General features: G+C 40.0%; 46 protein-coding genes (2 of these 46 cut by a window edge). 44 read left to right on the top strand and 2 right to left on the bottom strand.

Translation table 11 applies throughout. The annotated features are described in order from the left end of the window. The 8 genes from gap to BLS24_RS10020 all read left to right on the top strand — a co-directional run. Positions 1 to 393, top strand: the end of a protein-coding gene (gene gap / locus BLS24_RS10055; RefSeq protein ID WP_026652051.1) for a type I glyceraldehyde-3-phosphate dehydrogenase. The gene continues 633 nt to the left of window position 1, outside the view; 393 of the gene's 1,026 nt are visible here — the last part of the coding sequence; its start codon lies beyond the left edge, outside the window; its stop codon occupies positions 391 to 393. Between the two features lie 163 nt (positions 394 to 556). Beyond that, positions 557 to 1,792 (top strand): phosphoglycerate kinase, encoded by a 1,236-nt coding sequence (locus BLS24_RS10050; RefSeq protein ID WP_091758651.1) that lies wholly within the window; start codon positions 557 to 559, stop codon positions 1,790 to 1,792. Positions 1,793 to 1,894: 102 nt separating this feature from the next. Beyond that, positions 1,895 to 2,641: a triose-phosphate isomerase gene (gene tpiA, locus BLS24_RS10045; RefSeq protein WP_091758649.1), complete on the top strand. Its 747-nt coding sequence runs from the start codon at positions 1,895 to 1,897 to the stop codon at positions 2,639 to 2,641. Between the two features lie 189 nt (positions 2,642 to 2,830). Continuing rightward, positions 2,831 to 5,161 carry a glycoside hydrolase family 2 TIM barrel-domain containing protein gene (locus BLS24_RS10040; protein ID WP_091758647.1) on the top strand — a complete coding sequence of 777 codons (2,331 nt, stop codon included), beginning with the start codon at positions 2,831 to 2,833 and terminating at the stop codon, positions 5,159 to 5,161. 476 nt (positions 5,162 to 5,637) lie between these two features. After that, positions 5,638 to 8,580 (top strand): carbohydrate-binding protein, encoded by a 2,943-nt coding sequence (locus tag BLS24_RS10035; protein ID WP_091758646.1) that lies wholly within the window; start codon positions 5,638 to 5,640, stop codon positions 8,578 to 8,580. Between the two features lie 134 nt (positions 8,581 to 8,714). Beyond that, the gene (locus tag BLS24_RS10030; RefSeq protein ID WP_071176538.1) at positions 8,715 to 9,215 is read left to right on the top strand and encodes a shikimate kinase; all 501 of its coding nucleotides are present in this window, start codon (positions 8,715 to 8,717) and stop codon (positions 9,213 to 9,215) included. A gap of 59 nt (positions 9,216 to 9,274) precedes the next feature. Then, complete coding sequence (locus tag BLS24_RS10025) at positions 9,275 to 12,331, top strand: DEAD/DEAH box helicase (protein WP_091758644.1); 3,057 nt, start codon at positions 9,275 to 9,277, stop codon at positions 12,329 to 12,331. A gap of 1 nt (position 12,332) precedes the next feature. Further along, the gene (locus BLS24_RS10020; protein ID WP_091758642.1) at positions 12,333 to 12,863 is read left to right on the top strand and encodes a M48 family metallopeptidase; all 531 of its coding nucleotides are present in this window, start codon (positions 12,333 to 12,335) and stop codon (positions 12,861 to 12,863) included. Here the strand turns inward: BLS24_RS10020 and BLS24_RS10015 are convergent. Then, positions 12,849 to 15,407, bottom strand: coding sequence for a bifunctional diguanylate cyclase/phosphodiesterase (locus tag BLS24_RS10015; RefSeq protein WP_091758640.1), 2,559 nt, complete (start codon positions 15,405 to 15,407; stop codon positions 12,849 to 12,851). The genes BLS24_RS10020 and BLS24_RS10015 overlap by 15 nt on opposite strands. A 317-nt stretch (positions 15,408 to 15,724) precedes the next feature. Here BLS24_RS10015 and BLS24_RS10010 point away from each other — a divergent pair, with 317 nt between their 5' ends. From BLS24_RS10010 to BLS24_RS09945, 14 genes are all read left to right on the top strand, one after another. After that, entirely contained in the window at positions 15,725 to 16,423 is a 699-nt protein-coding gene (locus BLS24_RS10010) for an MgtC/SapB family protein (protein ID WP_091758638.1), read from the top strand. 122 nt (positions 16,424 to 16,545) lie between these two features. Continuing rightward, positions 16,546 to 17,097 carry a TetR/AcrR family transcriptional regulator gene (locus BLS24_RS10005; protein ID WP_091758636.1) on the top strand — a complete coding sequence of 184 codons (552 nt, stop codon included), beginning with the start codon at positions 16,546 to 16,548 and terminating at the stop codon, positions 17,095 to 17,097. Beyond that, a complete protein-coding gene (locus tag BLS24_RS10000) occupies positions 17,094 to 18,047 on the top strand; it encodes a MurR/RpiR family transcriptional regulator (RefSeq protein ID WP_091758634.1) in 954 nt (317 codons plus the stop codon). Before BLS24_RS10005 ends, BLS24_RS10000 begins: the two co-directional genes overlap by 4 nt. Then, positions 18,047 to 19,312, top strand: coding sequence for a BaiN/RdsA family NAD(P)/FAD-dependent oxidoreductase (locus BLS24_RS09995; protein WP_091758632.1), 1,266 nt, complete (start codon positions 18,047 to 18,049; stop codon positions 19,310 to 19,312). The genes BLS24_RS10000 and BLS24_RS09995 overlap by 1 nt, the downstream gene beginning before the upstream one ends. Positions 19,313 to 19,330: 18 nt before the next feature. Further along, the gene (cmk, locus tag BLS24_RS09990; protein WP_091758631.1) at positions 19,331 to 19,990 is read left to right on the top strand and encodes a (d)CMP kinase; all 660 of its coding nucleotides are present in this window, start codon (positions 19,331 to 19,333) and stop codon (positions 19,988 to 19,990) included. Between the two features lie 8 nt (positions 19,991 to 19,998). Then, complete coding sequence (gene ispH, locus BLS24_RS09985; RefSeq protein WP_091758630.1) at positions 19,999 to 20,853, top strand: 4-hydroxy-3-methylbut-2-enyl diphosphate reductase; 855 nt, start codon at positions 19,999 to 20,001, stop codon at positions 20,851 to 20,853. Next, positions 20,834 to 21,976, top strand: coding sequence for a 30S ribosomal protein S1 (rpsA, locus tag BLS24_RS09980; protein ID WP_091758629.1), 1,143 nt, complete (start codon positions 20,834 to 20,836; stop codon positions 21,974 to 21,976). Before ispH ends, rpsA begins: the two co-directional genes overlap by 20 nt. A 153-nt stretch (positions 21,977 to 22,129) precedes the next feature. Further along, positions 22,130 to 22,915 carry a CheR family methyltransferase gene (locus BLS24_RS09975; RefSeq protein ID WP_091758628.1) on the top strand — a complete coding sequence of 262 codons (786 nt, stop codon included), beginning with the start codon at positions 22,130 to 22,132 and terminating at the stop codon, positions 22,913 to 22,915. Positions 22,916 to 23,004: 89 nt separating this feature from the next. After that, positions 23,005 to 23,397 carry a NusG domain II-containing protein gene (locus BLS24_RS09970; protein WP_176764409.1) on the top strand — a complete coding sequence of 131 codons (393 nt, stop codon included), beginning with the start codon at positions 23,005 to 23,007 and terminating at the stop codon, positions 23,395 to 23,397. Between the two features lie 19 nt (positions 23,398 to 23,416). Continuing rightward, complete coding sequence (locus BLS24_RS09965; RefSeq protein WP_091758626.1) at positions 23,417 to 23,911, top strand: Gx transporter family protein; 495 nt, start codon at positions 23,417 to 23,419, stop codon at positions 23,909 to 23,911. Positions 23,912 to 24,100: 189 nt separating this feature from the next. Then, complete coding sequence (locus BLS24_RS09960) at positions 24,101 to 25,957, top strand: hypothetical protein (RefSeq protein ID WP_091758625.1); 1,857 nt, start codon at positions 24,101 to 24,103, stop codon at positions 25,955 to 25,957. A gap of 85 nt (positions 25,958 to 26,042) precedes the next feature. After that, positions 26,043 to 27,248 (top strand): GTP-binding protein, encoded by a 1,206-nt coding sequence (locus tag BLS24_RS09955; protein ID WP_091758624.1) that lies wholly within the window; start codon positions 26,043 to 26,045, stop codon positions 27,246 to 27,248. Positions 27,249 to 27,254: 6 nt separating this feature from the next. Continuing rightward, complete coding sequence (locus BLS24_RS09950; protein ID WP_091758622.1) at positions 27,255 to 28,214, top strand: TIGR03943 family putative permease subunit; 960 nt, start codon at positions 27,255 to 27,257, stop codon at positions 28,212 to 28,214. Between the two features lie 29 nt (positions 28,215 to 28,243). Beyond that, positions 28,244 to 29,290, top strand: a complete 1,047-nt coding sequence (locus tag BLS24_RS09945) for a putative ABC transporter permease (RefSeq protein WP_091758620.1) — start codon at positions 28,244 to 28,246, stop codon at positions 29,288 to 29,290. A 70-nt stretch (positions 29,291 to 29,360) separates the two neighbouring features. On the opposite strand, the gene rpsT is transcribed toward BLS24_RS09945, so the two are convergent. Then, positions 29,361 to 29,624, bottom strand: a complete 264-nt coding sequence (gene rpsT, locus BLS24_RS09940) for a 30S ribosomal protein S20 (RefSeq protein ID WP_091758618.1) — start codon at positions 29,622 to 29,624, stop codon at positions 29,361 to 29,363. A 206-nt stretch (positions 29,625 to 29,830) separates the two neighbouring features. On the opposite strand from rpsT, the gene lepA reads away from it, so the two are divergent. From lepA to recJ, 22 genes are all read left to right on the top strand, one after another. Continuing rightward, complete coding sequence (gene lepA, locus BLS24_RS09935; RefSeq protein ID WP_091758616.1) at positions 29,831 to 31,645, top strand: translation elongation factor 4; 1,815 nt, start codon at positions 29,831 to 29,833, stop codon at positions 31,643 to 31,645. Next, a complete protein-coding gene (gene hemW / locus BLS24_RS09930; RefSeq protein WP_242872272.1) occupies positions 31,645 to 32,823 on the top strand; it encodes a radical SAM family heme chaperone HemW in 1,179 nt (392 codons plus the stop codon). Before lepA ends, hemW begins: the two co-directional genes overlap by 1 nt. A gap of 30 nt (positions 32,824 to 32,853) precedes the next feature. Further along, entirely contained in the window at positions 32,854 to 33,450 is a 597-nt protein-coding gene (yfbR, locus tag BLS24_RS09925) for a 5'-deoxynucleotidase (protein ID WP_091758614.1), read from the top strand. 73 nt (positions 33,451 to 33,523) lie between these two features. Continuing rightward, positions 33,524 to 34,645, top strand: coding sequence for an HD-GYP domain-containing protein (locus BLS24_RS09920; RefSeq protein ID WP_091758612.1), 1,122 nt, complete (start codon positions 33,524 to 33,526; stop codon positions 34,643 to 34,645). 17 nt (positions 34,646 to 34,662) lie between these two features. Beyond that, positions 34,663 to 35,724, top strand: coding sequence for a type IV pilus twitching motility protein PilT (locus tag BLS24_RS09915; RefSeq protein ID WP_091758609.1), 1,062 nt, complete (start codon positions 34,663 to 34,665; stop codon positions 35,722 to 35,724). A gap of 163 nt (positions 35,725 to 35,887) precedes the next feature. Beyond that, a complete protein-coding gene (locus BLS24_RS09910) occupies positions 35,888 to 37,468 on the top strand; it encodes a YifB family Mg chelatase-like AAA ATPase (protein WP_091758607.1) in 1,581 nt (526 codons plus the stop codon). Next, on the top strand, positions 37,458 to 38,594 hold the full coding sequence (dprA, locus tag BLS24_RS09905) for a DNA-processing protein DprA (protein WP_091758604.1): 1,137 nt from the start codon (positions 37,458 to 37,460) through the stop codon (positions 38,592 to 38,594). Before BLS24_RS09910 ends, dprA begins: the two co-directional genes overlap by 11 nt. Positions 38,595 to 38,841: 247 nt before the next feature. Beyond that, positions 38,842 to 40,161 (top strand): extracellular solute-binding protein, encoded by a 1,320-nt coding sequence (locus BLS24_RS09900; protein WP_091758602.1) that lies wholly within the window; start codon positions 38,842 to 38,844, stop codon positions 40,159 to 40,161. Between the two features lie 95 nt (positions 40,162 to 40,256). Beyond that, on the top strand, positions 40,257 to 41,657 hold the full coding sequence (locus tag BLS24_RS09895) for a carbohydrate ABC transporter permease (RefSeq protein WP_091758600.1): 1,401 nt from the start codon (positions 40,257 to 40,259) through the stop codon (positions 41,655 to 41,657). After that, positions 41,657 to 42,541, top strand: coding sequence for a sugar ABC transporter permease (locus BLS24_RS09890; RefSeq protein WP_091758598.1), 885 nt, complete (start codon positions 41,657 to 41,659; stop codon positions 42,539 to 42,541). Before BLS24_RS09895 ends, BLS24_RS09890 begins: the two co-directional genes overlap by 1 nt. Positions 42,542 to 42,570: 29 nt before the next feature. Further along, entirely contained in the window at positions 42,571 to 43,569 is a 999-nt protein-coding gene (locus tag BLS24_RS09885; protein ID WP_091758684.1) for a LacI family DNA-binding transcriptional regulator, read from the top strand. A 26-nt stretch (positions 43,570 to 43,595) separates the two neighbouring features. Further along, positions 43,596 to 45,803 carry a beta-galactosidase gene (locus BLS24_RS09880; protein ID WP_091758596.1) on the top strand — a complete coding sequence of 736 codons (2,208 nt, stop codon included), beginning with the start codon at positions 43,596 to 43,598 and terminating at the stop codon, positions 45,801 to 45,803. An 81-nt stretch (positions 45,804 to 45,884) separates the two neighbouring features. Then, the gene (locus tag BLS24_RS09875; RefSeq protein ID WP_091758594.1) at positions 45,885 to 46,157 is read left to right on the top strand and encodes a hypothetical protein; all 273 of its coding nucleotides are present in this window, start codon (positions 45,885 to 45,887) and stop codon (positions 46,155 to 46,157) included. Between the two features lie 239 nt (positions 46,158 to 46,396). Continuing rightward, positions 46,397 to 48,133 carry an EAL domain-containing protein gene (locus tag BLS24_RS09870; RefSeq protein WP_176764408.1) on the top strand — a complete coding sequence of 579 codons (1,737 nt, stop codon included), beginning with the start codon at positions 46,397 to 46,399 and terminating at the stop codon, positions 48,131 to 48,133. 2 nt (positions 48,134 to 48,135) lie between these two features. Further along, the gene (locus BLS24_RS09865) at positions 48,136 to 50,088 is read left to right on the top strand and encodes an EAL domain-containing protein (protein WP_091758590.1); all 1,953 of its coding nucleotides are present in this window, start codon (positions 48,136 to 48,138) and stop codon (positions 50,086 to 50,088) included. Between the two features lie 73 nt (positions 50,089 to 50,161). Further along, positions 50,162 to 51,427: a histidine--tRNA ligase gene (hisS, locus tag BLS24_RS09860; RefSeq protein WP_091758588.1), complete on the top strand. Its 1,266-nt coding sequence runs from the start codon at positions 50,162 to 50,164 to the stop codon at positions 51,425 to 51,427. A gap of 23 nt (positions 51,428 to 51,450) precedes the next feature. Further along, the gene (rhaM, locus tag BLS24_RS09855) at positions 51,451 to 51,765 is read left to right on the top strand and encodes an L-rhamnose mutarotase (RefSeq protein ID WP_071176506.1); all 315 of its coding nucleotides are present in this window, start codon (positions 51,451 to 51,453) and stop codon (positions 51,763 to 51,765) included. A 23-nt stretch (positions 51,766 to 51,788) separates the two neighbouring features. Further along, entirely contained in the window at positions 51,789 to 53,069 is a 1,281-nt protein-coding gene (locus BLS24_RS09850; RefSeq protein WP_176764407.1) for an HlyC/CorC family transporter, read from the top strand. An 85-nt stretch (positions 53,070 to 53,154) separates the two neighbouring features. Next, positions 53,155 to 53,301 carry a six-cysteine ranthipeptide SCIFF gene (gene scfA / locus BLS24_RS09845; RefSeq protein WP_013281386.1) on the top strand — a complete coding sequence of 49 codons (147 nt, stop codon included), beginning with the start codon at positions 53,155 to 53,157 and terminating at the stop codon, positions 53,299 to 53,301. Between the two features lie 85 nt (positions 53,302 to 53,386). After that, a complete protein-coding gene (gene scfB, locus BLS24_RS09840) occupies positions 53,387 to 54,823 on the top strand; it encodes a thioether cross-link-forming SCIFF peptide maturase (RefSeq protein WP_091758584.1) in 1,437 nt (478 codons plus the stop codon). Between the two features lie 20 nt (positions 54,824 to 54,843). After that, positions 54,844 to 57,129, top strand: coding sequence for a protein translocase subunit SecD (gene secD, locus BLS24_RS09835; protein WP_091758582.1), 2,286 nt, complete (start codon positions 54,844 to 54,846; stop codon positions 57,127 to 57,129). Positions 57,130 to 57,387: 258 nt separating this feature from the next. Further along, positions 57,388 to 57,671: the start of a single-stranded-DNA-specific exonuclease RecJ gene (recJ, locus tag BLS24_RS09830; protein ID WP_091758580.1), read on the top strand. 1,513 nt of this gene lie beyond the right edge of the window; only the first 284 of its 1,797 coding nucleotides appear in the window; its start codon is at positions 57,388 to 57,390; the stop codon falls past the right edge of the window.

Genomic DNA, 57,671 nt, shown 5'->3' with positions numbered 1-57,671 from the left:
TCAACAGGTGCTGCAAAGGCTATCGGTCTTGTTATCCCAGAACTTAACGGCAAGCTCATCGGAGCTGCTCAGAGAGTTCCTGTACCTACAGGTTCAACAACACTTCTCTTCGCAGTTGTTAAGTCAGCTACAGAAGTAACAAAGGATTCTATCAACGCAGCTATGAAGAAGGCTTCAGATCCTGAGACATTCGGTTACAACGAGGATGAGATCGTATCTTCAGATATCGTTGGAATGACATATGGTTCACTCTTCGATGCTACACAGACAATGGTTACAAAGATCGGTGATGACCTTTACGAAGTTCAGGTTGTTTCATGGTATGACAACGAGAACTCATACACATCACAGATGGTTCGTACAATCAAGTACTTCGAGAAGTTCGTTAAGTAATCACCTAGCGAGGTTTTTTCGAGCTTGGTGTACTACTTAGTTCTGTCGAGCATCTTAAGATGCGAGAGCAGAACTTCATTGTGAATCAATTATAGAGATCTTAAAAGAGGGTCCGGTCCGTTAGGACCTGATCCTCTTATTTTTTAGAAAAGGAGACGAATAAATGAGTCTTAACAAAAAATCAGTAGATGATATTAACGTAAAGGGCCGTCGTGTTCTTGTTCGTTGCGATTTCAATGTACCTCTTAAGAATGGTGAGATCACAGACGAGACTAGAATCGTTGCAGCTCTTCCTACAATCAATAAGCTTATCAAAGATGGTGGAAAGGTTATCCTTTGCTCACACCTTGGTAAGGTAAAGAATGGCCCTAACGAGGGCGAGTCACTTGCTCCAGTAGCAAAGAGACTTTCAGAGAAGCTTGGCAAGGAAGTTAAGTTCGTAGCTGACTACAACGTAACTGGTGCTGATGCTACAGCTGCTGTTGCAGCTATGAACGAGGGAGATGTAGTTCTTCTTCAGAATACACGTTTCAGAGGCAAGGAAGAGACTAAGCCTGAAGAGGCTGGTGAGGCTTTTGCAAAAGAGCTTGCTGATCTTGCTGATGATTATGTATGTGACGCTTTTGGTTCAGCTCACAGAGCACACGCTTCTGTAGCTGTTGTTACAAAGTACATCACAGAAAAGGGTGGAAGCAACGTAGTTGGTTACCTTATGCAGAAGGAAATCGACTTCCTTGGAAACGCAGTTGAGAACCCAGTTAGACCTTTCGTAGCTATCCTTGGTGGTGCTAAGGTTGCTGATAAGCTCAACGTTATCAACACTCTTCTTGAGAAGTGCGACACTCTTATCATCGGTGGTGGTATGGCTTACACATTCCTTAAGGCTAAGGGATATGAAGTTGGTAAGTCACTTCTTGATGAGACAAAGGTTGATTATTGTAAGGAAATGATGGAGAAGGCTGACAAGCTCGGCAAGAAGCTTCTTCTTCCTGTTGATGCTGTATGCATCGATGAGTTCCCTAACCCTATCGACAATCCTTCAATCAACACAACAGTTGTTGATGCTGATAAGATCCCTGCTGACAAAGAGGGTGCTGATATCGGACCTAAGACAATCGCTCTTTACTCAGAGGCAGTTAAGTCTGCTAAGACTGTAGTATGGAACGGACCTATGGGTGTATTCGAGAACCCAGTTCTTGCAACAGGTACAAAGGAAGTTGCTAAGGCACTTTCAGAGACATCTGCTACAACAATCATCGGTGGTGGTGATAGTGCTGCAGCTGTTAATCAGCTTGGATATGCTGACAAGATGAGCCACATCTCAACAGGTGGTGGAGCTTCTCTTGAGTTCCTTGAGGGCAAGAAGCTTCCTGGAGTTTACGCTGCAGATAATAAGTAATCACTTGATCTGGTCTTTTCAGATCTAGTGTACTACTTAGTTCTGACGAGCACCGAAGGTGCGAGAGCAGAACCTCATTATTACAATTTGGAGGAACTATATATGCCTAGAAGACGTATTATTGCGGGCAACTGGAAAATGAACAAGACTCCTAGCGAGGCAGTTGCATTATGCGCAGAGCTTAAAGATTTAGTAAAGAATGATGCTGTAGACGTAGTTTACTGCGTACCAGCTATCGATATCGTAGCTGTAGTAGAGGCTGTTAAGGGCACAAACGTACACGTTGGTGCTGAGAACTTCTACATCGTTGATAACGGTGCATTCACAGGTGAGATTTCAGCTCCTATGCTCAAGGATGCTGGAGTTGAGTATGTTATCATTGGACATTCTGAGAGAAGAGATATCTTCGGCGAGAACGATATCCTCATCAACCAGAAGGTTAAGAAGGCATTCGCTTCAGGTCTTACACCAATCCTTTGCTGCGGTGAGTCACTTGCACTTCGTAAGGCTGACACCTACAAGGAGTGGATCGAGAGACAGATCACTTGGGATCTTGATGGCGTAACAGCAGATCAGGTCAAGAAGCTTGTTATCGCTTACGAGCCAATCTGGGCTATTGGAACAGGTGAGACAGCTACAGCTGATCAGGCTGAGGAAGTTTGCGGACTTATCCGTGCACTTATCGCTAAGCTTTATGATCAGGCTACAGCTGATGAAGTTCGCATCCAGTACGGCGGATCAATGAACGCTGGTAACGCTGCTGAGCTTCTTTCAAAGCCTAACATCGATGGTGGACTTATTGGTGGAGCAAGCCTTAAGCCTGACTTCGGTAAGATCGTAAATGCATAATATTTACAGATATTGATTATTTCTGACCCGGAAAGTTTTAAGTTCAATCCTAAAACTTTCCGGGTTTTTATTTGCAAAATAAAGTTGAAAATGCAAGGAAATGTGAAGAAAGTAAAGGGAAAGAGAAATAGCATTTTGCTAGAATCAAAGTGAAGTAATAGGTATTTCAAAAGACTAGGAGAATAAGGCATGCAGGAACTAAAGAGTTTTAACGATGGTTGGAAGTTTCACTTTGGAGATATAGATACTATCAGAAATAGATGGGGATGGGCTAAATCAGGCTCTTTTAACCAGGGACCTGAGAGTAAAAGCTACGATGACTCAGACTGGAAAGAGGTTACCCTTCCTCATGATTTTGTGTTTGAAACAAAAGTATATGATTATTCTGAAAAGGAATTTGGCGAAGATAATACGATTCCTGCTATGGAGGATGTTAATAACGCCCATACCACTGCAGGTTCTTTTGATAAAAATGTTGGCTGGTACAGAAAGCATTTCTTTATCCCAAAGGATTATGAGGGAAAAAAGGTATATCTTATCTTTGACGGAATTTATAGAGATTCCTGGATTTACTTAAATGAATTTTTTGTAGAGCATGAGCCAAGTGGTTATTCTAGGATTACTCTTGATATTACTGATGTAGCTGCCTATGGTGAGGAGAATGTTTTATCTATTAAGTGCGATGCAAGAGAGGCTGAAGGATGGTTTTATGAAGGCGGCGGAATCTACAGAGATGCGTATCTAAAGGTTGTAGAAGAAAAACATATAGAGGATGTGTTTATTCATGGAACTCCGGTGGAAAATGACGGAGTACACATGAATTTTTCCTGTAGATTATGTAACCTTGAAGGATATGATCAGAAATATCTCAATCTTGAGATTTGCGAAAAGAGAACTGGTAAGGTTGTTAAGAAGATCGATTATGATCTTGAGGAAATAATATCAGAACCAATAGATAAGTATGAAGAGACTGATGAAAAACTGATCTTTGAGCTTGGAGATGGTGACTTGAGATTAGTAACGTCTTTTGAATTTGAAGAAGATGAAGTGAAAATGTGGTCGCTTGATGACACTAATCTATATGAGCTTACCATTACTCTTATTGACGGAGACGAGATCTGCAATGTTGATAAGAAGACCTTTGGCATCAGGAGTATTGAGTTTGACAAAGATAAAGGATTTCTTTTAAATGGAGAGCAGATCAAGATAAAAGGTGTATGTTGCCATCAGAATCATGGCGGACTTGGAAGTGCTGTTCCAAAAGAGGTTATGCGTTATCGAATTAAGAAACTTAAAGAGATGGGAGCTAATGGCTACAGAGGAGCACATTACCCTTTGACAGAGGAATTCCTTTCTATATGTGATGAAGAAGGCATGGTCGTGATGCTTGAAACAAGAGTTTTATCAAGTGCCAAAAAGGATCTCTCAGAGCTTGAGAGAATGGTGAAGCTTGCTCGCAACCATCCATGTGTTGTCATGTACTCTGTTGGTAATGAAGAAGCTCAGAGTCAGTTCACAAGGCAAGGGGCTAGAATTGCTAAGACTATGAAAAGATTCATAAGGCATCTTGATCCATATACGCCGGTTACAATGGCTCTTTTGATGCTAGATATGAAGACGAACACTCAGATAGAAGACTATGCGGTTCTTGAAGGAATATTCAAAGAGCTTGATGTTGCTGGATTTAATTATCACAGTGATCTTTATGAGAAATTTCATGAGGAATATCCTGATATCCCATTTATCTGTACTGAGCAGGGAACCTTTAAATCAACAAGAGGTTGCTACAAGACGGATCCTGAAAAGTGCCATCTTGCTATCAATGAAAAGAGAGATTGGTACATGTTTGGTGCAGAGAGGTGGCGCCATTGTAAGCCTGATTGGATAAGCGGACTCTTTATCTGGACTGGATTTGATTATTATGGAGAGCCTACTCCATTTGCATGGCCAGCTATTAGTAGTCAGTTCGGCGCTATGGATCTTTGCGGAAATCCAAAGGACTTTTATTATTTCTATAAGTCATGGTGGAGCATGGAGGAAACGATACATGCATATCCTGATATGAATGGTGAAGCCGGAGTTCCTACGGACTACTATGTTTTTTCAAATGCTGAAGAAGTTGAGCTTATCCTAAACGGAAAGAGTCTTGGAAAAAAGGCTATGAAGGATGGTGACTATCTAATTTGGGAAAATATAGTATCTGAGAGCGGCGTCATGGAGGCAGTTGGCTATAGAAATGGCGTAGAGGTGTCTCGAGAGGTAAATGAAACTGCTGATAAAGAGACTGCAAAACTTGAAGTGACAGAGGATTACAGGGAAGGGAACATTGTAATTCGTAAGTTAGCTCTTTTAGATAAAAATAAAAATATAGTTCCTAACGCGGATGTTAGATTTGATATACCAAAGGAGTGGGGAGAGCTTCTTGGAGCGTCGAATGGCAATCCGTCAGATCATACTCCTGGTAAGACTGGATATGTATATACCTTCCATGGACTTGCCCAGGTGATCATAAGAGAATAATTAGTCAAATAATTTAGTAAGCCCTTGAATTGTCAGACAATTCAAGGGCTTTTTGTTATGAAAATGGTGGGCTTTGTTACATTGTATGTTACATAATAGAAATTAATTGAACATATATTTTAGGAAACTGATGCTATAAACTAATTTTTAAAAAACAAAATGATAATATTAAAGTATTTTATTACAGAGGCAATGTAACAGTATAGCGATTAACTATGCGGATTTTAATTAATTCTAAAATTTATGGGCTGCGAAATATTAATAATTATTAAGTAAAAGTTTACAAATATATTCAGAAAAAATTGGTTAAAACACAGAATATAACCAAATTTTCTGAAAATAGCATTATCTGATAAGGAAAGAGCATTTTTTGAGAAGTAGGAAACTGGACGTAATGCTAGTATGTACTTGCTTGAGAAATCTTAAACGTTTAAGTATCAGAAAAAACTAAACACTAAATACACAAGGAGGTTTGTATGAAAAGAAGATTAGCTGCTTTATTAAGCGGAATTCTGCTTTCTAGTGCAATCGTTGTTGGGGTTGATTCAACAGCTGTAACCACTTTTGCTGCCCCAAAGAAGAATCCTTACGGAATTACACAGGCTGAAATGAACTTTGGAATGTCTGGGGTAGAAGCTAAAACAGAGGGAGATGTACAGTATCTTTCAAGCTTCGAACAGGACGATTATATTAAAATCAAGGATGTTGATTTTTCAAAGGGTGTTGATAAGTTTTACATTAACGGAAGAACTGGTGGAGCAGCCCTTGTTGATGTAAGAATTGATTCAGTTGACGGTGAGTCACTTGGTCTTGTCAGACTCGGAAACACAAAGGGAGCTTTCAAGGAGTTCAATTCAGGAAATATAAAGGAAGTTTCAGGAAAACATGACCTTTATTTCGTTGGTAAGCTTGGTAATATTGATTTTGATTATTGGAGGGCAACTCCTTTAGAGTCAACAGAGACTCCTGATCAGCCAGTACAGCCAGAACTTCCTTCATCATATAATCCATATGAGACAGTACAGGCTGAGAACGGAGCTGTTGCAAACGCAGAAGCTAAGACAGAAGGTGATGTAACATACGTTTCAGGTATCAAGAAGGGAAGCTCCATAACATACAAGAACGTTGAGTTCGATGGTGTTGATACATTCACACTTACATACAAAGCAAATGGTATGTCAGTTGTAGAAGTTAAGGAGAATGGCGTAGCTGGTAAGGTTATCGCATCCTTCAAACTTGCAGATACAAAGGGTCAGTTTGTAACTAAGGACTTCAAGGTAAAAGAGAGCGTTTCTGGTGCAAAGACAATCGTATTCTTTGGTGAGAAGGGCGAAGTAGATATCGATTCCTGGAAGGCAAACAAGGCATCAGAGCAGCCAGAACAGCCAGAACAGCCAACACAGCCAGAAACACCTGCTTCATACAACCCATATGAGACAGTAGAGGCTGAGACAGGTACACTTGCAAATGTAGAAGCTAAGACAGAAGGCAATGTAACATACGTTGCAGGTATCAAGAAGGGCAATCTTGTTGGATACAAGAATGTTCAGTTCGATGGTGTTGACACAATCACAGTAACATACAGAACAAACGGTCCTGCATGGCTTGATGTAAAGGAAGGTGGAGTAGCTGGTAAAACACTTACAACACTTAGACTTTCAAATACAAATGGTCAGTTCGTAACAAAAGACTTCAAGGTAAATGTTGAAATCACAGGCGCTAAGGATATCACATTCCAGGCTCAGGTTGGTGAAGTAGATCTTGATTCCTGGAAGGCAAATAAGGCTTCAACTCCAGAGCAGCCAGACCAGCCAGATCAGCCAGAACTTCCTTCATCATACAATCCATATGAGACAGTACAGGCTGAGAACGGAGCTGTTGCAAACGCAGAAGCTAAGACAGAAGGCGATGTAACATACGTTGCAGGTATCAAGAAGGGAAGCTCAATAACATACAAGAACGTTGAGTTCGATGGCGTTGATACATTCACACTTACATACAAAGCAAATGGTATGTCAGTTGTAGAAGTTAAAGAAAACGGCGTAGCTGGTAAGGTTCTCGCATCCTTCAAGCTTGCTGATACAAAAGGTCAGTTTGTAACTAAGGACTTCAAGGTAAAAGAGAGCGTTTCTGGTGCAAAGACAATCGTATTCTTTGGTGAGAAGGGCGAAGTAGATATCGATTCTTGGAAGGCTAACAAGGCTACAACTCCAGATCAGCCAGAAACACCTGCTTCATATAATCCATATGAGACAGTAGAAGCTGAGACAGGTACACTTGCAAATGTAGAAGCTAAGACAGAAGGCAATGTAACATACGTTGCAGGCATCAAGAAGGGTAATCTTGTTGGATACAAGAATGTTCAGTTCGATGGTGTTGACACAATCACAGTAACATACAGAACTAACGGCCCAGCATGGCTTGATGTAAAGGAAGGTGGAGTAGCTGGTAAAACACTTACAACACTTAGACTTTCAAATACAAATGGTCAGTTCGTAACAAAAGACTTCAAGGTAAATGTTGAAATCACAGGCGCTAAGGATATTACATTCCAGACTCAGGTTGGTGAAGTAGACCTTGATTCTTGGAAGGCAAACAAGGCTTCAACTCCAGATCAGCCAGACCAGCCAGATCAGCCAGACCAGCCAGATCAGCCAGAAATTCCTTCATCATACAATCCATATGATGTAGTTCAGGCTGAGACAGGTGCACTTGCAAATGTAGAAGCTAAGACAGAAGGCGATGTAACATATGTTGCAGGTATTAAGTCAGGCAATCACGTAACCTACAGCAATGTAGAGTTTGATGGTGCAGATAAATTTGCTATCACATACAGATCAAATGCTGCTGCATGGCTTGAGGTTAAAGAAGGTGGAGTAGACGGTAATACTGTTGCAACACTTAGACTTACAGGCACAAACGGACAGTTTGTAACTAAGGAGTTCACTGTAGCTGACCTTAAGGGCACAAAAGATATCACTATCACTGGTAGAGTTGGTGAAGTTGATCTTGATTCTTGGCAGGTAACTAAGCCAGATCAGCCAGATCAGCCAGATCAGCCAGACCAGCCAGACCAGCCAGACCAGCCAGACCAGCCAGACCAGCCAGATCAGCCAGATCAGCCATCTCCTTCAGATGCTCATTTTGATTATCAGATCAACAGCTGGGGAACAGGTTATGTTGTAAACTTTGCAGTTGTTAACAATACTAACGAGAATATCGAAGGCTGGAAAGTTAAGATCAGCAAGAAGGATGTTAAGATTGATTCTAGCTGGTGCGTAAACATCGAAGAAGATGGTGATTACTACATCATCACTCCTCTTGATTGGAACTACAGAATCTATCCAAACAGCTCAGCTCAGTTTGGTATCATTGGTTCAGGTTCAATCGGTGATTCAATCGAGTACATTCTCGAGTGATCTTAAACTGAATTTGTCTAATTCTTTAGGCATATAAGTGAATAAAAGGATATAACTGTCATATGGCAGTTATATCCTTTTTCTGTTATACTTAGACAGTTGCAAAAGGGCTTAGCTCTTTTGGGAGGTATATTATGAAAAAAAACAACATAATCCTGATCGGAATGCCTGCTTCGGGGAAGAGTACAGTAGGCGTTATTTTGGCCAAGATTCTTGGCTATAATTTTGTGGACGCAGATATTGTTATTCAGGAAAAAGATGGCCGCAAGCTTTCTGAGATAATAGCAGAAGAAGGAATTGACGGCTTTATTGATATCGAAAACAAGATAAATACAGGAATTGAAGTTGAAAAGAGTGTAATTGCTACAGGTGGAAGTGTGGTTTACGGAAAAGAAGCCATGGAGCATTACAAGAATCTTGGAACCGTTGTTTATCTTAAGGTTTCAATGGATGAGCTTACAAAGCGTCTTAAGGATGTCAAGCAGCGCGGAGTAGTCATGAAAGAGGGACAGTCTCTTATTTCTCTTTACAATGAGAGAAGCGTTTTGTATGAAAAATACGCAGATATCACAGTAGATGAGAAAAATAGTACAATGGAAGAGGTTGTAGCGGAGCTTCTGAGTGTACTCAAATAAGGAATATGGTATAATTTAATGATACATTGTTAGAGATTTTGTATTGTTAAAGGGGTATCATGATATCAGATCATAATCAGAATGATAGCGCAAAAAGTGAGTTCATTACTGCCTCAGGTAGGAGGTTTGTTTCTGATGCTCACAGTGATTTTCACTATACTTCTTTTGAGACCAAGAAACTATTAAGGGCATACTCTCCAGAGAGTAATGCCCCTTTATTGTATAAAAAAGCTTCTCTTATAGAGCTTGAGCCCCATGTGGCTTACTATAGAGATAAGATGACGCTTAGCTTTAATATCTGTGACAGAATGTCTGGTGCGTGCTATGTGTTAAAAGACATTTCTGACTTCGTAACTGCTGTAAACGAATGCGAAACAGTCAGCTACGGCAAGCATCTTTCTTTTACTCATGATAAAAAAGCTTTTACAGAAGAAACTCTTAATATCATATTTTTTTTAAATGATTATTTTAGAGAAAAGAAGACTGCGTCATATCCTTATGGCAAAGGACATAACAAGGAAATAGAGCTAAAAGGCCATGAGATCGATGAGTTTTTTGCTTCAGTTACAAGTCTTTATTTTGTAAACAAGGATTTTAGGGCTAGACATATTGATGAGAGACTTCTTGAAAAAAACGAGGTTTTTCCATCTATAGATCTTTCCATCGAAAAGACAGCAAATGGAGTTACTTTTGAAGCTGCGCCATTTACCATGTTTGAAGGTTATTCAAATATTTATTTTGAAAAAAAGAAAAAGATTCATGTGATACCAAGGAAAGATTGTGCGCCAATTCTGCCATTTCTAACTTTTCTTTCTTCTAGAAGGACGGAGAATGAACTCTTTATTGCTGAAAAGGATCTTCCGCTGTTTTCTGTAGGTCTTTTACCGGTATTAAATGAGTACATGAATGTGAGCATAGATGGATTTGATGTCACCAAATACTCTCCTGATGTACCAAAATTTAGAATATACATTGATATGCCTGATACATATACTATCACCTGTGATGTTCAGGCTGTTTACAATGCAGACAGATATGATGAGCAGATATTCCATATTTTTGGAAGAAGCTTTGATGATGATAAGGGAGTGATAAAAAGAGATCTGTTCAAGGAAAGTAAGGTTGCCAAGACCATAAGTCCTCTTTTTGACAATATGGATAGCAAGAAGGGCGTTTTGTATATTCAGGCAGATGAAAGTAGTGAAGATAAGATATATTCATTCATAACACAAGATATCAAAATCTTGTATGGATTAGGAGATGTGTATCTTTCGGAGGCTATTCACTCCATAAATATTAAAGCTGCTCCAAGAGTTGATCTTGGCGTGTCAGTGGTATCTGACCTGTTAGAATTATCCATTGTTCCAGAAGATATTTCGGTAAAAGAACTGGATGATATCTTAAACAGATATGACAGAAAGAAAAAATACTACAGGCTAAAGAGCGGAGAAGTATTAGATCTTTCAAGTAAAGAGATGGATATTCTCTATTCTCTTAGAGATGGGCTTTTACTTTCAAAAAATGATCTTGCAGAAGGACACGTTTCTATACCTAAGTTCAGGGCTCTTTTCCTGGATGAACTTGCAGATAAGAGTAAGGACTATGAATTCTCACACATAAGCCTTAGCAGAGAGTTTAAAAAGCTTGTAAATACCTTTGCTGGAAGTTATGACAAGGAATATGATATTCCTGATTCTTTGCAATACGTTCTTAGAGATTATCAAAAAGCGGGTTATTACTGGCTTAGAACACTTAAGGCAAATGGTTTTGGTGGAATCCTTGCTGATGATATGGGACTTGGTAAAACGTTGCAGGTGTTATCACTTCTTTTATCAATAAAAGAGGATGCTCAAAAAAGTGGCACTAAAAATAGATGTTCGCTTATTGTGTGCCCAGCATCTTTGGTTTACAACTGGCAGCATGAATTACAGCGCTTTACACCTGAACTTAACTGTGAACTTGCTGTTGGAATCAAGCCTGATAGAGAAAGGGTTACATCAGAGATTGATGAAGAGAAAACAGATGTTATCATAACCTCTTATGATCTTCTTAGGAGAGATATTGATCTATATAGATATCTTTCTTTTGAGTGCATGATAATAGATGAAGCTCAGTTTATCAAGAACCCTTCTACACAGGTGGCTAAGGCTGTTAAATCTGTCAAAGCGGGATTTAAAGCGGCTCTCACAGGAACACCTATTGAGAATAGACTAAGTGAACTTTGGAGCATCTTTGATTTTTGCATGCCAGGATATCTTTTTAACTACAAGAATTTCAAGGAAAAGATAGAAATCCCAGTAGTATCAGACAGAGACGGTGATGAGATGCAGCACTTGAGGCGAATGATAGCTCCTTTCGTGCTTAGAAGACTCAAAAAGGATGTTCTTAAGGATCTTCCTGATAAACTGGAGGAAAATATTGTTTCTCAGATGACCAAGGAGCAGGAACAGCTTTACAAAGCCCATCTTCAGAGAGTTAAGATGATGGTTCATTCTAAAGATGATGAGGAGATAAAAAGAGATAGGATCGCAATCCTATCTGAGCTTACAAGACTTCGCCAGCTATGCTGTGATCCTGGCCTTATATATGAAAACTATAACGGAGGCAGTGCCAAGGCAGATCTTTTGCTTGAAATGATAAGGAGCGCGGCAGAAAGTGGCCACAAGGTTCTTTTGTTCTCGCAGTTTACATCCATGCTTGATAGGATATCTAAGCTGTTATTCAAGGAGGGCATCAGCCATTATCTACTTACGGGAGCTACCAAAAAGGAAGACAGGATCAAGATGGTTGACGCATTCCAGGAGGATGAAACGCCGGTATTTTGTATTTCTTTGAAGGCTGGAGGAACAGGACTTAACCTTACTGCTGCTGATATAGTGATCCACTATGACCATTGGTGGAATATAGCTGTACAGAATCAGGCAACGGATAGAGCTCACAGAATCGGGCAAAAGAATGTTGTGACTGTATATAGGCTCATTATGAAAGATACGATCGAGGAGAGAATCATACTTCTTCAGAATAAGAAAAAGGAACTGGCGGATCAGCTTCTTAATTCTGATTCTCTTAGCACGCCTAAGCTTTCAAAGGAAGAATTACTGGAACTGTTAGGATAATATGGACAGAAAGATTGAACTTATACGTAGTAAAAGAAGAACTCTTGCTATTCAGGTAACAAGTGATGGAAGAGTGGTTGTCAGAGCACCGATGAAATATCCTGTGTCAGAGATAAATCGCTTTATAGGCGAAAAGGCTGATTGGATAGATAAACACATAGAAGCGGTTAAGCATTTAGAAAAAGCAGAGCCAATTTCTAAGCAGGAAGTAAAATATCTTGTGACTAAGGCAAAGAGGGTGATTCCGCCTAAGGTGGAACACTATGCCAAGCTAATAGGTGTAGATTACGGAACTATAACTATTCGCATGCAAAAGAGCAGGTGGGGGAGCTGCAGTGCAAAGGGCAATCTTAACTTTAACTGCCTTCTTATGAAGACTCCTGATGAAGTTATTGATTATGTGGTAGTACATGAACTTTGCCATAGAAAAGAGATGGATCACTCACCAAGATTCTGGGCGGAGGTTGAAAAGATCATTCCTGATTACAAAAAAAGAAGGAGCTGGCTTAAAACCAACTCACATCTTTTTTAATTCGCTCTTATTAGCGTACATTTCTTTATCTGCTCTTTCAAAAACAGCTGTTACGTTTGGATCGCCTGCATATTTAGAGCATCCGGCAGCAATGACAATGTCGCCTTTTAATCTGTTCTTGACGTTGTGCTTGTGTATTTTGGACATGATCGAATCAATGTTTAAGAAGTCATATCCCTGCACAATAACTACAAATTCATCACCACCAACTCTATAAACTGGGCTGTGCTTAAAGAATCTACAGATTATGTCACGGCCTTTTTTGATGAATTCATCACCAGCTTTGTGTCCTTGTGTATCATTGACCTCTTTAAGACCATTGATATCAAAGACGGCAATAGCAAATGGTGTCATGCTATCTATTTCAATAAGTTCATTGAGAGTAGCTTCTGTGTCGGCGTAGGCGTTTTTGTTCTTGACTCCGGTCAGTTCATCAAGGTTGGCTTTGTTCTCAGCTGCGTAGAGATTTTCTGCATATTCTCTGTCTTTTTTTACCTTGTTGTCGATGTTAAAGATACCAACGATGAGTTTTTCGTTACCATCTTCATTCACCATGTTAGCACGCATTACTACATATAAAGGAACGCCTGCTATGTTAAGCCTGTGGTGATTTTCATAAATTCCCTTAGCTTCAATCTGTTTGAAGACATTTTCTTTTGTGAAAGATGTAAGGAAAAATTCTACATCTTCCTTGTAGATTCCTTTACTAGCTCTTTGGGTTACTTCCTCAAAGAAATTGTTACCTTCATCGGGAAGACCGAGGTCCGAAACTGTGCCTGAAGGATTATACTTTTTGTAACTTGATGTTAATGGATCTACAGTAAAAATGTAGATGTAGTCTTCAGAAAGAGCGCCAAGTCTTGAATATATGATCTTTTCTTCTTTGGCTTTTTCGAGGGCTTCTCGTGTCTTTATCTGAGAGTCTACATTGTTTATTCCTACGATGATAAAGTTTCCATTACCTCGTATCTGTACGATCTTGATATTTATGTATGTTGGAATGCCTCTTATAATGACCCTAGTAAATATTGAGTACACGCCTTCTTTTTTTAGATTTTCCTTGATGGTTTCTTTTGAGAAGTTCTTCTGCAACTGTTCTTTATCTTCAGGCATTATCTCAAATTCAAATTCACTTCTATAAAGGTCGAAGAAATTATCTCCGCTCTTGTTGTAAGAAATATCACGGTTTACACCATCTGCTTTATATTCAGTGAAGGTATCATCATCCATGTTTACCATATACAGGTTGATATAATCTTCTGATAATGCTCTGGCAATGTAGTTGTAGTTAAGACCGGCCTTTATTACTGAATCATCGATAGAAAGCACAACAACAGAAACTGCCGCAGCACCTGTAACTGGATTTACAGCAATTCTGTTGATCAAAAGATGGAAAATTCTGCCGTCTTTTAGCCTGTCATCTAATATGAGCCGCTTGCCATCTTGAGCGCATTGCCTTACTGAATTAAAAGAGTAGAAACCTGGACCAGGTTTAAAAGAGTCATAATCAAAAAATCTGGTATTTTTAATTTGGGTAAAATTCTTTGCTATAAATTCTCTAAAGCTCTTGTTGCACCTTACCAGATTTGCTTTAGAGTTATCCATCTCAAAAATGACCATAGGCATAGTGTCAAAGTACTTGTTTAGAGAAGTATCGTCATCCTTTGGAAAAGAAAGATCATAGAGGTTTACTTTTCCAACAAGGTCATAATATTCAACCTCCTTTGGATTTTCAAATCCAATCTGTATTCCGTTTTTGTTTCTTTCTAGGATCTGTGCAAGTGAAATAGGTTCAATGAAATAGTAGCCTTGAAGCTTAGTGCATCCAATTTCCATAAGGAAATTAGCCTGTTCTTTGTTTTCAACGCCTTCTGCAACGGTATCAAGACCAATAGCCATAGCGGTTCTTATAAGCTCGGTCAGGATTATCTGGCCGTTTTCATTTTTACCGATCTGATCAACAAATTTCTTATCAATTTTAAGAAGATCAAATTGTAGCTTAAGGAGCAATAATAATGAAGAATATCCATTGCCATAGGAATCAAGCCATACTTTTATGCCTGCTTTTCTGAAATTGTCTACCTGTTCTTTCATGAATTCGGGGTCAGAAGCAATAGTTCTTTCGGAAAGCTCTACTGAGAGCATTGATCTTGGGACTCCAGATTCATCAATTCTTTTTATGATCTCTTCTACCATGTTACAACTGTCAAAACTGGATCTTGAGAGATTTATAGATTCTGGAACCATAAATAGATTATGTTGAGCCTGGCTCTTGAGCTTTTTAAGTACGCGCTCAACCATATATAGGTCGAGTTTGTAGGTCAAATTCGCTCTTTCTAAAGCGGGAATGAATTCAGATGCTGTGAAATAGCCATGCTCAGGGTCTTCCCACCTTGCAAAGGCTTCTTCGTCGGAAACAAGACCGCTGGCAGCACGAATTAAAGGCTGGTGATAAGCCTTTATCCATTCATTAGCAATTGCTTTGTCAATATTATCGATGAAGTATTGTTCAAGTCTTTTTTTGTCTTCAGCTGCGCTAAACAAGTTGTGTCCTCCGTCGAAAAAGTCAGAAAATTTAATTTATTGTAATTATTTTAACATAAAAACATAAAAATAAATGTGTTTATGAAAAGTTAAGAAAAATCATATGTTATCAATCAAATGCAGATATAGACTAGGTTTGCTAAAGTGTTAATGCTTTGTTTATTAAATGTTTATCATTGATAATCAAAAGTTTATGAATAAAAATGCACTATTCTCAGAGAATAATGCAAGATTTGCAAGTAAATGGATTATTCTTTTTCGCTAGAGTGGAGTATAATCCTAGCATAGGCAAATATATATGTGATTGGAGATAAGGGATGAGTATTGGAATGATACTGGACTACTTGGAAAGTGCTAATGATATTGCTGTAGGAATCAGATTATTGTTAGCAACATTCTTTGGAAGTCTTATTGGATGGGAAAGAGTTGTCAAAAGACACAGTGCTGGAATCAAGACCTTCGCACTTGTGAGTCTTGGATCAGCAGTAGCAACTGCACTTAATATTTATCTGGCAATGCTTCCTGACCTTTCTGCTGATGTCAGCAGAATACCAGCTGGTGTTGTAAGTGGTATAGGTTTTCTGGGTGCAGGTACGATTCTTGTAACTGGTAAAAAACAGATCAAAGGACTTACAACAGCTGCTTCACTTTGGGTTACATCATGCATGGGAATGGCTATTGGTGCTGGATATCTTGTGGTTGGTATCATCTGCTTCTTACTGATCATGCTTGCAAACATTGTACTTATGCAGCTTAGTAAGAAGGTTGAGGAATACAGCAAATACATCAGCTTGTACATCGAAGTTAATAAAGATGGCGGTGTCAGAAAGCTTACGAAGTGGATAAACGCTCAGGGCTTTTCTGTAAATAGTATGACCAAGAGCAAAGAGAAGACTCTTCAGTCATCAGATGCAGCAATAATCATTGATATTGATTTTGATAAAAAGCGTTCGCATCAGGAGATCATGGGCATGTTAAATGAACTTGAATATGTCAGCTATGTAGAAGAAATCTAAGAAAACTTAAGGCTTTTTTGTGGCGGGGCTGTGTTGACACAGACCCGCTATTTTTGTAAAATAATAACGCGTGCTTTTTATTTTTGAGAGGCATGCGCAAATTTTGTTTGGGAGGGATACCAATGTCCAGAAAAGCTACAATTACGCAGAAAGAAATTGTAAATGCGGCATTTAAGATCACAAGAAAAGAGGGCTTTGAACAGATTACTTCTAGAAAGCTCGCAGCTGCAGCAGGATGTTCAACTCAGCCTATATTCCGTATTTACGAGAATATGGATGCACTCAAGAAGGACGTTTATGATAAAGCAGCAGAATATTACGAAAGTTTTTATAACGATTGTGAAAAGTCTCACGAGGTTCCATTTGTTGACCTTGGACTTGCTTATATCGGTTTTGCTCAGAAATATCCTCATCTTTTCAGACTTCTTTTTATTTCAGAGCAGGGACCTGAGAGCAAGAGTATGTATGACCTTGTAAATGGTTCTAGTGAGAACGTTGTTAAAGAGATAAATAGGGCAGCTGCCAAAGGTGCGGCGAATGCACAGCAGCTCTTTATGCAGATGTGGATATTCATTCACGGTGCTGGATGTATGGCTGTAACAGGGGATTATGATCTTGATAAAGAGACATCTGTAGCTATGCTTGAGTCAGCATATAAGGCATTTAGTCTATGAAGTTCGAAAAAGATGTTGACGTAATCACCAGAATTAATGAGTGCTACTCCAGAATGAGCAAAGGTAAGAAATCTATTGCTCAGTATATATGTGACCACTACGAGCAGGCAGTATTTATGACTGCTGCAGAAGTTGGTAAGATGGTTGGAATGAGCGAATCCACAGTTGTTAGATTTGCCATGAGCATTGGTTATGAAGGATATCCAGAGTTTCAGAAATCTCTTTCTGTATGGGTAAGTGACAAATTTGGTTCCGTTGAGAAGGTCGGAAGGAAATTTGGAAAAAGTAATGAAGGCGAGATCCTTTCAACTATCCTTCAGTCAGATATGGCAAATATTGAGCATACCATCAACAATATTGATGTGGCTGCTTTTAAAACAGCAGTTGATATAATACTTAAGGCTAGAACAGTTTATATTGTTGGCCTTCGTAGCTGCGAACCGCTAGCTGACTTTTTACATTTTTATCTGAATATCATCAGAGGCAACAATATCCTTATTAGGACAACAAGTGTTTCTGAGATGTTTGAGCAGATGATCAGGATAAATGACAGAGACTGTATCATAGGAATCAGCTTCCCACGCTATTCCATGAGAACGCTTAAGTGCTTGGAATTTGCCAATGACAGAAATGCCAAGGTCATTACCATAACAGACTCTGTTCATTCACCTATGAACCTGTATTCTTCCTGCAATCTTTTGGCTAAGAGTGAGATGGCGTCTATTGTTGATTCATTAGTTGCGCCACTTAGTGTTATAAATGCGCTTGTTGTGGCTCTTTGTATGAAGAGACCAAACGAAGTTGCTGCTGACCTCAAGATGCTAGAAGAGACATGGAATAATTATCAGGTGTACTTAAATGATGAGATTGATTTCGCATCAGATGCACCAATGATTGGCTATCCTCTTGGTAAGAAAAAAGATGAAGAGGTAGCAAAAGAGGATTTTTAATGAAGAAAATTGCAGTTATTGGCTGCGGAGCAGCCGGTATGATGGCGGCGCTTGCTGCTGCAGAGGGCAGCGGAAGCGTCACTATTTTTGAGAAAAATGAAAAGCCTGGCAAAAAGATCTATATCACAGGTAAAGGTAGATGTAATGTGACTAACGCCTGTGATGTGTCTGATTATTTTAACTTTGTCAGGAGAAATCCAAGATTTTTGTACAGCGCGGTATATGACTTTGATAATACTGCAGTTATGGATTTTTTTGAAAATAACGGCTGTCACCTTAAAACAGAGCGCGGCGAGAGAGTTTTCCCTGTTAGCGACCATTCATCTGATATCATCAGAACTCTATTTGATGCTGTCAAAAAAGCTGGTGTAAAGGTTGAATTTGGAACAGAGATCCTTTCCATCGAAAGTAGTCAAGGAGCTGTAAGTGCTGTTACTTACAGTAAAGATGATGAGCCTATTACAAGAGAAGAGTTTGACAGTGTGATAGTTTGTACCGGTGGTATGTCCTATCCTTCAACTGGCTCAACTGGTGATGGCTACAAATTTGCCAAGAGCATGGGACATACTATTGTTGATCCTGAGCCATCCCTTGTTCCATTTGAGATAAAAGAGCCATGGTGCAAAGAGCTTCAGGGCCTGTCCCTCAAAAATGTCGGACTTAAGATGTTTTTTGATGATGAGAACAGTGAAGCCAAAAAGAAGAAAGCAAAACCAGTTTATGATGGCTTTGGAGAGATGCTTTTTACTCACTTTGGAGTAAGCGGACCTTTGGTTCTCACAAGCAGCTGTTATTATCAAAAAAAGAGAAATTACAAGCTTGTTCTTGATCTTAAGCCAGCTCTTACAGATGAGCAGCTTGATAAAAGAGTTCTGAGAGATTTTGAAGATAACCTCAATAAGAGCTTTAAAAATGTTGTGGGAGGATTGTTCCCTTCCAAACTCATTCCTGTAATGATAAGATTATCAGGAATCGATCCAGATAAAAAAGTAAATGAGATCACCAAGGAAGAAAGGCTTGGATTCGTGAAGCTTATTAAGAATCTTCCTATGACCATTACTGGAACCAGAAGCTTTAATGAAGCCATCATCACTAAGGGTGGAGTAAATGTTAAGGAAATAAATCCATCTACTATGGAATCTAAGCTTGTTTCCGGACTTTTCTTTGCCGGAGAAGTTATTGATGTGGATACTGAGACTGGAGGATACAACCTTCAGGTAGCCTGGTCTACTGGACATTTAGCAGGCAAATCTGCTGTTATTTAATTATTTAGGAGATATGATATGGGAAAAGCAATCGCAATTGACGGACCTGCAGGAGCAGGCAAGAGCACAATAGCTAAGATGGTAGCTAAGGAACTTGGATTTATATACGTTGACACAGGTGCAATGTACAGAGCAATGGCTCTTTTCATGATAAAAAAAGGCATCAAAGCAGAAGAATCAGACAAGATCAGTAAGACCTGCGTAGAAGCTGATATTACTATCAAGCATGAAAACGGCGAGCAGGTAGTTTATCTTAATGGTGAGAATGTAAACGGCCTCATCAGAACTGAGGAAGTTGGAAATATGGCATCTGCCAGCAGCGTAAATGGCGATGTTAGAAAGAAGCTTGTTGAACTTCAGCAGAAGCTTGCTAGCGAAACTGATGTTGTTATGGATGGAAGAGACATTGGAACAGTAGTGCTTCCTAATGCTGAGCTTAAGGTTTACCTTACAGCAAGCTCTAAGGTAAGAGCTGACAGAAGATATAAAGAGCTTACTGCCAAGGGTATTGATTGTGATATTGACACTATCGAGAAGGATATTATTGATCGTGACTACAGAGATATGCACAGAGAAATATCTCCTTTAAAGCAGGCAGATGATGCTGTTCTTGTAGATTCATCAGATATGTCAATAAATGAAGTGGCAGAAAAGATAATTCAGTTATTTAGAAAGTGAGTTATTATATGAATGTAGTAGTAGCTGAGCATGCAGGCTTTTGCTTTGGTGTAACAAAAGCAGTTGATACTGTTTACGAACAGATCGAGAAAAAGACTGGCTTGAATATTTATACATATGGGCCAATAATCCACAATGAGATTGTTGTTGGTGATCTTGAGAAAAAAGGCGTGAAAGTAATAGAGAGCCCAGAAGAGATCGAAGGTCTTAAGGATGGAATCATTGTTATCAGATCTCATGGCGTTACCAAAGAGGTACATAAAAAACTCTCAGAGACTGGACTTGAAGTGATCGACGCTACATGTCCTTTTGTAAAAAGAATTCACAAGATCGTTCAGGAAGAGAGTGGAAATGGTAAGGGCATCATAGTAGTGGGGAGTGCTAATCATCCTGAGGTTGAAGGAATTGTAAGCTACGCCGGAGATAGAGTGTATGTTGTAGACAGTCCTGAAAGTGCAGCAAAATTCAGCGAAAACAGGGAACTGGAATACACAGTTGTGTCTCAGACTACATTCAACAAGAAGAAATTTCAAGAAACCGTTGAAATCTTTAAAAATAACGGTTACAATATTAATATTGTGAATACTATATGCAATGCAACGGATGAACGTCAGTCAGAAGCAGAGAAGATTGCATCTGAAGCGGATGTCATGATTGTGATTGGAGGAGCGCACAGTTCTAATTCAAGGAAGCTGTATGAAATATGCAGTCAGAAATGTGCCAGAACATATTTTATTCAAACCCTTGATGATCTACATCTTAAATTAGGAGAGGATGTGTCATTAGTGGGTATTACCGCCGGGGCATCAACCCCAAAGAACATTATTGAGGAGGTTCAGAATTATGTCAGAACAAACTTTTGAACAGATGCTTAACGAATCGTTCAAAACAATTCACACAGGGGAGGTTGTTGAGGGAACTGTTATTGACGTTAAGCCTGACGAGATAATCCTTAACATTGGTTACAAGTCCGACGGTATTTTAACCAAGAACGAATATAGCAACGACAACAGCATTGACCTTACAACCGCCGTTAAAGTTGGTGACACAATGGACGTTAAAGTTCTTAAGACCAACGATGCAGACGGACAGGTTATTCTTTCATACAAGAGACTTGCCATCGACAGAGGCAATAAGAGAATCGAAGAAGCTTTCAACAACAAGGAAGTACTTACAGCTAAGGTTGTTCAGGTACTTGAAGGTGGACTTACAGTAGTAGTTGATGAGGTTAGAATCTTCATTCCAGCTAGCCTTGTATCAGACAGCTATGAGAAAGATCTTTCAAAGTATCAGGATCAGGAGATCCAGTTCGTAGTAACTGAGTACAATCCTAAGAGAAGAAGATACATCGGAAACAGAAGAATGCTCGTTACAGCTGAGAAGGCTGAGCAGGCTAAGAAGCTCTTTGATACTATCAAAGCTGGCGATGTAGTTGACGGTGTTGTTAAGAATGTTACAGATTTCGGTGCATTCATCGATCTTGGTGGTGCAGACGGACTTCTCCATATTTCAGAGATGAGCTGGGGACGTGTTGAGAGCCCTAAGAAAGTCTTCAAGGTTGGAGATACAGTTAAGGTTCTTGTTAAATCAATTGATGGTAGCAAGATTGCTCTTTCAAGAAAGTTTGACAACGAGAATCCTTGGAAGGATGCTACAGACAAGTATGCTGTAGGAAACGTAGTAAAGGGTAAAGTTGCTAGAATGACAGATTTCGGTGCATTCGTAGAGCTTGAGCCTGGTATCGACGCTCTCCTTCATGTTTCTCAGATCGCTAAAGAGCATGTTGAGAAGCCAGCTGACGTACTTAAGGTAGGTCAGGAAGTTGAAGCTAAGATTGTAGACTTCAACGAGGATGAGAAGAAGATCAGCCTTTCAATCAAGGCTATGTTCGCTCCAGATCCTAGTGAGGAAGTAGCTGCTGATGATTCAGATGTTGTTTCAGTAGACATCGACAAGGTTATCGCTGAGCAGAACGAAGAGAACTAATAAAAACAAATCTTCAAAGGGCGGTGGTCTATAGACCATCGCTCTTTTTTGTTTCGTATTGTTTTATATTTTTTTAATTTGTCAGAATATTCTATCTACTATAGAATTAAATAAGAACATAACAAAAATCATTTACCAGGAGGAAAAACACTTATGGAATACGATTACGAGTGGTTTAAAAAAGGCGTATATGATTTAACCAAGATCGATCTCAATGCGTATAAAGAAAAACAGATGAAGAGAAGAATCGACACTCTTATTGGTAAGTATGAAGTTAAGGGATATGATGGATTCCTTGGTCTTATCAAGAAGGATAGAGAAGCTCTTGATTCTTTTGTTACATATCTTACTATCAATGTTTCTGAGTTTTTTAGAAATATGGACCAGTGGAATCTCATGGATAAGGAAATGGTTCCTGAACTTATGGGAAAGTTTGGTAAGAACCTTAAGATATGGAGTGCAGCCTGCTCTACAGGCGATGAGCCATATACCATTGTAATGCTTCTTTCCAAGCATATTCCACTTAATCAGATAAACATTTATGCGACAGACCTTGACGCTGTTGTTCTTGCTAAGGCTAAGGCTGCTATTTATGACAAGAAAGAGATATCTAATGTTCCTGAGGAGTTTAAGAAGAAATACTTTACAGAGACAGAAGATGGCAGAATGAAGGTTTCTAACGAGATCACATCAAGAGTTACCTTCAAACAGGCAGATCTTTTAAGAGATCCATATCCAAAGGATTGTCACCTTATCGTATGTAGAAATGTTCTCATTTACTTTACAGAAGAAGCTAAGGATGAAGTATTTAGAAAGTACTATGAGCACCTTGCTCCTGGCGGAATCCTCTTTATTGGAAGTACAGAGCAGATCGTTAATTACAAAGATATCGGATTTATCCGTAAGAATTCATTCTACTACGAGAAACCAAAGGCATGATCTAAGGTTTAAGTAAATAAAATTATCAATCCTTGTACTGATTAGAGTATAATCTAAACAGTACAAGGATTTTTTTAGGGAGCATTGCTTTGAAAAACACGCTTTTTAGGAAAAACGATATATATCTGATAGGAATACTCCTTCTGATCTCTTTGCTTATTCTAGGCGGAGTAAATCTCACCAAAAAGAGTGGCGCTGAGGTTGTGGTCAGTATCGATGGGGTAGAAGCATACTCTTTTCCTATTGATGAAGATCTTGAGTTTGAAATAACAGGCTATGACGGCGGAACGAACCTGCTGATCATCGAAAACGGATATGCCTATTTAAAAGAGGCATCCTGTCCTGACAAGCTGTGTGTTCATATGGGAAAGATAAATAAAGAGGGACAGTCCTTAATATGCCTTCCTAACAGAGTTGTTGTGGAAATAAGAGGCACTGGCAAGACAAAGAGTGAAGATGACTACGATACCGTAGTTGGATAAAGGGTATTTGGAGACCAAAATGAGTAAGACACAGAAGATAGCATTAAATGGCGCATTGGCAGCCCTTGCCATGATCCTTAGCTATGTCGAGATGCAGATCCCGGCTTTTTTTGCTGTACCTGGAGTTAAGCTTGGACTTACTAACATTGTGGTCTTAGTTGCACTTTATGTTCTTGGGGAAAAGAATGCGTTTTTCATAAATGTTGTCAGGATCGTAGTTGTCTCTATGCTTTTTGGAAATATTATGGGCTTTGCTTTTTCTATTGCTGGAGGGATGCTCAGCACGTTAGTGATGATCCTGTTAAAGAAGACTTCACACTTTAGTGTTACCGGAGTTAGTGTTGCTGGCGGTATTTCTCATAATGTTGGACAGATCATCGTAGCTATGATCTTATTAAACACAAAGGCAATTATTTGGTATCTGCCTATTTTGTGGATTTCAGGAATTGTTAGTGGTGCCGTTATAGGCATAGTGGGGGCACTAGTATGTAGCCGAATTGTGATCAAAGAATGAAATTTATTTATTTCATTTGACCTGTATTGATTTTTGATTCCTTTTCTGTATAATTTTTTCTTGTCGGCATTCAGCTGACAGATAATCACGGAAGTTCTTCCGATGATTTTCCACTTTTTTATTTAATAATACGCTCGCAGTAAGGGTGTCTTTGGGCTTTTCTGCGGGTAAAAACAGAAAGGATCCTATATGAAATTAAGGGAAAAATGGGAAAAACAAAACAATTCGGTTAAGCTTCTTTTAAAAAAGCTTAAAAGACATGACACCATGGTGGTGGCAGTGGCTGTAGTCATTGCTCTTGTACTGTGCGGAGGGCTGATCTATCTTAGTACTCCCGTAGTTGCAGCAAGCGCCAAGGAGGAGTTTGCTGAGAGCGAAAAAGAAAGTAAGCAGCAGACAAACGACAAATTAGATGAGCTCCACGAGTACTTATCTGAGCTTGATAAGTCGATCGCAGACAGTCAGGAAGGTCTTGACTCTTTTTATGAGCTGACAAAAGAGGATAAGTCAAAGGAGACAATTACTGAAAAAGTAACAACTATCAGCGGAAATCTTAAGGAAATACAGACTTCTGTGACTAGTACTCAGACTCAGCTTCAGGAGTTAAAAGAGCTGATCGAATCAAATAATGGTGAAAACAGCGAAAAGATCACAAACGAGTTTAACAGCGTAACTCAAAACATTAAGGATATCCAGACAAGCTTTGAAAAGGCTCAAGGCGATAACAAAACTCTTCTTGGGGAGATAAAAGAGCTTATTGATAAGAATAATACTGAGATGAATAAGACTCTTTCTGATAAGTTTGACAGCCTTGATAAGAAGCTTACAGAGCTTGATAATGCTTTTGCTACGAATATCGACCAGCTTATAAATGAGACCAACAGTAAGCTTGAAGAAATGCTTAGTATTACAGATAAAGGATTTACAGAGGTCAACAACAATACAAATAATAAGTTCAATGAGCTAAATATCAGCATTGCTGAGAATTTTGAGAAAATGTCTGACGTATCAAATGAAGGTCTTACTGGGATCATGGATTACCTTACCGGTGAGATCAGCGGTATCAATGGAAAGCTTGATCAGGTTTTTCAGCGTGTGAGTGATGGCAAAAAGCTATTGGCATCCGCATTACTCACAAAAGGCGTGACCATAAATGAGGATGCCACATTTGCGCAGTTTAGCGAAGCTATCAGAAACATTCCACAACAGATAGTACTTGATAATGGCGACATTGCCGGAAAGGTTGAATATGAATACCATTATCATACAGATGGCACTGGAAATGAATGTAACGACGAGTATGTGAGCGAGAGCAGAAAAGGTGGATGTTACACTGAAAGCTATTATCATAAGCACACAAACGATTGTTACAGCACAAGATTTGTTTATAAGTACTGGACCTCAGAGAGTACCTATAATGCAGGCTATATGTATGATGCAAATGGAGAGGCTTTCTTTAGATGGCACTGTGACTACTGCGGATATGACAAGATTGGTCATAGTCCAGACCATTTCGAATTTACGGGAAGTGTGGATGTTGTCCGTAGGAGAAATGGCCATCTTTTGGATGTTGAGACCAAAAGAGAGCTTAAATGTGGCTTAAAAGAGGGACAGCTTATAGGCTACAGAACTTCTTGTGGATATGTTCATGGACAGGTAGTTACAGCGCATATCACCTTCGGCCCTGACCACTCAGCTTATGATCACGACGTTACTGCTACTAATGTTGCAACTTCTCATATGGCAGTAGATAGCCCTTCTCAGATAGATATTAGTGCCCTTCTTGGAGACTTTGATATGGATAAAGAAGCAGAGCCAAACGATCCAAACCATGAAGAGGAAGTAAATTCTGGATCAAAAGAGCCAGAGCAGGTAGAAGACAAAAACAATAGTGATGAAAGTAGTAGTGAAGCGGCTTTAGAAAATTCTGCTGTATATGAATCTTCTATAGAAGAAGATAGCCATGGGGAAGATGATCCTAGTGAGCCTATAGAAGAAAACGACGCTGAAAATCCGAAGGATGCCGCAAATGCAGCCTCTATGTGATTTCTTGACTTTTTATTTATGTCTGCATAGAATATAGTTTGTTGTAGTGGTTATAGCATAGGTAATTATGCAGATTGGAGACATAATGACAAAGATAGATATTATTTCAGGTTTCTTAGGAGCTGGTAAAACAACTCTTATTAAAAAGCTTTTAAAAGAAGCATTAAATGGTACAAAAGTTGTTCTTATTGAGAATGAATTTGGTGAGATCGGTATCGATGGTGGATTCCTTAAGAAGTCAGGTATTGAGATCACAGAGATGAACTCAGGTTGCATCTGCTGCTCACTTGTAGGTGACTTTGAGACATCACTTAAGCAGGTTATGGATCAGTATGCACCAGAGCGTATTCTTATCGAGCCATCAGGTGTTGGTAAGCTTTCAGATGTTATGAAGGCCATCCAGAATATCGCAGAAGGCTCTGAGAACATGGAGCTTAACAGTGCAGTTACTGTTGTAGATGTATCTAAGGCTAAGGTTTATATCAAGAACTTTGGTGAGTTCTTCCTTAACCAGATTGAGAATGCTGGAACTATCATTCTTACAAGAACTGACAAGGCTGATCAGAAGAAGATCGAAGAGGCTGTAGCACTTATCCGTGAGCACAATGCAAAGGCTACTATCATCACAACACCTCTTGATGAGATCACAGGAAAAGAGATCCTTGATACATTTGAAGGAAACAACGATATTGAGGCAGAGCTTCTTAAGATGATCATGGAAGAGAAGGATGAGCACCATCACCACCATCATCACCATGGCAGTCACAAGACTGTTGCAGAGGATGGCTCTGTAGTATATAGTGCACACCACGATGATGAAGAGTGTGACGATGAGGAGTGCAGCTGCCACCATCATCATCACCATGATGACGAGGACGAGCATGAGCATGAGCATCACCATCATCACCATGATGAGGAAGATGAGCACGAGCATGAGCACCACCATCATCACCATGATGAGGATGAGCATGAACATGAGCATGAACATGAGCATCATCACCATGACGCAGCTGATGTATTTGTTAGTTGGGGTATGGAAACACCTCTCAAGTACACTAAGGAAGAGATCGAGAGCATGCTTTCTAAGCTTGAAGACGAAGAAAAGTATGGTATCGTTCTTCGTACAAAGGGTGTTGTTCCTTCTACTGATGGAGCATGGATCGAATTTGACTATGTTCCAGGAGAGGCTGATGTCAGAACTGGAAGTGCAGATGTTACAGGTAAGTTCTGTGTAATTGGTTCTGGGCTTGTTGAGGAGAACCTTGAGAAGCTTTTCAGAAGACTTGCGTAAGTTGTTATGATAAGGAGAACTAAATTGAAACCGGTATATATAATCAATGGATTCCTTGATAGTGGTAAAACTGACTTTTTTAGATACACTATTGGTCAGCCATACTTTAGAACAAAAGGAAAAACTCTTCTTATAGTTTGCGAAGAGGGTGAGAATGATTACGAGGAGAAGCTCCTTAAATCTACTAACACGATCCTTGAAAAGATCGAGGATGAAGAGGATTTTAATCCAGATAATCTCATCGCTCTTGATGCCAAGTATAATCCTGAGAGAATCCTCATTGAGTACAATGGCATGTGGAATTTTAGAAATATGCGTCTTCCAGTAATGTGGAAGCTTGAGCAGCAGATCACAGTTATTGATGCTTCTAATTTTGAGCTTTATTTCAGCAATATGAAGTCACTTCTTGCTGAACAGATCCGCAACTCTGATCTTATTCTCTTTAACAGATGTGATGGAATCGAAGACCTTGCATCATTTAAGAGAAATGTTAAAGCTATCAATCAGAAGGCTGACATCATCTTTGAAGATCAGAATGGTGAAGTGGATGTAACTCTTGATGAGGATCTTCCATTTGATCTTAACGCTAATCCTATTGACCTTAACAACTATGGTTATGGAATGTTCTATCTGGATGCACTTGATCATGCTGACAGATACGAAGGCAAGACAGTTCGTTTCAAGGGAATGGTTCTTAAGCCAACAGAGTTCCCTGACAACAGATTTGTTCCAGGAAGACTTGCTATGACATGCTGCGCAGAGGATATGCAGTTCCTTGGCTTTGCATGTGAATATGACAAGACATCAGAGCTAGAAGAAAAAGAATGGGTATTAGTAACTGCTAAGGTTACCAAGCAGTACGTAGAAGAGTATCAGGGCGAAGGTCCTGTTCTTCAGGCAATCTCAGTTGAGAAGACTACTGAACCAAATAACCCTGTAATTGATTTTTCTAATCCAGAACAGTAAATGATTGGATACTAATAGGGGGATTTATTATGTTTAATTATTTGCCGCTTCAGTGGCTGTTCTTGTTTTATTTTTATAGCTTTTTTGGTTGGTGCTTTGAATCAACTTATGTATCTTTTTTACAAAAGAAACCAGTAAATAGGGGCTTTATGAGAGGCCCCTTTTTACCGTTATATGGCAGTGGCGGAATAATGATGCTGCTGGTAGCTAGCCCTTTTTATAACAATATTATTTTGGTTTATATTGCTGGATGCATAGGAGCTACGCTTCTTGAGTACGTAACTGGCGTTGTTATGGAGGCTTTGTTCAAGGTTAGATACTGGGATTATTCTGATAAGTTCATGAACTTTCAGGGTCAGATATGTTTGGAATCAACCCTTGTTTGGGGACTTCTGACAGTTATCTTTACTCACTTTTTGCAGCTTCCTATAGAGAAAATGCTGCTTTCAATTCCTTACAACATCTTGTCTATTGTTACAGTTATACTTACTGTTTACATCAGCTGCGACTTCATGGTAGCCTTCAAGACAGCCCTTGACCTTAGAGATGTCCTTGTATACATGGAGAAGGCTAAGGAAGAAATGAGCAAGATGCAAAAGCGACTTGATGTTATCGTAGCATTTAAGGGAGAGGAAGTTCGCGAGACGATCGGTCAGAAGGTTGATGATATCAGCACTGGCATCGGTAATAGAGTTGATAGTATCAGCACTGGTATCGGCAACAGAGTTGACAGTATCAGTAGTGGAATTGGTAGCAGAGTAGATAGCATCAGTAACGGACTTGGAAACCGTGTAGATAGCCTTAGTGATTCTCTTGAAAAGTCCTTTGCAAGCATCAAGGAAAAGATCACTATCGATCCATCTTCTTACATGCAAAGTGTCAAAGATGAGGTAGGAGAGCTCTACGCTAAGTACAGGATCATGATGGACAGACTTACACCATCACCAGTAAAGAGCTTCTTTGATTGGTACAGAAACCGTACCATCTTGGGCAACCCTAATATGGTATCAGATAAGTTCAAGACCAGTATGGAAGAAGTAAAAGAGAAGGCAGCCAGTCTTCGCAATAAGAAATAAAAAAGAGTAAAAAAATACCTCATGTCGGTGAGAAGACATGAGGTTTATTTTTGTGAATTTATAAAAATGATTAAGCCATCTTGTTAACAGCCTGAGCAAGACGAGAAACTTTTCTAGAAGCTGTGTTCTTCTTGAATACGCCCTTTGACTCAGCCTTGTCGATTGCAGATGTTGCGCTAAGGAGTGCCTTTGCAGCCTCGTCCTTGTTGCCTGCCTCGATAGCAGCTCTAACCTTCTTGATCTCTGTCTTTACAGCTGACTTGATGATCTGATTTCTCTCAGCCTTTTTCTTATTAACTAAAACTCTCTTCTTGGCGGATTTAATATTTGCCATAATTACCTCCGAAATAATTAAAACTTATTAGTATTTATCATGTTAGTGTGAGCATCGAGCCGGACACGGACAGTCAATGTCACATACGTTAAATATCTTAGATGAAATTCCGCAAACTGTCAATAGTTTTTTGATATTCTCCACTTTCAACACACAGTAAAAATATGTTATACTAGGCACTGATACATTATTAATGGATTGAGGAAATAAACGTGGATCAGAGTAAGATTAGAAATTTTTGTATTGTTGCTCATATCGACCATGGCAAGTCAACCCTTGCTGACAGAATGATCGAAAAGACTGGTGTTCTGACAAGTAGAGAGATGCAGAACCAGGTTTTGGACAACATGGATATAGAGCGTGAAAGAGGTATTACCATCAAGTCACAGGCTGTTAGAATGATCTATAAGGCAGGGGACGGAGAGGAGTATACCTTCAATATGATCGATACCCCAGGTCATGTAGACTTTGGATATGAGGTATCACGAAGCCTTGCTGCATGCGATGGAGCAATTCTTGTTGTAGATGCAACACAGGGCGTAGAGGCACAGACCTTGGCCAACGTATATATGGCCCTTGATCATGACCTTGATGTATTCCCAGTTATCAACAAGATCGACCTTCCAAGTGCGCAGCCACAGGAAGTTAAGGATGAGATCGAGGATGTTATTGGACTTGAGGCTCAGGATGCACCTCTTATTTCTGCCAAGAATGGTATTGGAATCGAGGATGTACTTGAAGCTGTTGTTCACAAGATTCCAGCTCCAACAGGAGATTCTACTAAGCCTTTAACAGCCCTTATCTTTGATAGTATCTATGACTCATACAGAGGCGTTATCGTATTTGTAAGAGTTAGAGACGGCGTCATCAAAAAGAACATGAAGGTTAAGTTCATGGCAACTGGCGCTGAGGCTGATGTTGTAGAGGTTGGATATTTTGGACCAGGTAGATTTATAGCAAGTGATGAGCTTTCAGCAGGAGATGTTGGATATTTCACAGCTTCTATCAAGAACATTCAGGATACACGAGTTGGTGATACAGTTACTGATTCAGCAAGACCTTGCGCAGAGGCACTTCCTGGCTACAAGAAGGTCATGCCAATGGTTTACTGCGGATTGTATCCAGCAGATTCAGCACATTATTCAGATCTTAGAGATGCTCTTGAAAAGCTCCAGCTCAACGATGCTTCACTTTTCTATGAGCCAGAGACATCACAGGCTCTCGGCTTTGGATTTAGAGCAGGTTTCCTTGGACTTCTTCACCTTGAAGTTATTCAGGAGAGACTAGAAAGAGAATATGATCTTAATCTTGTAACTACAGCCCCAGGCGTTGTTTACAAGGTTCACAGGACAGATGGTACAGTATTTGATCTTACTAACCCTACAAACCTTCCAGATCCTTCTGAGATCGAATACATGGAAGAGCCTGTAGTTAACGGCGAGATCATGGTTACTACTGATTATGTTGGTGCTATCATGCAGCTTTGCCAGGAAAGACGCGGCAAGTATATCAGTACTGACTACATAGAGCAGACCAGAGCAATCCTCAAATATGAGCTTCCACTTAACGAGATCATCTATGATTTCTTTGATGCACTTAAGTCTAGATCAAGAGGCTATGCTTCCTTTGATTATGAGCTCAAGGGCTACGAGAGATCAGAGCTTGTTAAACTTGATATCCTCATTAACAGAGAAGAGGTTGATGCCCTTTCATTCATCGTCCACAAGGATGGCGCCTATGAGAGAGGCCGCAAGATGTGCGAGAAGCTCAAGGATGAGATTCCAAGACATCTTTTTGAGATTCCTATTCAGGCAGCAGTTGGTGGCAAGATAATTGCCAGAGAGACAGTTAAGGCTTACAGAAAAGACGTATTGGCTAAGTGCTACGGTGGTGATATATCACGTAAAAAGAAACTTCTTGAGAAGCAGAAGGAAGGTAAAAAGAAGATGCGCCAGATCGGAAATGTTGAAGTTCCACAGGCAGCATTCCTTAGCGTTCTTAAGCTTGATAGTGCTGATTGATGAATATGAGAAAAGAGATATCACTGTATATTCATATACCGTTTTGCGAAAGGAAGTGCTTATATTGCGACTTCCTTTCTTTTAATGCGCAAAAAGATCTCATGGACAGCTACTTTGAAACTTTGTCAAAAGAGATACAGTTAAGCGGTAAGGCTTATGAAGACTATAGGGCCACATCTGTTTTCTTTGGAGGAGGAACACCTTCTTTTCCAGACCATGACAAGATCTGCGGTACCTTGAATCAGATAAAAGAGTCTTTTACCATGGATGAAAATTGCGAGATCAGCATAGAAGCAAATCCCGCATCAGCCATATATGACAAGCTCCTAGCATATAGAAATGCTGGATTTAACAGGCTCAGCATAGGAGCTCAGTCTCTTAATGATGAGGAACTTAAAATACTTGGAAGACTTCATGATTCCAAACAGTTTTATGAAACCTATGAAAATGCCAGAAAAGCTGGTTTTAGCAATATCAATATAGATATTATGAGTGCTCTTCCAGGTCAGAGCCTTGAATCCTATATGGATACGGTTGGGAAGGTAGTGGAGTTAAAACCAGAGCATATTTCAGCCTATAGCCTCATTATCGAAGAGGGCACGCCTTTTTATGATATGGACCTTGAGCTTCCTGATGAGGAAGAAGACAGGCTCATGTACCATAAGACCAAGAAGTACCTTGCAGAAAGTGGCTATCACAGGTATGAAATATCAAATTATGCCCTTGGAGAGCAGCTTGATGACACCTACGAATGCTTTCATAATAAGGCCTACTGGATCAGGAGCAACTACCTTGGACTTGGTCTTGGTGCTTCTTCTATGGTTGAAAATGTAAGGTGGAGTAACATAAGAAACATCAAGGATTACATAGCCTTTATGGCAGAAGATAGCTCTTTTGACAGGATAAGAGAAAATGCTGAAAAGCTCACTCTGGAGGACAGAATGGAAGAGTTCATGTTTCTGGGGCTTCGCCTTGTCCGGGGCGTAGACCTTCATGAATTCAAAGCTCTTTTTAAAAGAACTGCCGAAGAAGTTTACGAAGAAGTAATCTACAAGTATGTAGAGATGGGGCTTCTTCACAGATATGTGGAAGAAAAATCTGGTCACGAATATCTTTGTCTTACAGAAAAAGGACTTGATGTAAGCAATACTGTTATGGCTGATTTTTTGATAGAATAATATGTATCTAGGGAATTGGGGGATTACAGGATGAATTACAATTTTTTTGCACTTATTTCTAGAATGAAGTACATTGACCGCTGGGCTCTTATGAGAAATACCAGAGCAGAGAATCTCTGCGAGCACTCTATGGAAGTAGCTATGATCGCACATGCTCTTTGCACTATTGGAAATGTGAGATACGGTAAGAAGCTTGATGCCAACAAGGCGGCCCTCATAGGCCTTTATCATGATGCCTCGGAGATCATTACTGGAGATATGCCAACTCCTGTTAAGTACTTTAACGCAGAGCTTAAGAGCGCTTATAAAGAGGTTGAGAAGGTTGCAGATAAAAAGCTCCTTGAAAAGCTTCCAGAGGACCTTAGACCTGTTTACGATGAAGTTTTTGATCCAAAGACTGATGACGAAAATGAAAAGTATATGAGAAAGCTTGTAAAGGCAGCAGACAAGCTTTCAGCTCTTATTAAGTGCATAAGCGAGTTAAATGCAGGAAACAATGAGTTTAGAACAGCCAAGGAGAGCACAGAGAAGACTGTTAGGACCATGTACCAGGATCTTCCTGAGGTCTTAGATTTTGTAAATGAGTTCCTCTCATCCTACGGAAGTACATTGGACGAGCTTACTTAATTGATTTTTGGCATTATTACGTCCATAATATAAATTAGGGGAATGTGGAAAACTAGTTGACGGGAGACTATAAATGTTATTTATAAAGTGTGATGAGCTTAAGCCTGGGATGAGACTTGCTAAGCCTATTTACAATAAAAAAGGTGTCCTTTTATATGATAGGGCAACTGTGCTCAAGGACCAGCAGAGTATTGAGAATATTAGGAGCTTTGGACTTATAGGAGTTTTTATCCTAGAGCCGGCAGAGCCTGTTCCGCCAATGACTCAGGAAGATATAGAGTTTGAGAGATTTCAGACTGTTATGTACAACGAGATCATGGATGAGCTCGCATATATTTTGAAGACGCACAAACAGGACAGATTTCCAAATATCTGTGCCCAGATCATCAAGAACTACGGTAATCTCAGAAAAAAGATAAATTTCCAGCAGGGGCTTAGAAGTAACGAGGATTATATTTACAAGCACAGCCTCAATGTGGCAATACTAGCAGCCATGATAGCTCACAGCATGAACCTTTCACTTGCTGATCAGAATGAGGCAGTAATGGCAGCAGTTATCCACGATATCGGCAAATTGTCACTTGATCCCACGCTTCAGGCCAAGCCAAGATGCACCAATGAAGAACTTCTTATGATAGATGCTCATGAGATGGCGGGCTATCCTGTCATTGATGAAGCTTTTACTTTTTTGCCTAATATCAAAAGAGCTTGCAATCAGGCCAGAAAGATCCTTCTTGATTACTGGCAGAATGAAGATGTACAGATCCAAAAGACTCTTTTAACTGCAAGGATACTTGTAGTTGCAGGTATATTCGATAAAGAGACTGCGGTTAGATCTGAGGATTCACCGGTATCTGAAGTACTGGTAATTCGCAGGATGATGCAAAGAAGCGATGTGTTTGATCAAAGAGTAGTGAAGGGACTTATAGATTCTATCAATATTTTGGCACCAGGATCTAGCGTTGAACTTAATACTGGAGAGAAGGCACTTGTTATCAGGACCAATGAAGAAGATTTCCTACGACCTACAGTATTAAGCTTCAGGGATAATTCTATAATAGATCTTTCTAACAGATCAGCTTATGGTGAGCTGGAGATCATGGATATCATGAAGACCATGGATAATCGTTACGTGATGGATACAGCCAAAGTCAAGGCACTTGGCATATCTGTCGAAGAACCAGAATATGTTTAAAACAAGGAATGGTGATTATGTCAAAGATCGAAGATATTCTCAAAGAAGCAAAAGATAGGGGGGCGTCAGACGTACATATTACTGTAGGTCTTCCTCCAAAGATGAGGCTTAATGGTAAGCTCATTGCTATGGACCATTACGACAAGATGATGCCTGCTGATACAGAGACTATCGCAAACGAAGTCATGAATGACAAGCAGCGGGAGAAACTTGATGAAAATGGTCAGCACGATATGTCTTTTTCTATTCCTGGAATAGGCAGATATAGACTGAATGTATTCAAGCAAAGAGGCTCAATCGCTATGGCTTTTAGAGTTGTAGCAACAGAGATCCCAACAGCAGAGAGCCTTGGAATACCTGAGACTGTGATTGATCTTTATCAAAAGAAACGTGGTCTCGTTTTGGTTACTGGCCCAACAGGAAGTGGTAAGTCAACTACCCTGGCTTCTGTTATCGATATGATCAATAACAATAGAGAAGCTCATGTTATAACCCTGGAGGATCCTATTGAGTTCACATATCAGCACAGAATGTCTATTGTTAACCAAAGAGAGATTGGAACAGACTCAAACTCCTATGCCAACGCCTTAAGAGCAGCGCTTCGTGAGGATCCTGATGTTATCCTTGTAGGAGAGATGAGAGATCTTGAGACTATCAGTACAGCTATTACTGCAGCTGAGACAGGCCATCTGGTTCTTTCAACAGTTCATACTATTGGAGCATCCAATACTGTAGACAGACTTATTGATGTGTTCCCATCTCATCAGCAGCAACAGATAAGGATTCAGCTTGCCGGAGTATTAGAGGCAGTTATTTCTCAGCAGCTGATCCCAGCAAGTGACGGCGTATCCAGAATTGCAGCCTTCGAAGTTCTCCACGTTAACAGCGCGGTCAGAAACCTCATTAGAGAAGGTAAGTCACACCAGCTTATTACTTATATGCAGACTTATAGGAAACAGGGCATGATCACTATGGATGATGCTATCCTAGAGCTCTACAGGCAGCAAAAGATCACTAGAGAGGCTGCACTTCAGTTTGCTCAGGACCCAGAAACCATGCAAAATAAAATGCTTAGATGATAACTTTCATCCTATTTCAAATTCTTTTTGAAATAGGATGATTTTTTTTATCTTTTGATGTATAATCTCAAATTGTTAATGCTCAAATAATAACTGTGGAATTCTTCCACAGTTTTTTCCAAGAAAAATTACATAAGAAACTTAGAACAAGAAAGGAATTATTATGTTCAGTTCAGTTACTTCAGGAGCTGTCAGGGGCATAATCTCTTATCTTATTGATGTAGAGGTTGATGTTTCTAGTGGACTGCCTGGTTTTAACATGGTGGGCTTTATGAGCGGCGATGTCAAAGAAGCCGGCGCAAGAGTAAAGGTCGCCCTTAAAAATATTGGAGTAAAGATCCCTGCCTCCAAGATCACGGTGAATCTTTCTCCAGCAGATATCAAAAAAGAAGGCATAGTGGTAGATCTGCCTGTGGCCATAGGAATAATGATAGCCATGGGTGAGATCTCTGAGGAAAACGTAAAAGATACAGTGGTACTGGGAGAGCTTGGTCTTGACGGCGAGATAAAGGCTGTCAAAGGAATCCTGCCAATAGTCAACAAGGCAAAAGAGATGGGAATTAAGACAGTAATCCTTCCAAAGGCCAATGCCTGTGAAGGAGCAGTTGTAGAAGGCGTCAAAGTAGTGGGAGTTGAGTCACTTCAAGAGACTGTCTGTTATCTTACAGCTCCTGCAAACGAAAGGGATATGCTGATAAAGCCTACCAAGGTGGATATCAGAGCTATATTTCAAAATGCTGACCAATATGAGGAGACTTTAGATTTTGCAGATATCAATGGTCAGGCAGCAGTCAAAAGAGCTGTGGAGATTGCGGCAGCAGGCTTTCACCATATACTCCTAGTGGGACCACCTGGTTCAGGAAAGAGTATGGTGGCAAAACGCATTCCATCAATACTTCCGGAATTATCTCTTGATGAAAGTCTTGAGGTATCAACAATCTATTCTGTAGCAGGAATGCTCAAAGAGGACCAGGCCCTTATTACCAAAAGACCTTTCATGAGTCCCCATCATCTGATCACTGAGACAGCCCTTACAGGTGGGGGCATCATTCCAAGGCCGGGAGTTATATCCCTTGCTCATAGAGGAGTTCTTTTCCTTGATGAGATGCCTGAATTTCCAAGGACCAAACTTGATATGCTAAGGCAACCAATGGAAGATAAGTATATCCATATTGCCAGAAGTAGAGGAACATTCTCATATCCAGCTGACTTCCAGCTTGTAGGCGCCCTTAACCCTTGTCCCTGCGGCTACTATCCCGATAGAAATAAGTGTAAATGCACAAGTAATGAGATCAGAAGATATCTAGGCCATATTTCTGGCCCTATCCTTGATAGAATTGACATCTGCATAGAAGCTCCAAGAGTCGATATCTCGGATCTGTCCAGCAAGACCAGAAGCATGAACGAGTCATCTGAGACCATTAGGAAAAGAGTTCTTGCTGCCAGAAAGATGCAGGAAGAAAGATTTAAGGGTACAAACCTTAAGTTCAATTCAGAGATGTCCCCATCAGATATTGAGAAATACTGCCCGCTAGGACTTAAGGAACAGGCATATTTAGAAAATGTCTTTTGTAAGATGGAGCTAAGTGCCAGAGCCTATCACAAGATATTAAGGATTGCCAGAACTATAGCTGACATCGAAGGAGAGCAGAATATAACGCAGCTCCACATCATGGAAGCGGTGAGCTACCGCATGACTGACGGTAAATATTGGCATCAAAAGGAGGAAACCTATGTTAACTGAAAATGATTACGCCCAGTGGCTCTTTAATACACCAGGGCTTGGAAGTAAAGGAGTTTATACACTCCTTGATAAAGGCTATAGCTGTGAGGATATTTTTAAATGTCCAGATAAGGAGCTTAGGACGCTTCTAACTGCCAAGAAAGCAGCTGCCCTTATAAGGCATAGACAAAACTGGAATTTCGAACTAGAGAGAATAAAGCTTGAGGAAAAGAAGGTAAGATTTGTATCTGCCATTGATACGGACTTTCCAAAGAAACTAAAAAACATTCCTGATCCGCCCTTTGGTTTGTATGTAAAGGGAAAGCTTCCTGATGAGAATAAGCCATCTGTTGCGATCATCGGCGCAAGGATGTGCTCAGATTACGGCAGATACATGGCAAGAGAATTTGGCAGAAACTTATCCCTTGCTGGAGTTCAGATCATAAGCGGAATGGCAAGAGGAATAGATGGAATTAGCCAGAAAGCAGCCATAGATGCGGGAGGAAGCTCTTATGGAATCCTAGGATGCGGCGTCAACATCTGTTACCCAGACGAAAACAGGGATGTGTATGATGTTATCTGCAATGAAGGCGGCCTTATTTCTGAGTATTATCCTGATATGCTCCCTATGTCAGGTCTCTTCCCGCAGAGGAATAGGATAATAAGCGGCCTTTCTGACATAGTGCTGGTGGTAGAAGCAAGGCAGAAGTCAGGAACCCAGATAACCGTAGATCAGGCGTTGGAGCAGGGAAAAGAAATCCTTGCAATTCCTGGAAGGACCACAGATAGGCTAAGTGATGGCTGCAACTTCCTAATAAGTCAGGGAGCTGGAATTGCCCTTAATACCCAGGATGTATTAGATAGGTTATGGGGGCATCATGAAACTTCGTCTAGTGACCAGCATGAGGAAGAGGAAATCCTTGATCCATTAGAAAAGGAACCAGAGAAGACCTTAGAAGAGGAGATCGCCGATATTATCGACATTATACCTGTTTCAACCTCGCAGATAATGGAAAGGCTCCATCAAAAAGAAATTGATATATCTATTCCGATGCTTATGAGTAATCTTATGGAACTTACTTTCAAAGGAGAGATCATTCAGGACGGAGTATATTACCGGAAACGTTACCTGTCAGATGTAAGCTGAAAATACCTCTTTTGGTGATTTTTACTGATACGGAAGCGCCACCGATTGCGCAAAACGTTACCGGCAACGATACCGAAAACGTTTCCGGTCAAAAAGTCAATGTGCATTTTGTATAAAAGTATCAACGTTTTATCATATAAACTGCTTTATTGACAAAAAAGTGCACAAGAAATACACTTTTTTATAGAGCAACCGATTGCGCGTTAAGGTGCGCAATCAAAGGATACGTGAAAACGGAGGGAAAAATATGAAAAAGAGATTAGTATCTGTTTTATTGACTGTTGCTTGTGGAGCAACTCTTCTTGCTGGTTGTGGTGAGAAGGCTACACAGGAGACAACAACTGATACAGCTGAGCAGACAGAAGCTGCTGATACAACTGCTGATCAGACAGAAGCTACAGAGGAAGAGGCAGTTGATCCAGCTGCTTACGATGGAAAAGAAGTTAAAGTTTGGGTGGCTGAGAACGTTGTAGATTTTACAAATCAGCAGATCGAGAACTTCAAGACTGAGTATCCTCAGTATGCAGGCGTTACATTCACTGTTGAGCCTGTAGGTGAAGGCGATGCAGCAGGTAACATGATCACAGACGTAACATCAGGTGCTGATGTTTACGGATTTGCTCAGGATCAGCTTACAAGACTTGTTACAGCTAACGCACTTGAGGAAGTTAACCCTGATTTCCTTGCAGATGTTGAGTCAGCTAACTCAGCAGGTGTTGTAGAAGCTGGTAAGGTTGGCGGAACATTATACGCTTATCCTATGACAGCTGATAACGGATATTTCTTATATTATGATAAGAGCGTTGTTACAGATCCTTCTACTCTTGAAGGTATTGTTGAGCAGTGTGAAGCTGCAGGCAAGAACTTCTACATGGATCTTACAGGTTGGTATCAGGTAGCATTCTTCTTTGGAACAGGATGCCAGCTTACATACGATACAGATGATGCAGGTAACTTTACAAAGTGCAACGTTGACTATGCTTCAGATAAGGGTCTTGTAGCTCTTAAGGAGATGGTTGAACTTGCTTCTTCATCATCATTCCAGGCTGGTTCATCAGCTGGCGATGCTGTTAACTACGCAGCAATCATCGATGGAACATGGGATGCAGCTACAGTTAAGGAAGTTCTTGGTGACAACTATGCATGTGCTAAGCTTCCTACATTCACAGGTTCTGATGGAAAAGAGTATCAGATGAGCGGATTCAACGGATGCAAGCTTCTTGGTGTTAAGCCTCAGGAAGATGAAGATAAGCTCCAGATCTGCGATGACCTTGCTTACTATCTTACAAGCGAGAAGGTTCAGCTTGCTAGATTTGAAGCAGTTCAGTGGGGACCAGCTAACTTAAATGCACAGGCTTCAGATGCAGTTCAGGCTAACGAAGCTCTTGCAGCTCTTTCAGAGCAGTTTGCATACACAATTCCTCAGGGTAACTATCCTGGAGACTACTGGACACGTTCAGAGTCACTTGCAGGTGATGTAAAGGGTGATTTCCAGAAGGCTTCTGACGAAGATCTTACAAAGGCTCTTGAGACATATCAGGCTGATCTTGAGTCATATGCAAAATAATAATTGATAATTAACTTTGTTGTTAAAGGTTCTTCCGGCGAAGTATGTAACTTTGCCGGAAGAATTTACTGTATATAAAACTTGGAGGATGCGGTATGGCTAATAAAAAAAGCGGCCCAAAAAAGAAAAATGCGTTAGCAAATTTCTTTAGTATTCTTGTGAGCGACTTAAAGGAGATAGGTGTTACATTTAAAGAAGGCGACTTTAAGACAAGAATATCATTTTTAATTTTTGGATTTGGTTCTTTACTTAGGGGATTATGGCTCAGGGGGTTAGCTCTTTTAGCTGTAGAAGCAGGACTTTTATATTTTGTATTTGGATTTGGATGGACTTATCTGTCCAAATTATCAACACTTGGAACAATTGCTACAAGTAAAAAAGGCAGAAAGACCGTATATGGAGACAACTCTTTCCTGATACTTCTTTTTGGTCTTTTGACATTATTTGCTGTTATTGCATTTATAACAGTTTGGAGGATCAATGTTAGAATAAACCGCACAGAGCAGCTTATTCTCAAGAATGGTAGAAAGCTTCCAACTAACAAGGATGATTTCTTATCACTCTTTGATTCTAATTTTGACAAGACACTTCTTGCACTTCCAGTTATTGGAATATTCGTATTTACTGTTTTGCCTATTGTATTCATGATATGCGTGGCCTTTACCAATTATGATGCAAACCATCAGCCACCATCTAATCTTTTTACATGGGTAGGGCTTGAGAACTTCCATCAGCTCTTTTCATTCGGCTCAGCCGGATTTGGTAGTACATTCGTAACAGTGCTTATTTGGACACTTTTATGGGCACTTCTTGCAACATTTATCGATTATTTCCTTGGTATAGCAGTTGCGATGCTTATCAACAAAAAAGGAATAAGATTTAAGAAGCTTTGGAGAACAATCCTTGTTGTGACTATTGCTGTACCACAGTTTGTATCACTGCTTTATGTATCTAAGCTCTTTGCAAGGGATGGACTTATCAATGGATATCTTTTAAAGATCGGAGCCATCACTTCAGCAATTCCTTTCTGGGAAAATGCAACACTTGCAAAGATCACTATCGTTGTAGTAAACATCTGGATCGGTATTCCATACATGATGCTCATTGCAACAGGACTTCTTATGAATATTCCGGAAGATCTCTATGAGAGTGCTCGTATTGATGGAGCTACTCCATGGCAGATGTTCCGTCACATAACAATGCCTTATATGCTGTTTGTAACAGGACCATTCCTTCTTACACAGTACACAGGAAACCTTAATAACTTTAACGTAATCTTCCTTCTTTCACAGGGCGGACCAAAAACAGGTAACCTTGTAGGAGGTGCTGGAAGAACAGATCTTCTGATCACGTGGCTGTACAAGATGACTATCAATGATACAAACTATCGTATGGCTGCAGTAATAGGTATCATGGTATTTATCGTTACAGCTGGTGTCAGCCTTGTGGTATATAACCTGTTACCATCAGTTAAAGATGAGGAGGGCTTCCAATAATGGCTAATAAAATTCAAGGTTCAATGAAAACAAAAAGAGCAGTAGGAAATGTTATTGGTTACATTGTCCTTATACTTATAAGCTTGATCTGGCTGTTTCCATATTTTGGTCTTTTAATGGCCAGCTTCAGATCTTTTGATGCTAGCGTAGAGTATGGCGGAATGGTCGATTACATTATTCCTCATACATTTTCGCTTGATAATTACAGATTCCTTTTTGATACTACGCAGAATAACTACACAAGATGGTATCTCAATACACTTATAATCTCACTTTGCGTATCTGTACTTAATACATTAAATGTACTTTGCGTAAGTTATGCTCTTTCACGAATGAGATTTAAGGGCAGAACACTTCTTATGAGATTTTGGCTCGTACTTGGAATGTTCCCAGGATTCCTTACAATGATCTGTCTGTATTTCCTGCTAAAGCAGGTTGGACTTACACAGGCAGGTGCTATCCCAGGACTTATTCTTGTATCTGTTGCAAGTTCTGGTATGGGGTACTATGTTTGTAAGGGATATTTTGATACAATACCTAAGGCCCTTGATGAAGCTGCTAGAATTGATGGAGCTTCACGTGCCAGAGTATTCCTTACAATGACTATTCCTATGTCCAAGCCTATCATCATCTACACAGCACTTGTAGCCTTCATGGGACCATGGTGTGATTATGTATTTGCTTCATATATCGCATTTGGTCATGATAAGAGCTATAACGTAGCCGTTGCTATGCAGAGATGGATGGTTGTTGGAGATTATCAGGGATATTTCACAAGGTTCTGCGCAGGTGGAATAGTAGTAGCTATTCCTGTAACTTTATTGTTCATGTTCTTGCAGAAATATTATGTTGAGGGTGTTACCGGAGGCGCAGTTAAAGGTTAACCTCCCGGTAGGTTATGGAGAACGAGATTATGCCAAACGGAAAGATTACCATTGAAGATATTGCTAAAGCACTTGGCATTTCCAAAACTACAGTTTCCAGAGCTATTTCAGGAAAAGGCAGAGTAGGTGATGACACCAAGATCAAAGTTCTTGATTACATTGAAAAGTACAACTATACGCCTAATGTTGTAGCCAGGGCCCTGGCTGGTCAGAGAACCTTTAATATAGGCGTAGTATGGCCTGATGACTACAACGCTGTTGATCTGCCTTTTTTTCAAAAGTGCATGATCGGCATGAGTGAAGTAACTGCAAATTACGGATATGATATCGTAGTTTCACTTATTACTTCAGATGATCACTCTGCTCTGAAGAGAATAATTGACAACCATAAGGTTGATGGCTTTGTTCTTACCAGAACTCTTGTTGATGACAAGCCTTCCAAATATCTCAAAGAAGCAGGTATTCCTTTTGTTGCTGTTGGAACTACAACTGATGAAGGCGTAGTTACAGTAGACAATGACAATTTTGGGGCTTGCAAGGAACTGACATCTGTTTTGATAGCCAAAGGTCTCAAAAAGCTTGCTATCATCGGTGGTTCAACAGAGCACATTATTACAAAGACTAGACTTAATGCATTTATGGCCGCTTTTGAAGAGGCTGGAATTGCAGTTGATCCATCATTGGTATACCTTGACTGTGAGAAGTCTCAGAAGATCGGCAATGCACTTATGGAACTTATGAAAAAAGACATTGATGGAGTTGTCTGCATGGATGACAATGTGGCCAACGGTGTCATGGCAAAGTGCAGAGCAGAACACATCAAGATTCCTGATGATATCAGGATCGCATCTTTCTATAATAGTTCAATACTTGAAAATGCCATTCCTTCAGTTACAAGCCTCAATTTCGATGAGAGAAATCTCGGGGCTGTGGCAGCAAGGATGCTTCTTGAAATGATCGATGGCGAGAAGGTTGCAAGCCGAACTCTTAAGAATTACGAAGTGATCCTTAAAGAGAGCACCAAATAATAAGCATACGAAATGAGGACTTTTTTATGATAATTACATCTGACTCCAAGATCTCTTTTGACCCAGTCAGTATTATAGTTGATGGAAAGCGCGTTTTCCCTATGATGGGAGAGATGCACTTTAGCAGATACCCAAAGAAGTATTGGGAAGAAGAGCTCTGCAAGATGAAGGCTGGTGGAATCGACATCGTATCTCTTTATGTTATATGGATCCACCATGAAGAGATTCAGGGCGAGTTTGATTTCACTGGTGACAGATGCCTTAGAGATTTCCTTGCTACAGTCAAGAAATGCGGACTTTATTCAATCCTTAGAATTGGCCCATGGGCCCACGGCGAAGCTAGAAACGGTGGCTTCCCAGACTGGCTACTTCAGGATGCCAAGGATAAGGGATACGAAGTTAGAACAGACGATCCAAGATATCTTAAGCATGTTAAGAAGTTTTATGAAAAGGCCTATGAACAGGCCAAAGGCTTCTTTATCAAGGATGGTGGTCCTGTAATTGGCATTCAGATTGAAAATGAGTATGGACATGTTGGTGGCAAGAATGGTGAAGAGGGTGAGCAGCACATGCGAACTCTTAAGGATATGGCCCTTTCTATCGGATTTGATGCTCCGCTTTATACAGCAACTGGATGGGGCGGCGCTGTAACAGGCGGCATGCTTCCAGTTATGGGCGGATACTGCGAGGCTCCATGGGATCCTAGAACAACAGAAATAGAGCCAAGTGGTAACTACATTTTCACAGAAGAGAGAAATGACCATAATATTGGCTCTGATCACGGACTTGGAGCTGGTATTACCTTTGATATGTCTAAGTTCCCATTCCTTACTGCTGAGCTTGGCGGCGGACTTCAGGTAACGCACCACAGAAGACCTATCGCAACAGGACTTGATACTGCAGCTATGACTATGGTCAAGATGGGATCTGGTGCTAACCTCCTTGGTTACTACATGTACCACGGCGGAACCAATCCAAAGGGCAAGCTTACAACTCTTCAGGAGACCAAGGAAACAGGATATCCTAACGATCTTCCTGCATATTCCTATGATTTCAATGCTCCACTTCGTGAGTACGGACAGATGGAGGATACCTACAGAGAAGTAAGACTTATTTCCAGCTTTGTTCATGACTTTGGCTCTGATATGTGCGATATGCCATATGTGGCTCAGCCAGGCAATCCACTTAAGCCAAATAACCTTACAGACATCAGAACATCTGTAAGATGCAAAAAGAGAAAGCTTTCTGATGGAAGTGAGTGCTACTCTGGATATCTTTTTGTAAATAACTATCAGAGAAGATACAAGATGGCAGATCATGCAGATGCCCGGCTTAAGGCATATGCTGATAATGGCGAAGTTATCTGCAAGTTCCCAAAAAGAGACCTTAAGGATGGAGATTTCTTCTTCTATCCATTCAACATGCCAGTTGGTGACAAAGCTCTTTTAACTATTGATGCTACACCAGTATGCGAGCTTAAAAACTACGATGGCAATGGCCACAGCGCTTACGTGTTATACACAGACGCTGATGAGGATGCTAAGAGTAGCGTTCAGGGCGACCTTGATGGTAACGTCATTGTGACTATCACCAGAAAAGAAGCTGTTCATTCAACTAAGGTTAACATTGTAGGCAGAGATTACCTTATCGTATCTGATGGCGAAGCTGTTACAGCTGCTGATGGAACTGTGGATCTTTACTTTGAGATTGTGGATAAGTGCAGCATGAAGCCTATGTTTAGAGCATTCCCAACTCTTGAGCATACTCCTGCAAGCTTTAATATGTTAAAAGAGGCTGGTAAAGTTGAAAACTTTGCTTCTTCAGATGCTTTTGCAATCTATGAAGGTAAGAAAGAGTACGCAAATAGCACAGTAGCTACTTTTGAAGAAAAGGAAAAGTCAGAAGAAGGCTCAAAATACGAGATCTCAGTATCTGATATGCCAGAAGATTCAAGCGAAGTATTCATTCATATTGATTACAAGGGCTGCGACGCAGAGATGTATAGAGATGGCGATATAATTGCTGATAATTTCTACACTGGACAGGAGTGGGAGATTGGACTTAAGAGATTTGTGGGTAGTCCAAAGGATGTCTTCAATGCAGAAATGAATATCAGACCACTTAAAGAGGGAATGGCTATATATCTTCAGAACTGGCCTGAACTTAAAGATGGCTCCATCTGTGAAATTGACAAAATAAGTTCTCTTGCACAATTCAAAGAAGTTATTTCTTGATTTAACCTGTACTTTATATGTGGTAAAATAGTGTTGTTAGGACATTTGGTTTTAACAACACTATTTTTTTATTTGAAGATCATGGTAAATAATATGTCAGATGGCGAGATGAAAATGACATACTCTGCGATTTTAAGGGACAAGGACGACAAAAAGATTGTCAGAGTCCAGTTCGAGAGACAAAATGGTGCTACTTTAGAGGTTGCAGAGGGTGTTTTACCTGAAGGTAGGATAGTTAAACAGAATGGATATTCACCTGATGAGGTGAAAGACTTGGAGAAATACTTGATGGACAATTCTGACGATATTATTGCCAGAGCTAAAGTGATCAGCAATCCACTTAAATGGCTTTAATAAATTCGGGTTGGAGAGTTTTGATGCGTTATAATATTTATTTTGATATTTGCGCGATGTGTATCTTAATAACTATTGCACTGACCTCTTTGTCAAGGCGACGAGTTCCTGCCTATAGACAGAGAGCTTTTGCATTGCTGTTTACAACAGTATTTTTATCTACTGCATTTGAACGTGTAGAAACTTATCTTCAATTGTTTCCCATCGATGCTCCCTGGTATAACCTGCTAGAAATGCTTATGGGATCATTGTTTTTCTTTGTACATTTAGGATCTGCTTTTGCTTATCTTTTTTACATCATGTCGGTTCTTGACATCTATTATCCTCTTAGATCCCTCAAAGGTTTTTTAGTCCTTAGATTGGGCTATGCTATTGGACTATTGGTCCTTATAATTAATTTCTTTACCCCAATATTATTCTATTATTCATCTGATGGTGCTTATCACAGAGGAAAATTTCTTGCTGTCTTTTACATTATTGCCAGCTACTATATCTTTTATGGCGTTGTTTTGATCTTTAAGTATAGACACCTTATGAGACTCAAGACTGCGGTCATCATTACTTCATACATTCTTTTGGTGTTTGCAGGTATTATAATGCAGTACTTGTATCCTACATTCCTCATAGAGAACTTTTTTAATACTATCAGTATCACATTCATCTTCATCACGCTTCAGAATCCAAGTGAGATGGTTGATGAAACTTTAAATATCCTGAACCGTAAAGCTTTTATGGAAGGCCTTGATCTTAAGACTAAGAGAAACAGCAAGCATAACACTATTTTTGTGACGATAGATAATGTCAGAGCCATTAGTTCAGAGATTGGCTACATGAAGGGACTTGGCGTTTTGAAAAAAATCGCCAAATACCTTACAAATGTCGGCTTTAAGGAACTTGGACTTACAACGTATACCTATAGATATTCTGAATATGTCTTTGCTATAACAGTTCACTCAGAAGATGAAGCTAAGGTCAAAGCTTTGATGTACAAGATATCCTATAGGCTCCATGAACCATGGAGGCATGATGGAATGGCAATCAGAGTTTCTGGCCACTGCTTTCTTATGAGCTATCCAAAGCACTATTTTAGCTCAGCTGAGCTCATTACCAAGGTTGATCTTGTGACAGAGGATATTGCTGTGATCCATAGTCCTGTCTTTGATATCGATACCATTAATTTCATACAGCTCAAAAAAGAAAGAGACTACGACAATCTTGCCAGAGACAATCTGGAAGCAAAGAAGATCGTCATCAAGTTCCAGCCTTTTTTGTCCAAGATCTATAAGATCAATTACAACGCAGATGTACTTGGCTTTTTGCGAGATGAAGTTGGAAATGAGATTGATATGAGAGGTCGTATTCCTGAGAGAACTGTAACACAGACTCTTATGGATGCTAATGAATATGTATTTAGACACGCCTGCAGAGCTCTGGCTTTCTGGAATGCAGGAGATAAAAATGGTAAGTATAGGGCAGTGGTTGGAATGTCTCAGGGCGAGATCTCTAAAACTGATTTCATAAAGAGGGTAAAGAGAATCCTTAGAGAAGAAAAGGCTGATGGAAGCTGGGTCAGCATCAAACTTACGGAGACAACCCTAACAACAATGAATCCAATAGCAGAAAGAAATATCAAGATGCTCAAGGATATTGGATGCTACATAATTGTTGATAAATTTGGAAGTGGTTATGGGGATCTTGAAAAGATCCTGTCACTTCCCGTAATGCAGGTAAATATCGGCTCTTCAGTCCTTAGATCAGCCGCTGAATCAGAGGATATGAAGAAAGTAGCACAGGGTATAGTAAATCTCTTCCATGACATAAGTATTTTTGTGTGCGCAACAGATATCTTGACCAAAGAGGATCTGGAAATGGCAGAGAGTCTTGGATGCGACTACCTTATTGGAGATTACCTTTGCGCACCTATCAAAGATAGTTCTTACGTAAACTTTATTGATGCATATTTTGACGAGGGATAAAAATGGAATTCTTGATCAATCCTCAACATTATAATGCGTGCTTTTCAGTTGCATCACTTGTTTTGCTGGTGGTAATCCTGATCATCTACTTATCAGAAGATTATTACTATGGCAAACAAAGTGCTATTTTTGGTGTGCTCATTTTTAACGGAATAGTAATGAATGTCATGGGGCTCATACACAATCTGTGGTCCTTTGGTGAAGGAGGCTCTTTTGTTTCCTATGACGCAAATTGTGCAGCCCAGATCATAGAGAGAGTCTGCATTTATATCATGGCGTATTACAGTATGGCCTATGTGCTGGCTATTTTTCATATTGATCCACCAAATCTCTTCAGAAAGCTCATATTAGTTCTTCCGGCAGCATATCCTTTAATGGTCATCGCCAGTGGATTTTTCTCGGACTATTTCTATTCTTTTGATAGCAATGGGGAGCTTCAATATCACTATCCTCAGGCAGGAACCATTAACCTTGGAATATGGCTCTATTTCATATTTGGAGCCTATCTTCTTATTAAGTATGCCAAGACCCTTAGTTCAGAGAAGTTTTTGGCAATACTTATGTATTATATCCTGTTGTTTACAGGTATTCCTGTAAGGATCCTAACTAGATCAAGCTCAATATTTGAATTTAGTGTATCTATCGCCATGCTTCTTTGTGTTTATACTTTCCAAAATCCAAGTGAGTTCATGGATAGATTCTCTGGAACAGGCACCAGAAAAGCACTTGATTTCTCGATCTCTACAAATCTTTTACAGAAAAAAGCTTTTACACTCCTGATAATCTACGTTGATAAGCTGTCTGTGATAATAGGAAGCGAGCAGATGGAGGTTTCATCAGGTCTCTTGACACAGCTTACAAGATACTTTAAGTCATTTATTGATGGTTCAAACGTGTTTTATATTGAAGATGGTAGCTATGCCCTTATCATTCCTAATGTGAATGCAGATGCCCCTGTTATAGGCAAGACTTCTGACCAGGTAAAGAAAAGATTTAAGGATCCATGGGTGTTTAAGGACGACCAGATCAAGCTCTTTGTGAGCACCTGTGCAATAAGCTTTCCTAATGAGATCTATTCTCTTGAAAGATACAACGAGATAAGAGGAGTCATCAGAAAGGCTCTTGCAAGGCTTAGTAGAGATATGATCAGAGTTACCGATCTTAATCTTAAGTACGTTGAGCATGACAAAAAGATAGATAACATCGTAAAGCATGCCCTTGAAGACAAAAATTTAGAGGTTTATTATCAGCCAATCTATTGTCCTGAAAAAGGAAAATATACAACCTGCGAGGCTTTGGTAAGACTAAAGGATCCTCAGTTTGGTTTTATTTCACCTGCGGTATTTATGCCTGTTGCTGAGCGCAATGGAGCAGTCCTTGCTATAGATAAGTTTGTGCTTGACTCTGTCTGCAAGATGATCACATCAACTGGTGTCTGCGACATGGGAGTAGACTTTATTGAAGTTAACCTCTCAATTGTAGACTGTATCCAGACTAATATGGCAGATAATATCCTTAGCACTTTACAAAAGCATGGAGTTAGCACTGACAGGATCAACTTCGAGCTTACTGAAACTTGGGAAAAAGACATTACTTCAGTAGTTGATGAGAATATCGATAAGCTTCTTAAGGCAGGAGTAAAGTTTTCTATGGACGATTTTGGAACAGGTTATTCCAATATTGCCAGAATATCGAACCTTCCTGTTAATGTGTTCAAGCTTGATAAGAGTATCATTCAATCTGCCTTTGATTCTGAGACTTCGTATATGGTCATGCTCAATATGATCAAGATCATAAAGTCCCTTGGAAAAGAGATAGTGGCTGAAGGTGCTGAGACAGAAGAGCAGGCAAAACAGATCATGAAATTAGGATGCGATTACATCCAGGGATTCTACTATTCAAGGCCTCTTCCTGCGGATAAGTTTGTAGAGTTCATTGCTGAACATAACAAGTAGGGAAAACGTTGCAAAGGCCTTGTATTAAGTGTACAATATTTCATGTTTATTTTTGCATATAGAAAGGGATTTTATGGCACTTATTAAGAAACCTGTTACCGGTATGAAGGATATTTTGCCTTCAGAGATGAAACTTAGAGATTACTGCATAGGTATTATCAAGAAGACTTATGCTGAATTTGGATTTACTTCTATCGAGACTCCTTGTGTTGAGTCACTTGCCAACCTTAATAGTAAGCAGGGCGGCGAAAATGAAAAGCTTATCTTCAAGGTTATGAAAAGAGGAGAGAAGCTCAATTTAGAGACTGCTAAAGAGGAAAATGATCTTACTGATTCAGGCCTTCGTTATGACCTTACAGTTCCTCTTGTTCGTTTTTATGCTAACCATGCCAACGAACTCCCATCACCATTCAAGGCACTTCAGATGGGAAATGTATGGAGAGCAGACAGACCTCAGAAGGGTAGATATCGTCAGTTCATGCAGTGCGATATCGATATTTTAGGTGAAGCATCTAACCTTGCTGAGATAGAGCTTATTCTTGCTACAACTACAACTCTTGGAAGACTTGGTTTCAAGGACTTCAAGATCCGTATCAATGATCGTCAGATCCTTAAGGCAATGGCTGCATACAGCGGATTTGCTGAGGAAGATTATGACAATGTATTTATCACTCTGGACAAGATGGACAAGATCGGTATCGATGGTGTTGCAGAGGAGCTTGAAAAGAGCGGTTATGCCAAGGAGAGCATCGACAAGTATCTTGATCTTTTCAGAGCAGTAGAAGGCAAGAACGGTGTAGATGGCCTTAAGGTTATTGCTGAGAAGCTTGGAGACTTCCTTTCAGAAGAGGTTAATGAAGGGCTTCAGGAGATCATCAGCAGCGTAGAGACTACTAAGTCAGCTCAGTTTGAGATGGTATTTGATCCTACACTTGTACGTGGAATGTCATATTATACAGGAACTATCTTCGAAGTTGCTATGCCACAGTACGGTGGAAGCTGCGGTGGTGGCGGACGTTACGACAAGATGGTAGGTAAGTTCCTTGGACAGGATACACCAGCTTGCGGATTCTCAATCGGTTTTGAGCGTATCATCATGATCATGATGGATGAAGGCTTCAAGATTCCTGGAGAGAGTGACAAGGTTGCATACCTTATCGAGAAGGGTGTTAAGGGACAGAGACTTTCAGATATCATTGCAGAAGCTCAGAAGGAAAGAGCAGAAGGCAAGCAGGTACTTGTTGTACGTATGAACAAAAATAAAAAGTTCCAGAAGCAGCAGCTTTCTGAACAGGGATATGAGGAGACAAAGGAGTTTTATCTTAATCCTTTGAACTAATAAAGACTAGAGAGGGTATAGACATGATAAGAAAAGGCTTTAAGATGAAGCTGTATCCAGGAATGGCAAAAGAGTATGAGAAGCGTCACAATGAGCTTTGGCCTGAGATGCAGGAAATGATCCATGAACATGGGGGACACAATTACAGTATCTATTTAGATGAAGAGACTAATGTATTGTATGGTTATATCGAGATAGAAGATGAAGAGCTTTGGGCAAAGAGTGCTGATACTCCTATCAACCGCAAATGGTGGGATTTCATGGCAGATATTATGGATACCAATCCAGACAACAGCCCTGTAGCTGTAGATCTTCATCCAGTATTTCACTTGGATTAAGAGTTTTCTTATAGGAGGAAATTGTGGACACACACGCGATACGACTCGCTATATTGATCGTACTTGTATTTTTGTCAGCATTCTTTTCATCAGCTGAGACAGCCTTTATGACAGTCAATAAGGTCAAGATGAGAGCTATGCTCGACGATGGTAAAAAAGGCGCAGGTACAGTGCTTAATATATGCGAGGACACACAGAAGCTTCTTTCTGCGATACTTATTGGCAATAACATTGTCAACCTTAGTGCATCTGCACTTATGACAGTATATGTGACAGAGCTTTTTGGAAGTAAGCTTATTGGCGTAGGTACAGGAATACTGACACTTGTTGTACTAATTTTTGGCGAGATCATACCAAAGACTATAGCAACAGCTCATGCTGAGACTTTGTCCTTGTGGTATGCGCCACTTATCGTAGCTATCATGTATATCATGATGCCCTTAAGCTTCATCATAAATGGCATTGCTACGATCATCCTTAAGATCATAAGAGTAGACACCAATAACAAGCAGTCCATGACTGAGACTGAGCTCAAGACCTATGTAGATGTAAGCCACGAAGATGGCGTCATCGAAAGCGGTGAGAAACAGATCATCTACAATGTCTTTGATTTTAGTGATGCTCTTGCCAAGGATATCATGATTCCAAGGATCGATATGAGCTGTGTTAGCTCAGATGCCGATTACAATGAGGTCATGAAAGCCTTCAAGGAAGATATGTACACCAGAATTCCAGTGTATGAAGGTAATGAACAGGATAATATAATAGGCCTAATCAATGTAAAAGACCTTATTCTTGTAGAAGATAAAGAAAACTTCAAGATAAAGGATTACATCAGAAAAGCTTATTACACCTATGAATTTAAAAAGACAGCTGATCTTCTCATGGAAATGAGAGAAAAAACTCAGAACGTGGCATTTGTTTTATCTGAGTATGGTGCAACTGTTGGTATGATCACCTTAGAGGATCTCTTAGAAGAGATCGTTGGCGAGATCAGAGATGAGTATGACCTTGATGAAGCAGAGCTGATCAAGAACGTAGGTGGAAAGAGATATCTTGTAGAGGGCAATATGAAGCTTGATGATATCAACAATGCTCTTGGCACGGATCTTGATTCCGAGGACTACGATTCTATAGGTGGACTTATGATCGAGAATCTTGACAGACTTCCTGGAAATGGTGAGACAGTAACACTGGATAACGGTATTACGCTTACTGCAAGAGGTGTTAAGAGAAACAGGATCACCAAGGTTCTTATGACAGTTAACACACCTGTGGAAAACGAAGAAAAAGAAACACTTTAAACTTTTTACAATATATGTTATACTAGGACGATGTAAAAAACTCGAAAGTGGAAAATTAGTTAACATTTTCAAGTAGGAGGCAATTATGAAGCACGTAAAGTCATTAGTTACAAGAAATCTTAAAGAGTCAATGAAGAAGGGCGGATGCGGTGAGTGCCAGACATCATGCCAGTCTGCTTGCAAGACATCTTGCACAGTAGGTAACCAGAGCTGCGAGCAGCTTAGCAAGTAATTCTTGATATTTAGGAAAATGTAATTATTTCGGGCAGCGGCCGAGGTCGCTGCCTGCTTTGTGTAAAACTTATTTAGGAGATTTTATGATTCACGCTTATAAGAACAACGGTTACAACATTGTTCTAGATGTTAACAGCGGGTCAGTTCACGTAGTTGATGATGTTGTTTTTGATCTAGTTAGTTTTGTTGAGGACAAGCTCAGTGGCAAGTATGGCAGTGCTGCAGCCGCTGATGACGAACAGGAAGTTAAAAAAGAAGATTTAGAATGGCTCTCTAAGGAAGCTCTTTCCTTGGATGGCGTTTCTGATAAATATTCTCAGGAAGAGATTTCTGAAGCAGTTGAGGAACTCTTAGAGCTTCGCGTGGCACAGGTTCTTTATACAGATGATGTATATGAGAATTATGTTGACGATTTCCAGAATAGAGAGACTGTAGTTAAGGCTCTTTGCCTCAATATCGCACATGATTGTAATCTTAGATGTAAATATTGTTTTGCTGATGAGGGTGAGTATCACGGCAGAAGAGCTCTCATGAGTGAAGAAGTTGGTAAGAAGGCTCTTGATTTCCTTGTAGCTAATTCAGGAAATCGTAGAAACCTAGAGGTTGACTTCTTTGGCGGCGAGCCACTTATGAACTGGGAAGTAGTCAAGAAGATCGTTGAGTATGGTCGTTCGATCGAGAAAGAGCATAACAAGAATTTCCGTTTCACAATTACTACAAACGGAACTCTTTTAAATGATGAAATTCTTGAATATGTAAATAAAGAGATGGGTAACATCGTTCTTTCCATCGATGGACGTAAGGAAGTTCATGATTTCATGCGCCCTAGACGTGGAGGACAGGGCAGCTATGATGATATAGTTGCTAAGTTCCAGAAGGTAGCAGAGAGCCGTCATCAGCTCAGATACTTTGTAAGAGGAACATTTACTCACAATAACCTTGATTTTTCTGAAGATGTCAAGCATCTTGCAGATCTTGGATTCAAGCAGATCTCTGTAGAGCCAGTAGTAGCCAAGCCAGAAGATTGGTACGCTCTTAAGGATGAGGACATTCCAAAGCTTTGCGAGGAATATGACAAGCTTGCTAAGCTCTATCTTGAGAGACAGAAAGAGGGAAGAGGCTTTAACTTCTTCCATTTCAATATCGATCTTGAGGGTGGCCCTTGCGTAGCCAAGAGACTTTCTGGATGTGGATCAGGATGTGAATATCTTGGTGTTACACCATGGGGAGACCTTTATCCTTGTCATCAGTTTGTTGGTAATGAAGATTTTATTATGGGTAATGTATACGAAGGTATTACCAGAAACGATATCAGGGAAATGTTCAAAAAGAGTAATGTATACTCAAGACCTGAGTGTGAGAAATGCTTTGCCAGATATTATTGCAGCGGTGGTTGTGCTGCAAATGCCTATAATTTCAACGGCGATATCAATACGACATATAAGCACGGATGTGAGCTTCAGAGAAAGCGAATTGAATGTGCGATTATGATAAAAGCGGCTATGGCCGAAGAAGCTTAATGTAACGGGAGGATATATCAATGAAAAAGCTAAAGTCATTTTTAGCTCTCATCGTAGTCCTTTTACTGCTTGGGGGAGTTGGTTATTCAGCAGTTTACGGACTTGGTGCGGACAAGTCAGGATCACTTTCAAGTATCAGCCTTGGTCTTGACCTTGCAGGTGGTGTAAGTATCACCTATGAAGTATCAGGAGAAGAGAATCCTGATAAAGAGGATATGAGCGATACAATCTACAAGCTCCAGCAGCGTGTAGAGCAGTATAGCACAGAAGCCTTAGTATATCAGGAAGGTTCAAATAGAATTAACATCGAGATTCCTGGCGTATCAGATGCAAACAAGATACTTAAGGAACTCGGACAGCCTGGTAACCTTTATTTCATCGCTCAGACAGATAGCGAAGGCAATCAGAACTATTCATATCACTATGGAGTTAATGCTGATGGCACTATGGAAGTAGACGATGCCGGAAACCTCATCATGGGTTATGTTCTTGATAAATCATTGGAAGACCTTGAGGCAGATGGTTCAATTGTTCTTACAGGTGATCAGGTAGCTAGCTCACAGGCAGCTTCACAGCAGGATTCTTATGGCGCTCAGGAGCCAGTTGTTTCTCTTGAGTTTACAGAAGAAGGCGCTAAGGCATTTGCTGAGGCAACAGCTAAGGCTTATGCAGCTGGTGAGACAATTGGTATTTACTATGACGGTCACTTCATCAGTGTCCCTCGTGTTCAGGCAGAAATCACAGATGGTAAGGCTGTTATCACAGGACAGAGTACATATGAAGAAGCCCAGAACCTTGCTTCACTTATCAGAATCGGTGGACTTAAGCTTCAGCTTACAGAACTTCGTTCTAGTGTAGTTGGTGCTCAGCTTGGATCAGATGCTATCAGGACATCACTTATTGCAGCAGCAGTAGGATTTGTTCTTATCGCAATCTTCATGATCGTGTTCTTTAGATTACTTGGTTTTTCAGCAACACTTGCTCTTGCATTCTACTGCGGACTTATAGTGTTCCTTCTCTCAGCATTTGAGATGACACTTACACTTCCTGGTATTGCAGGTATCATCCTTTCAATTGGTATGGCGGTTGATGCTAACGTGCTTGTATTCTCCAGAATCAAAGAGGAACTTGCAGTTGGTAAGTCAGTTGATGAAGCTAGAAAGAATGGATATAACAAAGCTCTTTCATCAATCCTTGATGGTAACATCACAACTCTTATCGTAGCTATCGTTCTTAGAATTGGTGGAACAGGTTCTATCAAGGGATTTGCTGAGACACTTATCCTTGGTATCATCCTTTCAATGTTCACAGCTCTCGTAGTTACAAGGGTTATTACTTCTATCCTCTACGGACTTGGATTTGAAAATGTAGCTTTCTATGGTAAGGCTAAGAAGATTGAAACAATCGACTTTGTTTCAAAGAGAAAGATCTTCTACGTAATTTCTGCTCTTGTGATCGTAGTTGGTATCGCTACAATGGGTATCAATTCAGCAAAGGGTATTGGCGCATTCAATTACAGCCTTGACTTCGTTGGTGGTACATCATCAACAGTTACTTTTGATCAGGACTATGATCGTGAGACAATTGAAAGCAAGATCGTACCTGATATCAAGAATGCAGCTAGCGTAAGCGAAGTTCAGTTCAACAAGGTTGCAGGAACAAATCAGGTAGTATTCAAGACAACAACTCTTGATATTTCAAAGAGAGAAGCTGTTGAGACTATGTTTGAAAATAACTATGGCATAACAGCTGATAACATTGCTGTTGAGACAATCAGTTCAACAATTTCAGGTGAGATGAGAGGCGCAGCTGTTAAAGCTCTTATCGTAGCACTTGTACTTATGCTTATCTACATCTGGGTAAGATTCAAGGACATCAAGTTTGGTGCTGCAGCTATTATAGCTCTTGCACATGATGCACTTGTTGTTATCACAGCTTATGCACTTATTAGATACCTTTCAGTAGGTAGCACATTCATCGCAGTAGTACTTACAATCATTGGTTACTCAATCAACGATACAATCGTTACATTCGACCGTATCCGTGAGAACCTTCATGATGCTACTAATAGAAGAGAAGCAGCAGATCTTGTTAACAGATCAGTTTCACAGACAGTTACACGAAGCTTGTTCACATCTGCTACAACATTCTTCACAGTACTTGCACTTTTCATCTTTGGTGTTGCTGATATCAAAGCATTTGCACTTCCTCTTATGGTTGGTGTTATCTGCGGAACATATTCATCAATCTTCATCGCATCACCAATCTGGTACGACCTTAAGACAAAGTTCAAGAAGAAAGCTTGAGGTGCTGGTAGCGGACGCATGAACGGCATTATTTTTCATTGTTCGCTCAGTAGTATTTTTTGTAGGATACATTAAACATTCAAATAACCCTAGTAGATTTACTTCACATTCGTTCAGAACGTAGATCTACTAGGGTTATTTTCATGTTATGTATCTACTACAAAAAATAATAGGAAAAATATGGTATGATATCAGATGAGTGTTCGCACATTATACATAGAAGAACACAATTTTTTTTATATAAGGATTTAGGTAATTATGGCAAAATGGATGATAGCAAATAAGAAAGCTGATTTTGATGGGATTGCCAAGGAATTTGGAATCACTAATATTACAGCCAGACTTATTGCTAACAGGCTTATAGATAGTAGAGAAAATGAGGCAGAAAAGTGTAATACTCAGACTGTTGATGAGTACCTTCACGGAAGCTTGTCCATGCTCCATGATCCAGCTGGAATGGCGGATATGGAAAAGGGAGCAAGGATCATGCTTGATAGGATCAAGGCTGGGGACAAGATAAGAGTAATAGGAGACTATGACGT

It is taken from the genome of Butyrivibrio sp. INlla18, assembly GCF_900103635.1.
Classification (GTDB): Bacteria; Bacillota; Clostridia; order Lachnospirales; family Lachnospiraceae; genus Butyrivibrio.
The sequence above is the reverse complement of the archived record's forward strand: the minus strand, read 5'-3'. Positions and strand labels throughout refer to the sequence as shown.

Excerpts from the sequence above, each read along its gene's own strand:
- scfB (WP_091758584.1), top strand. The coding sequence starts at position 53,387 with ATGATTCACGCTTATAAGAACAACGGTTACAACATTGTTCTAGATGTT.
- ispH (WP_091758630.1), top strand. The coding sequence starts at position 19,999 with ATGAATGTAGTAGTAGCTGAGCATGCAGGCTTTTGCTTTGGTGTAACA.
- rpsA (WP_091758629.1), top strand. The coding sequence starts at position 20,834 with ATGTCAGAACAAACTTTTGAACAGATGCTTAACGAATCGTTCAAAACA.
- BLS24_RS10020 (WP_091758642.1), top strand. The coding sequence starts at position 12,333 with ATGGACAGAAAGATTGAACTTATACGTAGTAAAAGAAGAACTCTTGCT.
- BLS24_RS09950 (WP_091758622.1), top strand. The coding sequence starts at position 27,255 with ATGATAAGGAGAACTAAATTGAAACCGGTATATATAATCAATGGATTC.
- BLS24_RS10010 (WP_091758638.1), top strand. The coding sequence starts at position 15,725 with ATGAGTATTGGAATGATACTGGACTACTTGGAAAGTGCTAATGATATT.
- yfbR (WP_091758614.1), top strand. The coding sequence starts at position 32,854 with ATGAATTACAATTTTTTTGCACTTATTTCTAGAATGAAGTACATTGAC.
- BLS24_RS09910 (WP_091758607.1), top strand. The coding sequence starts at position 35,888 with ATGTTCAGTTCAGTTACTTCAGGAGCTGTCAGGGGCATAATCTCTTAT.
- BLS24_RS09915 (WP_091758609.1), top strand. The coding sequence starts at position 34,663 with ATGTCAAAGATCGAAGATATTCTCAAAGAAGCAAAAGATAGGGGGGCG.
- BLS24_RS09945 (WP_091758620.1), top strand. The coding sequence starts at position 28,244 with ATGTTTAATTATTTGCCGCTTCAGTGGCTGTTCTTGTTTTATTTTTAT.
- BLS24_RS10035 (WP_091758646.1), top strand. The coding sequence starts at position 5,638 with ATGAAAAGAAGATTAGCTGCTTTATTAAGCGGAATTCTGCTTTCTAGT.
- hemW (WP_242872272.1), top strand. The coding sequence starts at position 31,645 with ATGAATATGAGAAAAGAGATATCACTGTATATTCATATACCGTTTTGC.
- cmk (WP_091758631.1), top strand. The coding sequence starts at position 19,331 with ATGGGAAAAGCAATCGCAATTGACGGACCTGCAGGAGCAGGCAAGAGC.
- rpsT (WP_091758618.1), bottom strand. The coding sequence starts at position 29,624 with ATGGCAAATATTAAATCCGCCAAGAAGAGAGTTTTAGTTAATAAGAAA.
- BLS24_RS09870 (WP_176764408.1), top strand. The coding sequence starts at position 46,397 with ATGGGATCATTGTTTTTCTTTGTACATTTAGGATCTGCTTTTGCTTAT.
- tpiA (WP_091758649.1), top strand. The coding sequence starts at position 1,895 with ATGCCTAGAAGACGTATTATTGCGGGCAACTGGAAAATGAACAAGACT.
- BLS24_RS09995 (WP_091758632.1), top strand. The coding sequence starts at position 18,047 with ATGAAGAAAATTGCAGTTATTGGCTGCGGAGCAGCCGGTATGATGGCG.
- secD (WP_091758582.1), top strand. The coding sequence starts at position 54,844 with ATGAAAAAGCTAAAGTCATTTTTAGCTCTCATCGTAGTCCTTTTACTG.
- BLS24_RS09975 (WP_091758628.1), top strand. The coding sequence starts at position 22,130 with ATGGAATACGATTACGAGTGGTTTAAAAAAGGCGTATATGATTTAACC.
- BLS24_RS09955 (WP_091758624.1), top strand. The coding sequence starts at position 26,043 with ATGACAAAGATAGATATTATTTCAGGTTTCTTAGGAGCTGGTAAAACA.
- dprA (WP_091758604.1), top strand. The coding sequence starts at position 37,458 with ATGTTAACTGAAAATGATTACGCCCAGTGGCTCTTTAATACACCAGGG.
- BLS24_RS09920 (WP_091758612.1), top strand. The coding sequence starts at position 33,524 with ATGTTATTTATAAAGTGTGATGAGCTTAAGCCTGGGATGAGACTTGCT.
- BLS24_RS09865 (WP_091758590.1), top strand. The coding sequence starts at position 48,136 with ATGGAATTCTTGATCAATCCTCAACATTATAATGCGTGCTTTTCAGTT.
- BLS24_RS09875 (WP_091758594.1), top strand. The coding sequence starts at position 45,885 with ATGGTAAATAATATGTCAGATGGCGAGATGAAAATGACATACTCTGCG.
- BLS24_RS10030 (WP_071176538.1), top strand. The coding sequence starts at position 8,715 with ATGAAAAAAAACAACATAATCCTGATCGGAATGCCTGCTTCGGGGAAG.
- BLS24_RS09885 (WP_091758684.1), top strand. The coding sequence starts at position 42,571 with ATGCCAAACGGAAAGATTACCATTGAAGATATTGCTAAAGCACTTGGC.
- BLS24_RS09890 (WP_091758598.1), top strand. The coding sequence starts at position 41,657 with ATGGCTAATAAAATTCAAGGTTCAATGAAAACAAAAAGAGCAGTAGGA.
- BLS24_RS10025 (WP_091758644.1), top strand. The coding sequence starts at position 9,275 with ATGATATCAGATCATAATCAGAATGATAGCGCAAAAAGTGAGTTCATT.
- BLS24_RS10040 (WP_091758647.1), top strand. The coding sequence starts at position 2,831 with ATGCAGGAACTAAAGAGTTTTAACGATGGTTGGAAGTTTCACTTTGGA.
- hisS (WP_091758588.1), top strand. The coding sequence starts at position 50,162 with ATGGCACTTATTAAGAAACCTGTTACCGGTATGAAGGATATTTTGCCT.
- rhaM (WP_071176506.1), top strand. The coding sequence starts at position 51,451 with ATGATAAGAAAAGGCTTTAAGATGAAGCTGTATCCAGGAATGGCAAAA.
- BLS24_RS09900 (WP_091758602.1), top strand. The coding sequence starts at position 38,842 with ATGAAAAAGAGATTAGTATCTGTTTTATTGACTGTTGCTTGTGGAGCA.
- BLS24_RS10050 (WP_091758651.1), top strand. The coding sequence starts at position 557 with ATGAGTCTTAACAAAAAATCAGTAGATGATATTAACGTAAAGGGCCGT.
- BLS24_RS10005 (WP_091758636.1), top strand. The coding sequence starts at position 16,546 with ATGTCCAGAAAAGCTACAATTACGCAGAAAGAAATTGTAAATGCGGCA.
- BLS24_RS09960 (WP_091758625.1), top strand. The coding sequence starts at position 24,101 with ATGAAATTAAGGGAAAAATGGGAAAAACAAAACAATTCGGTTAAGCTT.
- BLS24_RS09965 (WP_091758626.1), top strand. The coding sequence starts at position 23,417 with ATGAGTAAGACACAGAAGATAGCATTAAATGGCGCATTGGCAGCCCTT.
- BLS24_RS09895 (WP_091758600.1), top strand. The coding sequence starts at position 40,257 with ATGGCTAATAAAAAAAGCGGCCCAAAAAAGAAAAATGCGTTAGCAAAT.
- scfA (WP_013281386.1), top strand. The coding sequence starts at position 53,155 with ATGAAGCACGTAAAGTCATTAGTTACAAGAAATCTTAAAGAGTCAATG.
- BLS24_RS10000 (WP_091758634.1), top strand. The coding sequence starts at position 17,094 with ATGAAGTTCGAAAAAGATGTTGACGTAATCACCAGAATTAATGAGTGC.
- BLS24_RS09880 (WP_091758596.1), top strand. The coding sequence starts at position 43,596 with ATGATAATTACATCTGACTCCAAGATCTCTTTTGACCCAGTCAGTATT.